Source organism: Altererythrobacter epoxidivorans (assembly GCF_001281485.1).
Lineage (GTDB): Bacteria > Pseudomonadota > Alphaproteobacteria > Sphingomonadales > Sphingomonadaceae > Erythrobacter > Erythrobacter epoxidivorans.
This window is the reverse complement of sequence record NZ_CP012669.1, coordinates 225,323-280,288: the sequence shown is the minus strand read 5'-3', so window position 1 is coordinate 280,288 and position 54,966 is coordinate 225,323. Positions and strand designations below refer to the sequence as shown.

Annotated in this window: 60 protein-coding genes (2 of these 60 only partly in view); 41 read left to right on the top strand and 19 right to left on the bottom strand. The window is 62.4% G+C overall.

Going from position 1 to position 54,966, the window contains the following annotated elements:
• The 5 genes in view from AMC99_RS01415 to bla are tightly spaced (each overlapping or abutting the next) and all read left to right on the top strand, a layout consistent with a single transcriptional unit that may run on beyond the window.
• A protein-coding gene (locus AMC99_RS01415) for a DUF58 domain-containing protein (RefSeq protein ID WP_061921852.1) crosses the window boundary here: on the top strand, positions 1–156 show its end. 1,182 nt of this gene lie to the left of the window's left edge; the window shows 156 of its 1,338 coding nt (coding positions 1,183–1,338); its start codon lies off the left edge, out of view; it ends in the stop codon at positions 154–156.
• The gene (locus AMC99_RS01410) at positions 153–1,217 is read left to right on the top strand and encodes a stage II sporulation protein M (RefSeq protein ID WP_061921849.1); all 1,065 of its coding nucleotides are present in this window, start codon (positions 153–155) and stop codon (positions 1,215–1,217) included. Before AMC99_RS01415 ends, AMC99_RS01410 begins: the two co-directional genes overlap by 4 nt.
• Positions 1,214–2,131, top strand: a complete 918-nt coding sequence (locus tag AMC99_RS01405) for an RDD family protein (RefSeq protein ID WP_061921847.1) — start codon at positions 1,214–1,216, stop codon at positions 2,129–2,131. The genes AMC99_RS01410 and AMC99_RS01405 overlap by 4 nt, the downstream gene beginning before the upstream one ends.
• The gene (locus tag AMC99_RS01400) at positions 2,128–2,598 is read left to right on the top strand and encodes a GNAT family N-acetyltransferase (protein WP_061921844.1); all 471 of its coding nucleotides are present in this window, start codon (positions 2,128–2,130) and stop codon (positions 2,596–2,598) included. Before AMC99_RS01405 ends, AMC99_RS01400 begins: the two co-directional genes overlap by 4 nt.
• Positions 2,595–3,485, top strand: a complete 891-nt coding sequence (bla, locus tag AMC99_RS01395) for a class A beta-lactamase (RefSeq protein WP_061921841.1) — start codon at positions 2,595–2,597, stop codon at positions 3,483–3,485. The genes AMC99_RS01400 and bla overlap by 4 nt, the downstream gene beginning before the upstream one ends.
• 57 nt (positions 3,486–3,542) lie before the next feature.
• Here the strand turns inward: bla and AMC99_RS01390 are convergent, their stop codons facing one another.
• Positions 3,543–3,998 carry a hypothetical protein gene (locus AMC99_RS01390; RefSeq protein ID WP_061921838.1) on the bottom strand — a complete coding sequence of 152 codons (456 nt, stop codon included), beginning with the start codon at positions 3,996–3,998 and terminating at the stop codon, positions 3,543–3,545.
• Between the two features lie 335 nt (positions 3,999–4,333).
• On the opposite strand from AMC99_RS01390, the gene AMC99_RS01385 reads away from it, so the two are divergent.
• The 3 genes from AMC99_RS01385 to AMC99_RS01375 are packed head-to-tail and all read left to right on the top strand — an operon-like array spanning position 4,334 to position 7,061.
• Positions 4,334–5,500 carry a mechanosensitive ion channel gene (locus tag AMC99_RS01385; protein WP_061921835.1) on the top strand — a complete coding sequence of 389 codons (1,167 nt, stop codon included), beginning with the start codon at positions 4,334–4,336 and terminating at the stop codon, positions 5,498–5,500.
• A gap of 23 nt (positions 5,501–5,523) precedes the next feature.
• Entirely contained in the window at positions 5,524–6,090 is a 567-nt protein-coding gene (locus AMC99_RS01380) for a GNAT family N-acetyltransferase (protein ID WP_061921832.1), read from the top strand.
• Positions 6,091–6,104: 14 nt separating this feature from the next.
• The gene (locus AMC99_RS01375) at positions 6,105–7,061 is read left to right on the top strand and encodes an SDR family NAD(P)-dependent oxidoreductase (RefSeq protein ID WP_061921829.1); all 957 of its coding nucleotides are present in this window, start codon (positions 6,105–6,107) and stop codon (positions 7,059–7,061) included.
• Positions 7,062–7,074: 13 nt separating this feature from the next.
• On the opposite strand, the gene AMC99_RS01370 is transcribed toward AMC99_RS01375, so the two are convergent.
• On the bottom strand, positions 7,075–8,112 hold the full coding sequence (locus AMC99_RS01370; protein WP_420805555.1) for a zinc transporter ZntB: 1,038 nt from the start codon (positions 8,110–8,112) through the stop codon (positions 7,075–7,077).
• A 59-nt stretch (positions 8,113–8,171) separates the two neighbouring features.
• Between AMC99_RS01370 and ispG the strand changes: the two genes are divergently transcribed.
• Genes ispG through AMC99_RS01350 form a run of 4 tightly spaced genes read left to right on the top strand, consistent with a single transcriptional unit; the run spans position 8,172 to position 11,403 of the window.
• On the top strand, positions 8,172–9,317 hold the full coding sequence (gene ispG / locus AMC99_RS01365; RefSeq protein ID WP_061921823.1) for a flavodoxin-dependent (E)-4-hydroxy-3-methylbut-2-enyl-diphosphate synthase: 1,146 nt from the start codon (positions 8,172–8,174) through the stop codon (positions 9,315–9,317).
• Between the two features lie 56 nt (positions 9,318–9,373).
• Positions 9,374–9,760, top strand: a complete 387-nt coding sequence (locus AMC99_RS01360; protein ID WP_157058225.1) for a hypothetical protein — start codon at positions 9,374–9,376, stop codon at positions 9,758–9,760.
• 32 nt (positions 9,761–9,792) lie between these two features.
• The gene (locus AMC99_RS01355) at positions 9,793–10,680 is read left to right on the top strand and encodes a histone deacetylase family protein (RefSeq protein ID WP_061927520.1); all 888 of its coding nucleotides are present in this window, start codon (positions 9,793–9,795) and stop codon (positions 10,678–10,680) included.
• A 45-nt stretch (positions 10,681–10,725) separates the two neighbouring features.
• Positions 10,726–11,403, top strand: coding sequence for a murein L,D-transpeptidase catalytic domain-containing protein (locus tag AMC99_RS01350; RefSeq protein ID WP_061921817.1), 678 nt, complete (start codon positions 10,726–10,728; stop codon positions 11,401–11,403).
• 26 nt (positions 11,404–11,429) lie between these two features.
• Here AMC99_RS01350 and AMC99_RS01345 read toward each other — a convergent pair whose 3' ends face one another.
• A complete protein-coding gene (locus tag AMC99_RS01345; RefSeq protein WP_061921814.1) occupies positions 11,430–12,812 on the bottom strand; it encodes a L,D-transpeptidase family protein in 1,383 nt (460 codons plus the stop codon).
• Between the two features lie 176 nt (positions 12,813–12,988).
• Between AMC99_RS01345 and AMC99_RS01340 the strand changes: the two genes are divergently transcribed.
• Positions 12,989–13,870, top strand: a complete 882-nt coding sequence (locus AMC99_RS01340) for a DMT family transporter (protein WP_061921811.1) — start codon at positions 12,989–12,991, stop codon at positions 13,868–13,870.
• Here the strand turns inward: AMC99_RS01340 and AMC99_RS13930 are convergent.
• Positions 13,867–14,028 carry a hypothetical protein gene (locus AMC99_RS13930; RefSeq protein WP_157058224.1) on the bottom strand — a complete coding sequence of 54 codons (162 nt, stop codon included), beginning with the start codon at positions 14,026–14,028 and terminating at the stop codon, positions 13,867–13,869. The genes AMC99_RS01340 and AMC99_RS13930 overlap by 4 nt on opposite strands.
• 187 nt (positions 14,029–14,215) lie before the next feature.
• On the opposite strand from AMC99_RS13930, the gene acnA reads away from it, so the two are divergent.
• The 6 genes from acnA (at position 14,216) to AMC99_RS14200 (ending at position 19,306) form a co-directional block, all read left to right on the top strand.
• Positions 14,216–16,891 carry an aconitate hydratase AcnA gene (acnA, locus tag AMC99_RS01335; RefSeq protein ID WP_061921807.1) on the top strand — a complete coding sequence of 892 codons (2,676 nt, stop codon included), beginning with the start codon at positions 14,216–14,218 and terminating at the stop codon, positions 16,889–16,891.
• Complete coding sequence (locus AMC99_RS01330) at positions 16,891–17,316, top strand: rhodanese-like domain-containing protein (RefSeq protein WP_083440037.1); 426 nt, start codon at positions 16,891–16,893, stop codon at positions 17,314–17,316. The genes acnA and AMC99_RS01330 overlap by 1 nt, the downstream gene beginning before the upstream one ends.
• Positions 17,317–17,385: 69 nt before the next feature.
• On the top strand, positions 17,386–18,096 hold the full coding sequence (locus AMC99_RS01325; RefSeq protein WP_061921801.1) for a prolyl hydroxylase family protein: 711 nt from the start codon (positions 17,386–17,388) through the stop codon (positions 18,094–18,096).
• Positions 18,097–18,187: 91 nt separating this feature from the next.
• On the top strand, positions 18,188–18,649 hold the full coding sequence (locus tag AMC99_RS01320) for a hypothetical protein (RefSeq protein WP_157058223.1): 462 nt from the start codon (positions 18,188–18,190) through the stop codon (positions 18,647–18,649).
• A gap of 117 nt (positions 18,650–18,766) precedes the next feature.
• Positions 18,767–19,024, top strand: coding sequence for a hypothetical protein (locus AMC99_RS14205; RefSeq protein WP_061921795.1), 258 nt, complete (start codon positions 18,767–18,769; stop codon positions 19,022–19,024).
• Positions 19,025–19,057: 33 nt separating this feature from the next.
• A complete protein-coding gene (locus AMC99_RS14200; protein ID WP_061921791.1) occupies positions 19,058–19,306 on the top strand; it encodes a hypothetical protein in 249 nt (82 codons plus the stop codon).
• Positions 19,307–19,967: 661 nt separating this feature from the next.
• Here AMC99_RS14200 and ruvB read toward each other — a convergent pair.
• From ruvB to ruvA, 3 genes are read right to left on the bottom strand one after another with little or no spacing between them, the layout of a single operon-like run.
• A complete protein-coding gene (gene ruvB, locus AMC99_RS01305; protein WP_061921788.1) occupies positions 19,968–21,011 on the bottom strand; it encodes a Holliday junction branch migration DNA helicase RuvB in 1,044 nt (347 codons plus the stop codon).
• Between the two features lie 8 nt (positions 21,012–21,019).
• Positions 21,020–21,505: a hypothetical protein gene (locus AMC99_RS01300; RefSeq protein WP_061921785.1), complete on the bottom strand. Its 486-nt coding sequence runs from the start codon at positions 21,503–21,505 to the stop codon at positions 21,020–21,022.
• Complete coding sequence (ruvA, locus tag AMC99_RS01295; RefSeq protein WP_061921782.1) at positions 21,502–22,107, bottom strand: Holliday junction branch migration protein RuvA; 606 nt, start codon at positions 22,105–22,107, stop codon at positions 21,502–21,504. The genes AMC99_RS01300 and ruvA overlap by 4 nt, the downstream gene beginning before the upstream one ends.
• Before the next feature lie 250 nt (positions 22,108–22,357).
• Between ruvA and aroC the strand changes: the two genes are divergently transcribed.
• The 5 genes from aroC to katG all read left to right on the top strand — a co-directional run bounded on the left by aroC (position 22,358) and on the right by katG (position 29,845).
• Positions 22,358–23,440, top strand: coding sequence for a chorismate synthase (gene aroC, locus AMC99_RS01290; RefSeq protein WP_061927518.1), 1,083 nt, complete (start codon positions 22,358–22,360; stop codon positions 23,438–23,440).
• A 63-nt stretch (positions 23,441–23,503) separates the two neighbouring features.
• Positions 23,504–24,874 carry a serine hydrolase domain-containing protein gene (locus AMC99_RS01285; protein WP_198143556.1) on the top strand — a complete coding sequence of 457 codons (1,371 nt, stop codon included), beginning with the start codon at positions 23,504–23,506 and terminating at the stop codon, positions 24,872–24,874.
• 217 nt (positions 24,875–25,091) lie between these two features.
• The gene (ahpC, locus tag AMC99_RS01280; RefSeq protein WP_061921776.1) at positions 25,092–25,658 is read left to right on the top strand and encodes an alkyl hydroperoxide reductase subunit C; all 567 of its coding nucleotides are present in this window, start codon (positions 25,092–25,094) and stop codon (positions 25,656–25,658) included.
• Positions 25,659–25,825: 167 nt separating this feature from the next.
• Positions 25,826–27,415, top strand: coding sequence for an alkyl hydroperoxide reductase subunit F (gene ahpF, locus AMC99_RS01275; protein WP_061921773.1), 1,590 nt, complete (start codon positions 25,826–25,828; stop codon positions 27,413–27,415).
• 213 nt (positions 27,416–27,628) lie between these two features.
• On the top strand, positions 27,629–29,845 hold the full coding sequence (gene katG, locus AMC99_RS01270) for a catalase/peroxidase HPI (RefSeq protein WP_061921770.1): 2,217 nt from the start codon (positions 27,629–27,631) through the stop codon (positions 29,843–29,845).
• An 87-nt stretch (positions 29,846–29,932) separates the two neighbouring features.
• Here katG and AMC99_RS01265 read toward each other — a convergent pair whose 3' ends face one another.
• Complete coding sequence (locus tag AMC99_RS01265; RefSeq protein ID WP_061921768.1) at positions 29,933–30,721, bottom strand: LytTR family DNA-binding domain-containing protein; 789 nt, start codon at positions 30,719–30,721, stop codon at positions 29,933–29,935.
• A 161-nt stretch (positions 30,722–30,882) separates the two neighbouring features.
• On the opposite strand from AMC99_RS01265, the gene AMC99_RS01260 reads away from it, so the two are divergent.
• Positions 30,883–31,428 carry a DUF2306 domain-containing protein gene (locus AMC99_RS01260; RefSeq protein ID WP_061921765.1) on the top strand — a complete coding sequence of 182 codons (546 nt, stop codon included), beginning with the start codon at positions 30,883–30,885 and terminating at the stop codon, positions 31,426–31,428.
• A gap of 40 nt (positions 31,429–31,468) precedes the next feature.
• A complete protein-coding gene (locus AMC99_RS01255) occupies positions 31,469–32,101 on the top strand; it encodes a Pr6Pr family membrane protein (protein ID WP_061921762.1) in 633 nt (210 codons plus the stop codon).
• On the opposite strand, the gene AMC99_RS01250 is transcribed toward AMC99_RS01255, so the two are convergent.
• From AMC99_RS01250 to AMC99_RS01240, 3 genes are read right to left on the bottom strand one after another with little or no spacing between them, the layout of a single operon-like run.
• The gene (locus tag AMC99_RS01250) at positions 32,085–32,654 is read right to left on the bottom strand and encodes a Smr/MutS family protein (protein ID WP_061921759.1); all 570 of its coding nucleotides are present in this window, start codon (positions 32,652–32,654) and stop codon (positions 32,085–32,087) included. The genes AMC99_RS01255 and AMC99_RS01250 overlap by 17 nt on opposite strands.
• Positions 32,651–33,859, bottom strand: a complete 1,209-nt coding sequence (gene mltA / locus AMC99_RS01245; protein ID WP_157058345.1) for a murein transglycosylase A — start codon at positions 33,857–33,859, stop codon at positions 32,651–32,653. Before mltA ends, AMC99_RS01250 begins: the two co-directional genes overlap by 4 nt.
• Before the next feature lie 41 nt (positions 33,860–33,900).
• Positions 33,901–34,560: a Tim44/TimA family putative adaptor protein gene (locus tag AMC99_RS01240; protein ID WP_061921753.1), complete on the bottom strand. Its 660-nt coding sequence runs from the start codon at positions 34,558–34,560 to the stop codon at positions 33,901–33,903.
• A gap of 251 nt (positions 34,561–34,811) precedes the next feature.
• Here AMC99_RS01240 and secB point away from each other — a divergent pair, with 251 nt between their 5' ends.
• From secB to AMC99_RS01220, 4 genes are all read left to right on the top strand, one after another.
• On the top strand, positions 34,812–35,348 hold the full coding sequence (gene secB, locus AMC99_RS01235; protein WP_061921750.1) for a protein-export chaperone SecB: 537 nt from the start codon (positions 34,812–34,814) through the stop codon (positions 35,346–35,348).
• Positions 35,349–35,373: 25 nt separating this feature from the next.
• Complete coding sequence (gene murJ, locus AMC99_RS01230) at positions 35,374–36,978, top strand: murein biosynthesis integral membrane protein MurJ (protein WP_061921747.1); 1,605 nt, start codon at positions 35,374–35,376, stop codon at positions 36,976–36,978.
• Positions 36,979–36,983: 5 nt separating this feature from the next.
• Complete coding sequence (trpS, locus tag AMC99_RS01225; protein WP_061921744.1) at positions 36,984–38,000, top strand: tryptophan--tRNA ligase; 1,017 nt, start codon at positions 36,984–36,986, stop codon at positions 37,998–38,000.
• 170 nt (positions 38,001–38,170) lie between these two features.
• A complete protein-coding gene (locus tag AMC99_RS01220) occupies positions 38,171–38,854 on the top strand; it encodes a DUF4136 domain-containing protein (protein ID WP_061921742.1) in 684 nt (227 codons plus the stop codon).
• A 74-nt stretch (positions 38,855–38,928) separates the two neighbouring features.
• Here AMC99_RS01220 and AMC99_RS01215 read toward each other — a convergent pair whose 3' ends face one another.
• On the bottom strand, positions 38,929–39,957 hold the full coding sequence (locus AMC99_RS01215) for a winged helix-turn-helix domain-containing protein (RefSeq protein ID WP_061921739.1): 1,029 nt from the start codon (positions 39,955–39,957) through the stop codon (positions 38,929–38,931).
• Between the two features lie 135 nt (positions 39,958–40,092).
• Here AMC99_RS01215 and AMC99_RS01210 point away from each other — a divergent pair, with 135 nt between their 5' ends.
• Entirely contained in the window at positions 40,093–40,659 is a 567-nt protein-coding gene (locus AMC99_RS01210; RefSeq protein ID WP_157058222.1) for a hypothetical protein, read from the top strand.
• A 4-nt stretch (positions 40,660–40,663) separates the two neighbouring features.
• On the opposite strand, the gene dut is transcribed toward AMC99_RS01210, so the two are convergent.
• Together dut and AMC99_RS01200 are read right to left on the bottom strand one after the other, a co-directional pair.
• Positions 40,664–41,122: a dUTP diphosphatase gene (gene dut, locus AMC99_RS01205; RefSeq protein WP_061921733.1), complete on the bottom strand. Its 459-nt coding sequence runs from the start codon at positions 41,120–41,122 to the stop codon at positions 40,664–40,666.
• Positions 41,115–42,791: a bifunctional phosphopantothenoylcysteine decarboxylase/phosphopantothenate synthase gene (locus AMC99_RS01200; RefSeq protein WP_061927516.1), complete on the bottom strand. Its 1,677-nt coding sequence runs from the start codon at positions 42,789–42,791 to the stop codon at positions 41,115–41,117. Before AMC99_RS01200 ends, dut begins: the two co-directional genes overlap by 8 nt.
• Before the next feature lie 236 nt (positions 42,792–43,027).
• Here AMC99_RS01200 and AMC99_RS01195 point away from each other — a divergent pair, with 236 nt between their 5' ends.
• A complete protein-coding gene (locus AMC99_RS01195) occupies positions 43,028–43,426 on the top strand; it encodes a DUF4345 family protein (protein WP_061921730.1) in 399 nt (132 codons plus the stop codon).
• Here the strand turns inward: AMC99_RS01195 and AMC99_RS01190 are convergent.
• Genes AMC99_RS01190 through AMC99_RS01180 form a run of 3 tightly spaced genes read right to left on the bottom strand, consistent with a single transcriptional unit; the run spans position 43,423 to position 46,839 of the window.
• The gene (locus AMC99_RS01190; protein ID WP_061921727.1) at positions 43,423–44,544 is read right to left on the bottom strand and encodes a hypothetical protein; all 1,122 of its coding nucleotides are present in this window, start codon (positions 44,542–44,544) and stop codon (positions 43,423–43,425) included. The two genes, AMC99_RS01195 and AMC99_RS01190, sit on opposite strands and share 4 nt — an antisense overlap.
• 2 nt (positions 44,545–44,546) lie before the next feature.
• Positions 44,547–46,103: a 2-polyprenylphenol 6-hydroxylase gene (gene ubiB / locus AMC99_RS01185; RefSeq protein ID WP_083440036.1), complete on the bottom strand. Its 1,557-nt coding sequence runs from the start codon at positions 46,101–46,103 to the stop codon at positions 44,547–44,549.
• 4 nt (positions 46,104–46,107) lie between these two features.
• Positions 46,108–46,839 carry a class I SAM-dependent methyltransferase gene (locus AMC99_RS01180; protein ID WP_061921721.1) on the bottom strand — a complete coding sequence of 244 codons (732 nt, stop codon included), beginning with the start codon at positions 46,837–46,839 and terminating at the stop codon, positions 46,108–46,110.
• A 56-nt stretch (positions 46,840–46,895) separates the two neighbouring features.
• On the opposite strand from AMC99_RS01180, the gene mutM reads away from it, so the two are divergent.
• The 5 genes from mutM to AMC99_RS01155 all read left to right on the top strand — a co-directional run bounded on the left by mutM (position 46,896) and on the right by AMC99_RS01155 (position 51,286).
• Positions 46,896–47,711, top strand: a complete 816-nt coding sequence (mutM, locus tag AMC99_RS01175; RefSeq protein ID WP_061921718.1) for a bifunctional DNA-formamidopyrimidine glycosylase/DNA-(apurinic or apyrimidinic site) lyase — start codon at positions 46,896–46,898, stop codon at positions 47,709–47,711.
• A gap of 138 nt (positions 47,712–47,849) precedes the next feature.
• Entirely contained in the window at positions 47,850–48,110 is a 261-nt protein-coding gene (gene rpsT, locus AMC99_RS01170) for a 30S ribosomal protein S20 (RefSeq protein WP_061921715.1), read from the top strand.
• Positions 48,111–48,557: 447 nt separating this feature from the next.
• The gene (dnaA, locus tag AMC99_RS01165; protein WP_061927514.1) at positions 48,558–50,024 is read left to right on the top strand and encodes a chromosomal replication initiator protein DnaA; all 1,467 of its coding nucleotides are present in this window, start codon (positions 48,558–48,560) and stop codon (positions 50,022–50,024) included.
• Positions 50,025–50,114: 90 nt separating this feature from the next.
• A complete protein-coding gene (locus tag AMC99_RS01160; RefSeq protein ID WP_061921712.1) occupies positions 50,115–50,519 on the top strand; it encodes a DUF983 domain-containing protein in 405 nt (134 codons plus the stop codon).
• Positions 50,516–51,286: a HesA/MoeB/ThiF family protein gene (locus AMC99_RS01155; RefSeq protein ID WP_061921709.1), complete on the top strand. Its 771-nt coding sequence runs from the start codon at positions 50,516–50,518 to the stop codon at positions 51,284–51,286. The genes AMC99_RS01160 and AMC99_RS01155 overlap by 4 nt, the downstream gene beginning before the upstream one ends.
• Here the strand turns inward: AMC99_RS01155 and AMC99_RS01150 are convergent.
• Positions 51,283–51,621, bottom strand: coding sequence for a GFA family protein (locus AMC99_RS01150; protein WP_061921706.1), 339 nt, complete (start codon positions 51,619–51,621; stop codon positions 51,283–51,285). The genes AMC99_RS01155 and AMC99_RS01150 overlap by 4 nt on opposite strands.
• The gene (locus tag AMC99_RS01145) at positions 51,618–52,331 is read right to left on the bottom strand and encodes an NAD-dependent deacylase (protein ID WP_061921703.1); all 714 of its coding nucleotides are present in this window, start codon (positions 52,329–52,331) and stop codon (positions 51,618–51,620) included. The genes AMC99_RS01150 and AMC99_RS01145 overlap by 4 nt, the downstream gene beginning before the upstream one ends.
• Before the next feature lie 99 nt (positions 52,332–52,430).
• Here AMC99_RS01145 and AMC99_RS01140 point away from each other — a divergent pair, with 99 nt between their 5' ends.
• The 4 genes in view from AMC99_RS01140 to nth are tightly spaced (at most 8 nt apart) and all read left to right on the top strand, a layout consistent with a single transcriptional unit that may run on beyond the window.
• Entirely contained in the window at positions 52,431–53,483 is a 1,053-nt protein-coding gene (locus AMC99_RS01140; RefSeq protein ID WP_083440035.1) for a proline iminopeptidase-family hydrolase, read from the top strand.
• A gap of 8 nt (positions 53,484–53,491) precedes the next feature.
• Positions 53,492–54,220, top strand: a complete 729-nt coding sequence (dapB, locus tag AMC99_RS01135; RefSeq protein ID WP_061921700.1) for a 4-hydroxy-tetrahydrodipicolinate reductase — start codon at positions 53,492–53,494, stop codon at positions 54,218–54,220.
• On the top strand, positions 54,217–54,585 hold the full coding sequence (locus AMC99_RS01130) for a hypothetical protein (protein WP_061921697.1): 369 nt from the start codon (positions 54,217–54,219) through the stop codon (positions 54,583–54,585). The genes dapB and AMC99_RS01130 overlap by 4 nt, the downstream gene beginning before the upstream one ends.
• Positions 54,582–54,966 carry the 5' portion of an endonuclease III gene (gene nth / locus AMC99_RS01125; protein ID WP_061921694.1) on the top strand. 266 nt of this gene lie beyond the right edge of the window, so the window shows 385 of its 651 coding nt (coding positions 1–385); the start codon lies at positions 54,582–54,584; the stop codon falls past the right edge of the window. The genes AMC99_RS01130 and nth overlap by 4 nt, the downstream gene beginning before the upstream one ends.

Genomic DNA, 54,966 nt, shown 5'->3' with positions numbered 1-54,966 from the left:
AGCGTCACTGCCGAAACGCTCGGGAAACAGCGTGCCATCGTGCTCCAGCGCCTGAGGCGGCTGGGCGTCGATGTGATCGAGGCACCGTGGGAGCAGATCGGATACCAACTCATCGATCGTTATTTCGCGATCAAGCGGAGCGAGGCGATCGGATGAAGGCCCCCGTTATCTCCAGCTGGTTCAGAACGGGTGACGTAACCGCGCCGCCTGATATCGAGAGTGCCGCGCTGCGGTCCGACCGTTTCCGGCTGGAGCGGGAAGGCGACTGGCGCAGGCTCGAGGACATCCTCAGCCGGATGGAGCGTGGATCGCTGCGCCGTATCACCGACGAAGAACTGCTCGAGCTACCGACCCTCTATCGCACCGCCGCATCGAGCCTTTCGGTTGCCCGCGAAACGTCGCTCGATCGTGCCACCCTCGACTACCTTGAATCGCTCGTCCAGCGCGCCTGGTTCCAGGTCTATGGTCCGCGGCAGGGCCTGTTTACCTGGCTGCGCGGCTTCTTCCTCGGCGGGTGGAGCCGGGCAGTGCGTGAAATCTGGCTCGACGTGTGCATCGCACTGTTTGCAATGGTTGCAGGCACAATCGTCGGCTGGCTGCTCGTCTCGCGCGAAACCGAATGGTATTACCGGCTGGTCCCGACGCAGTTCCTCGACACACGCGTACCCGGGGCAAGCCGCGAGGAATTGCTGCAGTCGCTATCCGTGCAGGAAAACGCGCAAGGGCTGTCGACATTCGCCGCCTCGCTGTTCAGCAACAATGCCGGGGTCGCCATCATGGCGTTTGCCCTGGGCTTCGCCTTCGGTATCCCGTCGATCCTGCTCCTCATTCACAACATGGCCGTGCTCGGCGCGATGATGTGGCTGTTTGCAGGCCAGGGGCTGGAGCTGAATTTCGCCGCATGGCTATCGGTCCACGGAACGACAGAGCTGTTCGCGATCCTTCTGGCAGGGGCGGCGGGCCTGCACATCGGCCGCTCTATGGCCTTTCCCGGAAATCGCTCCGTGCTCGATGCGGCCTCTGAGTCCGGTCGCCGGTCGGCGCTGGTCATGACGGGCGTCGTCATCATGATGGTGGTCGCAGCTTTCCTCGAAGCTTTTCCCCGCCAGCTGATCGGCGGGATGGGTGAACGCTTCGCAATCGGCGGGACGTTGCTGGTTTTCTGGGTAATTTACTTCTTCGTCTTCAACCCGCCTGACCGTGGCGGTGCAGAATGAGTGCGGCCTCCCCCGTCCTGAAGCATCGCGGCGACCGTCGGCGCCAGATGGTCACACCCGAAGGCGTGACCGTACCGATCACGGTGGCGTCGAGAGGTGCGAGGTTCGGTGCACTGACGCTGGATTTCCTGTTCCTTTTCCTCGGCCTCATCATCTTCAATGCCCTGATGGCGTGGATATTCGGCGGGATCATCGACACCATCGTAACCGGCGTCGACGACCAGGTTACAGGCGCTGCCGAGTTCATCTTCATCGTCTATGTGATCGTGCTGTTCCTCGTCCGCTACGCTTATTTTCTCTTTTTCGAGCTGGGACCGAGGGGGGCCACACCGGGCAAGCATATAACCGGCATTCGGGTTGCGGCGCGCGATGGCGGCAGGTTGACCGCAGAGGCCGTGATTGCGCGCAACCTGCTGCGCGACATCGAGCTGTTCATGCCGCTCATTTTCATCATGGTCGCACCGAGCGGCGAGATGGGAAATGCGGGATATGCCGGGCTCGCCTGGTTTCTTATGTTCATGGCCTTCCCGTTCTTCAACAAAGATGCCCTGCGGGCAGGTGACGTGATCGCCGGTACCTGGGTCGTCGAGGCACCGCGCGCGAAATTGGCCGACACGCTGTCGACGACGGTGGCCGCCAGCGGCGCGAGCGAAATCACCGGCACGCGCTACGAATTCGGCGAAGCCGAGCTATCGGTTTACGGAGAGCATGAACTGCAAACGCTCGAGCGTGTCCTTCGCGATGACCAGCCCGATGCGATTGCGGCGGTTCACGAGACCATCTGTCGCAAGATCGGATGGGATCCCGGCGCTGGCGACGAACGGGCTTTCCTCGAAGCATTCTATGCGCAGTTACGGGCAAGGCTCGAAGGTGATATGCGTTTCGGCAAGCGGAAAAGGGACAAGTTCTCATGATCGGCACATACCGGATCGAAAAGGGGGATCTAGGCGATGCGGAAGTCCGCGCACTGCTGCAATTGCACCTCGATGAAATGCACCAGTGGTCGCCGCCCGAAAGCGTGCACGCGATGCCTGCCGAGCGGCTCGCCCATCCCGACGTGACTTTTTTTGTCGCATGGGATGGCGATGTCCTCGCCGCCGTTGGCGCGATCAAGGAACTGGATCGGAATCGCGGAGAACTGAAGTCGATGCGGGCGAGCCCCGCATATCGCGGGAAAGGTGCAGGGAAAGCCCTTCTGCATCACCTGTTCGATGTCGCAAGGGAACGCGGATATCGATGGATCGGACTGGAAACGGGAACGCCCGAGGCGTTCCAGCCTGCCCGCCAGCTCTATCTCAGCCATGGCTTCGCACAGTGCGAGCCTTTCGGCGATTACGTCGCCGACGATTTCAGCGTCTGCATGGAGATGGAATTGGCATGATCGGACGCCGCGCCGTACTTGGTGGTATAGGCCTGTCGGGGCTCTCCGCATGTGTCCCCATCGACCAGAGCCCGCTTGGCCGGATCAATGCGAAACTGCGGATCATCGAGGCGGCTTCAGGTGGAACGCTCGGCGTCGCTATGTATAAGACGCTGACCGGGGCGACCGCCGGCCTCAACCGTTTCGAACGTTTCGGCCACTGCTCTTCCTTCAAGCTGTCGCTCGCTGCCATGCTCCTTTCGAAGGACGCTAGCGGGGCGATCGACGCCGAAGAATTGGTGCGATGGACGAAGGACGACCTTCTTTCCCATGCTCCCTTCACGACCGAGCGGCTCGGCCAAGGTGCCACGTTGCGAGAGCTCGCCAGGGCAGCCCAGGTCCTGAGCGACAACACGGCGACCAACCTGCTGCTGCAGCGGCTCGGTGGACCCGAGGGGATGACGGCGTTCTGGCGCGAAATTGGCGATGTCAGCAGCCGGCTGGACAGGATGGAGCCTGAATTGAACAATGTGCCTGCCGGCGAGGTGCGCGATACGACCACGCCGGACAGCATGGTCCGTACCGTCGCAAGATTGCTGTTCGGGAACGTACTTGACCGTGACAACCGGGCGACCTTGCTGAAGTGGACGGTCGATACAGCAACCGGTCTTCAGCGTGTCCGCGCCGGATTGCCATCGGATTGGAGTGCGGGCGACAAGACGGGCACGTCGCACTGGCCGGGAATGCAGCCGCTCTATGTAGATATCGGCTGGGTGGAACCTGCAGGGCATCCACCGACGTGTTTCGCAGTTTACCACCATACCAAGGATGGCCCGGAAACAACCACGCGGGCAAACCTCGTAATGCAGCAGGTCGGTGAGGTTATCGCCGATTTCGCCACGGCCTGATCGCGATCCGATCACGCGTGGAGGGGACGCGAACGCCCCCTCGCCTGCCGGTTCGCGTCAGTCCTTCCATTCCATCTTGCGCAGCAGCATATCGCTCACGACGGTGCGATAGCTGGCCCGGTCGGCCGATTCCGACTGCAGCTTTTCCTCGCTGCGCTTGTAGCGCTCCATCATCACCTTGTTGCGGCGCTTGCCTTCGGCATTATCGACGAAATTGGGAAAACGCCGGATCAGGTAGAGATCGGGTTCGTTCGCCCGCGGATGGGTATTGATCAGGATTTCATAGCTGTTGAGCCAGCCCTGCTCGACTGCGAAATCGGAATTGGCGCGCCATTCCCCGGCAAGCCATTGCGAATATTTGAGCCCCGCCCCATCGGACAGGTCGATTCCGGTCACTTCAACCCATTCACCCGGCTCCATCGGATAAGGATCATCGTCCTGTGCCAATGCGGCGTATGGCAGAGCAAAGGTAAGCGCCAGCGCCCCCACAGGCGCGAGTAGTTGCAGTTTCATATGCAGTCTCCCCTAGCTTGGCCCGCAAGATTGCGACCAAGTAAGGCGTCAGGGCCGAAAGCGGCCCGATTGTTCTGAGATTGCACCCCCAACGCGGGCGGAAACGTTCACCTTGAATGGGTGAGAGTCAAACTGCTCGGATAAAACTCTGTAATTGCAGCCATTTTCAATTGTTTCCGCATACCGCCCAAGCCGCGCGACTCGAAATCGTAATGGCCGTTCCCGACCGGCGCTCTTGACCCGCGTCAAAGTTATCCACCGCGTGTAAGGCCCCGTTTTTCCCCTACGGCGGCGCCGTGATACGCTTCCCTTCTCAATCTTGGGGGAGAGAAACCATGGATTGGAATTACCGCTTCGATCAGGACGTTGCGAGGGAGCTGGCCGAGAAAGTCGGACTGGCGCTCATCGCCCTCGTCGTAACATGGGCACTGGCGCGTGCCGCAAAATGGGCATTCGCCAAACTGGTCGACAATGTCGACTTTTTCAAACGTGGAACGGGCAGTGGGGAATCGCTGGGTGAATCGCTGGGCAAGATCGTCTCGCTGCTGATCTGGCTTTTCGGCCTTCTGGTCATCCTCAACATACTGGGCCTCGGCGGCGTCGCCGGACCGGTCGATAGCCTGCTCGAAAATGTCGTTGCGTTCCTGCCGAACCTTCTGTGGGCAGGGTTGATCTTCTTCATCGGCATGATGGTGGCGCGTATCGCACGCGATATCGTAGTGACCGCATTGCAGACGGTCGATTTCGACAAATGGGCCAATCGCGGCGGTGTCGACAATGTCACCGGGAATAGTGCGATCAGCAAGACCATCGGCACGATCGCCTATGTCCTCATTGCCATTCCCGTGGCGATTGCTGCGCTCGAACAGCTCGGCATCGAATCCATCTCGGCACCGGCAAGCGACATGCTGCGCATGATCTTCAACGCCATCCCCAACATCATCGCAGCCGCGATCCTGCTGGGCATCGGTTACCTGATCAGCAAGTTCGTGGTGCAGATCATCAAGGAGATCCTGCCCGGGCTGGGTGTCGACAGGGCACTGGCCGAAAGCGGGCTGATAGCCGAAGGCACTACGGCATCGGGCATCATCGCTCGCGTCGTCCAGGTGGCCATCGTGCTGTTCTTTGCCATCGCGGCGACCAGGTTGCTCGGTTTCCCTGAACTGACTGCAATACTCGACCACCTGCTCGAACTTGGCGGCAGGGTCATCTTCGGGGCCGTGGTCATCGCCTTCGGTTTCCTGATCGCGAACCTGCTGGCACGACTGATCAGCGGCGATGCGCAGACAAGCTCTGCAGGGGCCGTCGTCAAATGGCTCACCATAGTGCTGTTCGTGTTCATGGGCCTCGATTTCACCGGCATCGGCGGGATGATCCCGACGAACATTCTGACAATCATTATCGCCGGTATCGCGGTGGCGGCAGCGCTCGCCTTTGGCCTCGGCGGCCGGGAATGGGCGGCGCGCAAACTCGAAGAGATGGACCGCGCTTCACGAAACTAGCTTCTGAAGCTAGAGAGCATCGGATGACTTCTGGAACATCATCTGATGCCATCGAAGGCGGGGCGCAGGACTATATCCTGCGTCCCGCTTTTCTTTCCGATGCAGCCGAACTGGCAAAACTGGGGCGCGAGAGCTTCTGCGCCTCTTTCGAGCATCTCTACGCCGCCGAGGATCTCTCAGCCTTCCTCGAGAGCGCCTACACTCCGCAGGTCGTCGAGCAGGAAATCGCGGATGATCGGTACATCCACAAGCTCGCCGATGAAGAGGGGGCGCTGCTCGGCTATTGCAAGATGTCCGACCCGAGCGGCTACATCGAATATTCCGATGCGGTGAAACCGATCGCCCTCAACCAGCTCTATACGGCCCCCGGCATGACCGGCCGCGGTATCGGTGCGCGGCTGATGGGTTGGGCCATCGCCGAGGCGAAGCAGCGCGGCTGCGATGCGATCCAGCTGTCGGTCTGGTCCGAAAATTTCGGAGCACAGAGATTTTACGAACGCTACGGCTTCAAAAAAATAGCAGATATCGATTTCTGGGTCGGTTCGCACAGGGACGATGAATTCCTGTTCGAAAAACGACTGGGCGACTGATTGGGAGAGAACAAATGAGCGAGTTCGGATTTCACAGCACGACCGACGAAGTGCTCGCCGGCAAGGATCTTTCCGGAAAGACGGTCTTCGTAACGGGCGGCGCTTCGGGCCTCGGCCAGGAAACCGCTCGCGCCATGGCAGCGCGCGGTGCGCATGTCGTGATCGCAGCCCGCAGTCAGGAGAAACTGGATACCGCCGCCAAAGCCATCCGGTCGGCCAGCGGCAATGACGATGTCGAAACGATCGTCGTCGATCTCGCTTCTCTCGACAGCGTGCGCGCTGCAGGAAAAGAGGCGAAGGAGCGCTTCGAAAAGATCGATATTCTCATCAACAATGCAGGTCTCATGGCATCGCCGCTCGGCCGCACTGCGGACGGCTTCGAACAGCAGTTCGGCACCAATCACCTTGGCCATTTCCTGCTTACCAGCAAGCTCATGCCGCTGGTTGAGAAGGGATCGGACAAGCGAATTGTCAACCTTTCGAGCCGTGGCCATCACATCGCCCCGGTCGACTTCGACGATCCCAATTTCGAGACGCGCGATTACGACAAGTGGCAGAGCTACGGGCAATCGAAGACGGCGAATGTCCTTTTCGCTGTCGGGCTGGAAGATCGCTACGCCGACAAGGGCATCCATGCCTATGCCCTGCATCCGGGCGGTATCGAAACGAACCTCGGCAGGCATCTGACTGACCAGGATCGTGCCTTCCTGCGCGACAGGATGGAACAGGTCGCCAAGGCTGGCGGCGAAGGCTGGAAGAATACTGAACAGGGCGCAGCTACGACTTGCTGGGCCGCGACTGCCGAAGAGCTGGAAGGCACCGGCGGGGTGTATTGCGAGGACTGCCAGATTGCCCAGCAGGACGATACGAGCCCGATCGGCGGGGTGCGCTCCTACGCTCTCGACAAGGGCAATGCAGACCGGCTGTGGGAGTTGAGCGAGCGGCTGGTCGGCGAGAAATTCGGCGACTGATCCTCAGGCCGGATCAGAGCCACTTCCAACGCCAGAACAGTGCCAGCTGGAGGGCAATTACGGTGGCGCATAGCGCTACGACGATCCAGAATGCGTCGGGATTCTCAGTTCCGGGGATGCCCCCGACATTGATCCCGAGCAGGCCAGTCAGGAAGCCGAGCGGCAGGAAGATCGCGGCCACGATTGTGAGCATGTAATTAGTCTGCTCGTTACGCGCGATCGAACGTCCGCGGATGTCGTCCATCAGGACGACTGCGCTTTCCTTGCTGATGTCGAGATCTTCGAGATAGCGCCGCAGACGGTCGATCGATTCAGCGATTTCGCGGCGGTCGTGATCTTCGAACCAGGCCGGTGCATTGCGCGAAATCGCCTCGAGCGCCTCGTGCATCGGGCCCATGTGGCGCTTCAGTCCCAGGCAGTTGCGCCGGATCGTCGCGATCTTTTCGAGCATGCCTTCGGGATCATCTTCCGGATCGCGATCTTCCAGCTCATCGATATGTTCGTTCATATCGACGATGGAGCGGTTCATGCGCGTGATCATCGCTTCGGTAAGTTCGGTGATCAGTGCGCCGCAATCGCTCGGCCCGGCTTCTCGGCGGTCGATCATTCGCAAGACGTGACGCGGGGTCTGCAACGGCATCTTGCGGAGCGTGACCAGCCTTTCCCCGTCACACCATAACTGCATGGAGAGCATGTCTTCCGGTTCGGCACCGGGATTGAAGTTGATCCCTCGCAAGGTCGCTACCAGCGTATTGCCTTCGCGAAAGGCGCGCGGCCGGGTCCGTTCGCCGGTGAGCAATTCGCGCGTCGGTTCAGGGATCTCGAGTTGCTGCAACCACCCATCGACCCCCGGCCGGTTGCGGCACAAATGGACCCACAGGACTTCGCCCGATCGTTCGGGCTTCCAGACCTTGGCTTCTTCCCAGCTTATCGAGCGCCCCGCCCCGTTTCCATCGAGGATGCGCCCGAACAGCATGGGGTTTTCGTCCGAACAATCGTCCGCGCTTTCGAGTTGCAGGTCTTCGAGGTCATCTTCCATGTGCACTCTCATGCCCCAAAGCCGAGCACCTGTCATTGCCCCTTCATCAAGCTGCGCTTATATGCGCGTCCATGTCTTCAGTCAGACCTTGGCGCGATATCGAACGTCGCAAGAGCCGCCAGATCATGGTTGGCAATGTCCCCGTCGGCGGCGATGCACCGATCACGGTGCAGACCATGACCAATACGCCGACCGAGGACGCGGTCGCGACCATCGACCAGATCCGCCGGTGCGAAGAGGCGGGCGCCGACATCATCCGCGTGTCCTGTCCGACGGAAGAAGCCACGGCAGCTTTCGGCAAGATCACCAAGGCCGCACGCGTCCCGATCGTTGCCGACATTCATTTCCACTACAAGCGCGCGCTCGAAGCAGCCGATGCCGGTGCAGCCTGCCTGCGCATCAATCCAGGCAACATCGGTTCGGACCAGCGCGTGGCCGAAGTCGTCCGCGCGGCCAAGGCCAACGGCTGTGCCATCCGCATCGGTGTGAATGCTGGCAGCCTGGAAAAGGACCTGCTCGAAAAGTATGGCGAGCCTTGTCCGGAGGCGCTGATCGAGAGCGCACTCGACCATATCAAGCTGCTGCAGGACCACGACTTCCACGAATACAAGGTCGCGGTGAAGGCTTCGGACGTTTTTCTCGCGGTTGCGGCCTATCACGGCCTTGCCGATGCGGTCGATTGCCCACTCCATCTCGGCATTACCGAGGCTGGCGGACTTGTCGGCGGAACGGTGAAAAGCGCGATCGGCATCGGCAGCCTGCTCTGGGCCGGTATCGGCGATACCATTCGCGTATCGCTCAGCGCCGAACCCGAGCAGGAAGTGAAGGTCGGCTACGAAATCCTCAAATCGCTCGGTCTGCGTACACGCGGCGTGCGCGTGGTTTCCTGCCCCAGCTGTTCGCGCCAGGGTTTCGATGTGATCCGCACGGTGGAAGCGCTCGAGAAGCGGCTCGAACATATCAAGACGCCGATGAGCCTTTCGGTGCTCGGCTGCGTCGTCAACGGCCCCGGTGAAGCGCGCGAGACCGATATCGGGATCACCGGCGGCGGGAATGGCAAGCACATGGTCTATCTGTCGGGTGTGACCGACCATCATGTGCAATCGGACGACATGCTCGATCACATCGTGAAACTGGTCGAGGAAAAGGCCGCCGCGATCGATGCCGGCGACGCCGTTGCTTTCGACCCGCATGCAGCCAAGGAAGCGGCAGAGTGAATGGGGACCGGGTCCTCGAACTCCAATTAGCGCAATTCGTCCCATTCTGGAGGGAAATGCTCGCGATCTGGCTCGGGTCAATCGCTCTGCTCGCCATTATCCAGGTGGTCCTTCACTGGATGGGTCGCGACCGGCCAGGTGAGTTCGCGAAACTCCTTGGTCTTCCCGCTACGCTCTGCGTCATGGCGCTCCCCGGGTTGGTAGCGCTCTATCTCGCACTGGGACTTTCGGACAGTCACGGGTTGCTTGCAGCGATGGGTGCGATGCTCGGCCTGCCGGTTGCAGCAATCTACATCGCGGCGAAGCTCAAGCGATTTCTCGCGTGGTCCCTCACCCGATTTGGAAAAGGGTTTCGGAATCCAAGGGGCCAAGTAGGGAAGGTCGGTGGCGGTTTGCCTGACACGGGCAATCGTCCCTTACTTAATGGAAAGCCGCTGGACTGACATTGCTCCACGTCGTCCATCACGCCGATTACATGGCGCCGCAGCCAACACGCGGTACATTCAAATTCGACAAATACTTCCTTGTCATGGAGGAACTCAGGGCCAGCGGCTTCCCGATGACGGAGCATGCGCCCGACCCGATGCCCAGAGAGTGGCTCGAAGCGGTGCATTGCCCCACATATGTGGATCAGGTTTGCACATCGACCGTCCCCCCTGAAAAGGAACGCCGGATCGGTTTCCCGGTCACTCCCCAGATCGCCAGCCGCGTGCGACATACCAATGGCGGAACGTGGCTCGCCGCACATCTCGCAATCCGGCACGGCTACGCTGCCAATTCGGCCGCCGGGAGCCACCATGCCCTGCATGATACCGGGGCTGGCTATTGCGTATTCAACGACCTCGCGGTGTGTGCCAACCGGCTGGTTGCAGAAGGGGTCGCCCGCCGGGTTCTGATCGTCGATTGCGATGTCCATCAGGGGGACGGCACGGCCAGCCTGACAGCCGGGCGCGAGGACATCTTCACCCTCTCCCTCCATGCCGAGAAGAACTTCCCCGTACGCAAGGCTCGCTCGAGCCTCGATGTGGCATTGCCCGATGCGCTCGGCGACGACGGCTATCTCGAGGCACTGGCCCACCACCTTCCCGCTGCGATCGAACGCTTCGCACCCGACTTCGTCCTGTATCAAGCAGGCGTCGATCCGCATGAGAATGACAAGCTCGGTCGCTTGGCCCTGACCGACGAGGGGCTGCAGGCGCGTGACAGCTACGTCGTGGCACAGGCGCGCGAACGCGGGCTGCCCATCGCTTCGGCGCTTGGCGGCGGATATGGCGCGGATCAGCGCGAAGTCGCCGCCCGCCATGCGCGCTCCATGATCGCGATGGCGCGCCAGAATGCCCTATACGCGCCGCCATGCGTTTAGGCTTCAATCGCGAGTTAAGACACGGTATGGTATGAGCCGGTGGATATGAAGAGACGAGACATCCTTGCAGGATCCTTGGCGGCTGGCGCTGCAATTGCCATGCCTGCGCGCGTTTTCGCCTCTCCCACCGGCAATTCCAAGCGCGACCGTGCGCTTCTCAAGCTCGCCAAGAGAGAGCTTGAACGAGCCGGCAGCGTCGTCTGGAAGAACGATATCGTCGGCATCGCCGATTATGGCCTTCATTCATCGGAACGCCGCTTCCATTTCGTCAATCTCGAACGCGATGAAGTGACAAGCTATCACGTCGCGCATGGAACGGGGTCCGATCCCGAGCACGACGGGTGGTTGAACCGGTACAGCAATGTCGAAGGTTCCAACGCGACCAGCCGCGGCGCCTACATCACATGGGAATGGTATGTCGGGAAATACGGAACGTCCGTACGTCTTGGCGGGCTGGATTCCACCAATAACAATGCATTCGATCGCGCGATCGTCATGCACCGGGCCCAGTATGCAGAACCTTCTCATATCGACCGTTGGGGACGCCTGGGCAGGTCGAACGGCTGCTTCGCCATGGGCGAAGAACAGTTCAAGATCGCACTGCTGAACCTTTCCGGTGGACGCCTGCTCTATGCTGACAGCCTTGGCTGGAGCGAGGATGGCACCCTTGCTCAGGCGCCGACACTCGACCTGACCGATTCCGAGCTACTGAACTCGGTGTAGACCGGGCCTGATCCGGCCCGCCCCTGTCAGGTCCGCAGGTCGTCCTCGATCACGATCACTTCTTCATCGGTTTCCTGCGCGCGGTTCGAAACGCGCGGCTTGTCGAAGCTCGCCAGAACCGGCGCGTCGCGCCCGTAAATGTCCTTGAACGTCGCCATGTTGCCATCGATGTCCGATGCCATGGTGAAATAGGTAATGTAGACCGGCATTTCGCGCTCGATCGGAACGCGGGTGTATTCGCCCGACGTCGCTACCTCTACCGCCTCGTCCTTCGTCGCGCCCTTGCCGAGGATCGCCATGGTAATGGCGAGTTCGAGGGCGCGCTCAGTGCGGATGCAGCCGTGGCTCAAGGCGCGTTCGTTCTGCTGGAACAGATTGCGCGACGGCGTGTCGTGCAGGAAGATTGCGTGCGCATTGGGCATGTCGAGCTTCATCCGGCCGAGCGAATTGCCCGGTCCGGGCTGCTGGACGACCGTAACCCAGCCGTTTTCACCCTTCGTCGCCTTGTATCCTGCTGCCTTGGCCCAACCGGGGTTGTTCAGAACTTTCGCGCCAAGCCCCTCTCCCTTCACGATCGATTGCGGAACGGTCCAGGTAGGATTGAAGATCACGCCTTCGACGGTTTCAGCCAGCTGCGGCGTAGCGGTACGCCCCGGCTTGCCCACGATCGTGCGATAGGTGCTGATGATCTTGTCGTTGACGGTCAGGCGCAGCTGATACTCAGGCACGTTGGTGATCAGGTATTGCTTGCCCAGGTCGCGGGCGAGCCAGCGCCAGCGATCCATGTTGGCGCGGATCAGCTTGCGCTTCGCCGGGTCTTTCGCCTTGGCAAGCGAAGCCTTGAGCCGTTCGTAATCGGGATGCGTCGGATTGAGCTGGGCCAGCGTCCCGGCGATGTCGCCGCTTGCGAGCGCCTCTGTCAGGAGCGTGCCGGTACGGAAGCGATCGCGGTCCGGATCGACGACGAACCACTGCTTGCGCGCATCCATCGGGGTGCGGCCATCCCGCAGGTCCTCGACCAGCCAGACGAAATTCCGGCTCGCCAGCTGGTCGAGTTCTTCGGAAGGACCGGAGGCGATTGCCGTGCGGAGTGCTTGCCCGTCGTAATCCTTCGGATCGAGCCCTTCTGCGGCGATATTATCGATGATATTTGCAAGCTTGGTAGCTGCGGCAACCGTCCATGGCTGCACGAGTGGTTCGGGCGTTGCCGGAAGGCCGCCCTGCACCATCGGTTCAGACGTGATCTGGAAGGCTTCATCGAAAGTCGCAGCCGGCTTGGCATCCTGCTGGGCCTTGGCAGTGTTTTCACCCGGCAACAGGTTTTCGGGCTCTGCATCCTGCGCATGAACCACGGCGGTCAGCGTGACGAGAGCAATACCTGCAGCAAATTTTCCCACCAGACGTCGCATATTACCGAACAATTCCCTGCTTATCTAAGTTTCGTGTGACAGGTCGCCACGCGAATTGAATTGATGACCCGTTTATAAGGCCTTTCCCCGCCTCCTATCAACCAGATCAGCTTTCGCGGCGCTGAATTGCATGCGCTATGGTGACGCAGCCACACACCCGGTCTAAGCAACCCGGCATGCAGCGTCATATCGCCTTGATGCCCGTATTCGCGACGCTGGTCGGCATCGGATTCCTGTCGCTGATGGATGCGTTCATGAAGAACGCGTCGCTTGCCATGGGGGCATATTCGGCAGCGGTGCTGCGCGCAGGCATTGCATTTGCGCTGATCCTGCCGGTCTGGCTTGCAGCCGGGGGAAAATGGCCCAAGCGCGAAGTGTTGAAGGTTCACCTGACGCGCGGCGTGGTCGGATCGATGATGGCGCTGACCTTCTTCTACGCCCTTACCAAGCTGCCGCTGGCCGAAACGATAGCGATTTCCTTCATCGCGCCTGTGATCTCGCTCTATCTCGCTGCGATCATGCTGGGCGAGCAGGTCAGGCGCGAGGCGATATGGGGAGCCGTTCTCGGGCTAGCTGGAACGGTCGTGATCGTAGGGGGAAAGCTTGGCAGGGGCCGTTTCGACGATGATGCCGCACTCGGCCTCACCGCAATCTTCATCTCTGCCCTTCTTTATGCTTGGAACCTCGTGTTGCAGCGAAAGCAGGCGCTGGTCAGCAAGCCGACCGAGATCTCGACATTCTACATGGGCACCGCAACACTCGTTTATTTGATTGCCGCGCCATGGTTCTTCCAGTTGCCGGAAATCGAAGGGTTGAAGCAGGTCGGGACGGCTTCCATACTCTCGCTCGCAGGTGCACTGATGATGGCCTGGGCCTACGCAAGGGCCGAGGCGCAGGTGCTCGTTCCCATGGAATACAGCGGTTTTCTATGGGCCAGCCTGTTCGGATGGCTGTTGTTGTCCGAGACACCCACTTCAACCGCCGTGCTTGGCGCCGGTCTGATTGTGGTGGGATGCCTGATGGCGACCCGCAGGCATACGGAACAGTCTGTGGTCTAGCGGGACAACTCGGCGGCAATAACCGGGTTATCGGCTGCGGGTTCGTCGGCAAGCGCGGCTGCGGCACTGAAGCACGCAGCGACTGCAAGAGAGGCGGCCATCACGCAAACGCGCACGGTAGCGGTCGGGCGTGACACGCCCTGTTTCGAGCTATTCATCGGTCAATTCCCTTCCGGGCGGATAGATTCGACGCCCTGTTCGACTAAAGAATGCCTTTACCCCCCTTCCGGTTCCGCCCCGCCCCCTTGACCAATCGCGCGCGAAAGAGCAGGTGCCGCGGCAAATGCCGCTTCCTGTTTTCCTCCCCGGGAAGCCTTGCAACCCATGAAAGGATGAAACGCGCCCATGACCCAGGTCGGTAAGGACACGCTCGGAACCCGCTCCACCCTCAACGTCAACGGCAAGGAATACGCCTATTATTCCTTCGCCAAGGCCGCAGAACACATCGGCGATGTGTCGCGCCTGCCGATTTCGCTGAAGGTGCTGCTCGAAAACATGCTGCGTTTCGAAGACGGCGGCTTCACGGTTTCGACCGATGACGTTCAGGCCATTGCCGACTGGCAGAAGGATCCGAAGACCGGCAAGGAAATCCAGTACCGCCCGGCCCGCGTGCTTCTTCAGGACTTTACGGGCGTTCCCTGCGTCGTCGACCTTGCCGCGATGCGCGATGCGATCGCGAAGCTGGGCGGCGATACCGCGAAGATCAACCCGCAGGTTCCCGTGAACCTGGTCATCGACCACTCGGTCATGGTGGACGAATTCGGCCACCCCAAGGCATTCGAAAAGAACGTCGAGCTCGAATACGCCCGCAATGCGGAACGTTACGACTTCCTCAAGTGGGGCTCGAAGAGCTTCCAGAACTTCTCCGCCGTTCCTCCGGGCACCGGCATCTGCCACCAGGTGAACCTCGAGCACATCGGCAAGGGCGTATGGTCCTCGCAGGATCAGGATGGTGCCAGCGTCGCCTATCCCGACACCTGCGTTGGCACCGACAGCCACACCACCATGATCAATGGCCTGGGCGTTCTTGGCTGGGGCGTCGGCGGTATCGAGGCCGAAGCAGCCATGCTCGGCCAGCCGGTTTCCATGCTGATCCCCGAAGTCGTCGGCTTCGAGCTGACCGGCAAGCTTGCCGAAGGCGTGACCGCAACCGACCTGGTCCTCACCTGCGTCCAGATGCTGCGTGAAGTGGGCGTGGTTGGCCGCTTCGTCGAATTCTACGGCGCTGGCGTTTCGACGCTCAGCCTCGCCGACCGCGCGACCATCGCCAACATGGCACCGGAATACGGCGCGACCTGCGGTTTCTTCGGTGTCGACGACAAGACGCTCGACTACCTGCGCCTTACCGGCCGCAGCGAAGAGCAGATCGCTCTCGTCGAAGCCTATTCGAAAGAACAGGGCATGTGGTTCGACCCTGCCAATGTGCCGGTCTTCACCAACACCCTTTCGCTCGACATGTCGGCGGTCGTGCCGAGCCTCGCCGGGCCGAAGCGTCCGCAGGACAAGGTCGTACTCCCGCAGGTGGACGAGCTATTCAACACCGACCTCGCCAAGATCTACAAGAAGGACGCACCCGCGCGTGTCGATGTCGACGGTCGCGACCATGACATCGGCGACGGCGACGTCGTGATTGCAGCGATCACCAGCTGCACCAACACCTCCAACCCCGACGTTCTGATCGCCGCCGGCCTCGTCGCCAAGAAGGCGAACGAGCGCGGCATGAAGCCCAAGCCGTGGGTCAAGACCTCGCTTGCACCGGGTTCGCAGGTCGTCACCGACTACCTCGAGAAAGCTGGCCTGCAGGAACACCTCGACGCGATCGGCTTCGACCTCGTCGGTTACGGCTGCACCACCTGTATCGGCAACTCGGGCCCGCTTGCGGCACCGATTTCGAAGGCCATCAACGGTAACGACATCGTCGCTGCCTCGGTCCTCTCGGGCAACCGCAACTTCGAAGGCCGCGTGTCGCCCGACGTGCGCGCGAACTTCCTCGCCAGCCCGCCGCTGGTGGTTGCCTATGCGCTCAAGGGAACAGTCACCACCGACATGGTCAGCACGCCGATCGGCCAGGACCAGGACGGCAATGACGTGTTCCTGAAGGACATCTGGCCGAGCAACGAAGAAGTCGCTTCGGTCCGCAATTCCAGCATCGACCGCGCGATGTTCGAAAGCCGCTATGCCGACGTCTACAAGGGCGACGAGCACTGGCAGGCGATCAATGTCGAGGCATCGGACACCTATCAGTGGCGTCCGGGCAGCACCTATGTTGCCAACCCGCCCTATTTCGAGGGCATGGAAATGACCCCGGCACCGGTCACCGACATCGTCGAGGCGAAGCCGCTGGCCATCCTCGGCGACAGCGTCACCACGGACCACATCAGCCCCGCTGGTTCGATCAAGGAAGACAGCCCCGCCGGCACCTACCTGATGGAAAACCAGGTTTCGAAGGCCGACTTCAACTCCTACGGCTCGCGCCGCGGCAACCACGAAGTCATGATGCGCGGCACCTTCGCCAACATCCGCATCAAGAACGAAATGGTCCCTGGCGTCGAGGGTGGTTACACCACCTACAAAGGCGAGCAGATGGCGATTTACGACGCCGCGATGAAGCACAAGGCCGACGGTACGCCGCTGGTCGTCATCGGCGGCAAGGAATACGGCACCGGCTCCAGCCGCGACTGGGCTGCCAAGGGCACGATCCTGCTCGGCGTGCGTGCAGTCGTGGTCGAAAGCTTCGAGCGTATCCACCGCTCGAACCTTGTCGGCATGGGCGTGCTCCCGCTGCAGTTCAAGGGTGGCGACACGCGTGAAACGCTGGGCCTGAAGGGTGACGACAGCTTCACCATCCACGGCCTCGCCGACCTTACTCCGGGCCAGGACGTCGAAGTCGAAGTTACCCGTGCAGACGGTTCGACCTTTAGCTTCAACGCGCTGTGCCGCATCGATACCGCCAACGAAATGGAATATTACAAGAATGGCGGCATCCTTCAGTACGTCCTGCGGAAGCTCGCAGCCGACTGATGCGAAAAGCCAATTTGATTCCCATCGCGGCGGCGGGCCTTGCGCTCGCCGCCTGCGAAGCCGGCGCGCAGCAGGCGGACGATTCCACGTCTGTGGCGGGCAATGCCGTCGCGGTCGAAACCGTCACCGTCGCCGAACTTTCGGAAATGATGGAAAACGCCTCGATCCGCCTGATCGACGTTCGCACCGACGAAGAGGTCGAGGATGGCATCATTCCCGGCGCCGAGCATATCGAGCTTGACGAATTCGACCCGGCGAAGCTCGACATGAGCGATGGGCGCGAGATCGTGCTTTACTGCCGGTCCGACCGGCGCAGCGGTATCGCGGCGGAACAGCTTTCCAAATTCACCGGCAAACCCGCCCGTCATCTCGATGGCGGCATCCTTGCCTGGGAAGAAGCCGAAAAACCGGTCGTGAATCCATAAAGGCTAGGCGCGCAGCGGCGCGCCTAGCACACTAGCGAATGGTTAACCCGGCGGTGGTAAATCGCTTGCATGAACGCGCAGTGCGATATTTCCGCCGAGCAACCTTTCGATCCCGGCGCGGATCCGGCGAAGCTTGCCTATATCGGGGCTGTCGTGCGCGCAAAACTCGATCGCAATCCCGCTGTCGAGCGGATCGATACCCCCCATGCAGAAGTGTACCGGGTCGCCCGATTCCTGACCCGGCGCGATTGCAAGGAAATCATGCGCGTCATCAACCAGTGTGCTGTGCCCTCAACGCTATACCGCGGGACCGGGATCGAGGGTTATCGCACCAGCTACACCCACCACTTCGACCGCGACGACAGCCTGACCCGCAGCATCGAGCTCTACATCTCCGATCTCATGGGGATGGACGATGACCATTCGGAACTGATGCAGGGCCAGCGTTATCAGGTGGGGCAGCAGTACAAGCATCACTTCGACTATTTCCAGGTCGGAAGCAGCTACTGGCCCGAAGAGGCCCGCAAAGGTGGCCAGCGCACCTGGACAGCCATGATATGCCTGCACGAAGCGCGTGAAGGCGGAGAAACCGATTTCCCGCATCTCGAGAAGCGGTTCAAGCCTCTAACCGGCGAAATGCTGCTCTGGAACAACATGCGCCCGGACGGCACGCCCAATCCCAAGACCCTACACGCGGGGATGCCGGTGACCAAGGGCATCAAGCACGTGATCACCAAGTGGTATCGCCAGGAAGCCTGGCGGCTGATCAATCCGGCCTGAGCAAAGAAAAGGGCGGCATCCCGAAAGATACCGCCCTGACCAGGTTTGAAGTCCCGTAAGGTCCGCTTACGCGCCCTTGCGGATCTTGAACTTGCGCCGACCGAGGATCGCAGCGGCCGCCGCACCGAACAAGAGGGTCATCGGCGGCGCGGGGACGTCCGTCCCGCTGCTGGTGCCGCCCGAGCTGGACGAACTGCTGCTAGAGCTGCTCGACGAACTCGATGAACTGGACGAACTCGACGATCCGGACGACGAGCCCGAAGACGAAGAGGAACTGCTGCTCGAGCTGCTCGACGACGAAGACGAACTGCTTGTGCTGCTCGTGATCACGCCGGTGCTGCCGCCGCTGGTCGAAATGCCGCCGGTGCTGCTGCCCGAAGACGAGCTGGAGGAGCTGCTGCTCGACGAGCTCGAACCGCTCGACGAACCGCTGCCGCCGGACCCGCCCGAGGACGAGGAACCCGAGGAAGAGGACGAGCTGCTGGACGAGGAGCTACCGCTGGACGACCCACCGGAAGAACCGCCGCTGCCGCCCGAAGAGCTGCCATGGTGACCGCCAGAGCTGCCACCGGGACGCCCGCTCGAACCGCCCGAGCTGGACGACGAGGAGGACGAGCTTGAGGAGGACGACGAACTGCTCGAGCTCGACGAGGACGAAGAGCTGGAAACATTGCCGCTCGAGGACGAGACATTGCCCGAACTGCTCGAAACATTACCGCTTGAGGACGAAACATTGCCCGAGCTGCTCGAAACATTGCCCGAGGAAGATGAGACGTTGCCGCTGGAGCTGGAAACGGAACCTGTCGACGACGACACGTTGCCCGAACTGCTCGAGACCGATCCTGTCGACGACGAGACATTGCCCGAGCTGCTGACCGAACCGGTCGAAGTGCTGGTGCTGACGCTGCCGGTCGAGGAGCTGATCTGACCGCTGGACGATGTCGTCGACGTCGAGTTGTCGATGATGATCGTGATGCCGCCAGTGCTGCTGGTCTCGCCGCCCGAGGTGCTGCTCGAAGGCGGGGACGGCGGCGGAGCTGGATCGCCCGAGGACGAAGGCGGCGGCGGCGACGGCGGGAAATCACCGCTTGTGGTCGAACCGCTGCTGCCCGAAGTGGTCGTGGTCGAGGTCACGGTAACGCTTCCGCTCGACGAACCGCCACCTCCGAAGAAACCTCCGAAGAAACCGCCGCCAAAGCCGCCGCCGTAACCGCCGCCAAAGCCGCCCCAGCCGGGCGCGCCACCGCCGCCGCCGCTAACCGGCGGGAGTGGGGGAAGCGCTGCAGGGATCATGCGTGCGCGATAGATCGGCGGGCATTCGGCCGCATCGGAATAGGTCTCAACGACTTCGCCGCGCTTGGAGCCGCCAAGCTGGCGTTCTGCACCCGGCAGGCCGGGCATCACCGGTTCGCATTCGACAACGCGTTCGACGACGCGGCGCTTGCGCTTGATCGGCTTGGGAATCTCGCGTTCGCCAGTCTTGACGTAGCGCACCGGCTGTCCCTTCACCGGAATCGGCTTGCCCTTCATTTCGCTGGCAAAGGCCGGATCGGCGGTGGAAGGCTCCTCGGCGACGTGCACTGCACCGCCACCCAGCAGGGCCAGGCCTGCGGCGGTTGCGGACAGCTTTGCTGCTAGCATTTTGACCGACATGAGCTAATTCTCTCAACTTCTTCTCTCGGGAAACCGGGAAGCGGCGGCTCCGCATCCAGGGCATTCCCTCACGTGCAGAAGACGGTCGAGACGGTTAAACCGCAATTGCGTTAACCACGATTAGCTTACCTGACTGACGTTTTTTTGGCTCGAAACTGCGGTTCCGGGGCGAGTTGTCCCACAATGGAACCGAATCCCCGGCAGTCCTTGCCGACCTGTTAACGGTTTCCGTCAAACAGGCCCGATTGCGCGGCGCCGCTGTTTGGGGCCGGAGGGCTCATCTCCATATGCTCCCACCCGGCATCGTTGAGCATCCGCCCGCGAGCCGTGCGGGCCAGCAGGCCGAGCTGGATGAGGTAGGGCTCGATCACCTCTTCAACCGTGTCGCGCGGTTCGGCGAGCCCGGCAGCGAGCGTTTCCACCCCCACCGGCCCGCCCTTGTAGGTGGTGGCGATCATGGCGAGATAACGCCGGTCCATCGCATCGAGGCCGAGCGAATCGATCTCCAGCCGGGTGAGCGCATCGTCGGCAAGAGCGCGGGTGACAGTCGCCTGCCCTGCGACATGAGCGAAATCGCGCACCCGGCGCAGCAGGCGCCCTGCCACACGCGGCGTACCGCGGCTTCGACGCGCAATCTCGCGCGCGCCCGCGGAGTCTATCTCCATGCCGAGCAGTCTCGCGCCCCGTGTCACGACCTGGTCGAGTTCGTCATGGGTGTAGAAATTGAGCCGTACCGGAATCCCGAATCGGTCGCGCAGCGGGGTGGTCAGCAGGCCCTGGCGCGTGGTCGCACCGATCAGGGTGAAAGGCGGCAGATCGATGCGAACCGAGCGCGCCGCCGGCCCTTCGCCGATGATGATATCGAGCGCCCGGTCCTCCATCGCGGGATAGAGAACTTCCTCCACCACCGGATTGAGGCGGTGGATCTCGTCGATGAACAGGACATCGTGCGGTTCAAGATTAGTGAGCAGCGCCGCAAGATCGCCAGCCTTTGCGATCACCGGACCGCTGGTGGCGCGGAAACCGACGCCCAATTCGCGCGAAATGATCTGCGCCAGCGTGGTCTTGCCGAGGCCGGGCGGTCCGAAGAACAGCGTATGGTCCATCGCCTCGCCGCGGGACTTCGCGCTTTCGATGAAGACGCGCAGGTTATCGCGAGCAGCTTCCTGCCCGATAAACTCGGCAAGCGACTTTGGCCGCAGCGCGGCGTCGGGATCGTCAGGCTGCCGATCGGGCGAATGGAGGGGAATGGGATCGGTCATGGAAGCACTTAGCGCATTCGCCGCAACTGAACTAACTCATCGCCCAACTTTAAGGTGTCGATTAGCAAGTTAAGAGATTGTGTCATTGGCTTCACGGCCAAGCTGCCACGATATTCAGTTTTCCTTGGTCCATCTGGCCGGCAGCTATCCTTCAACGTTTTGCAGTTCGCATAGAAACGAACAATTTTGTTCGCCGTGGCGGGTTCCAGCCTGCCAATTTCCGAGCCGATTCCATGGTAGAGTGTCATATAATCAGAGTCGAAGTCGATCGCGAAAGAGAAGAGCGATTCAGGGTTTGCCCTGCTACTAGCGATGATTCCACGCAGTTCTTCTTCATATCCTAGAGACCTAAGCAGATCACAGTTAGCTTTGATCTCTGATAAAAGCGCGACAAGCACAGTATCGGCGACCTTTGCACGGTCAATTTTGTCAGTCCAAATCTTGATGCCACCGCCGAGCAGCGCACCAACGAGTGCTGCGAGAAGTTCACTCACCCCGCTGCCCTCTTTAGCGCCACGCGGATGAGGTCGCTCTCGCTTGCGCCCTCGCCCAGTTCGCCCTGCGCCCGAGCGACAGCCTGAGCCGCCACGGCAGGCTTGAAGCCGAGGTTTTCGAGAGCGCTCACCGCGTCGGCGCTTGCTCCGCCGGCAGGTGTCGCGGCTGCCGCGCCGCCAGCGATGCCGCCACCGGGAAGCGCGCCTGCCCTGTCCTTCAGCTCATTGACGATGCGGCTCGCCATCTTCGGCCCCACACCCTTCGCCCGGGCGACGGTCGCCGCATCCTGCGCCGCGCAGGCATCGCGCAATTCTCCGGTCGACAGGGCCGAAAGCACCGCCAGCGCCACCTTGCTGCCCACGCCCTGCACCTGTGTCAGCAGGCGGAACCATTCACGCTCCCCCGCCTCGGCAAAGCCGAGCAGGCGCATGTCGTTTTCGGACACCTGCAGGTCGGTGTGGACGGTGCATGCCTCGCCCTTCTCTCCCAGCGCGGCCAGCGTCTTGGCCGAACAGTGGACGAGATAGCCGACGCCGCCGACGTCGATGACGGCCCAGTCCTCGCCGGTTTCGTCGAGCAGCCCTTTGAGTTTGGCGATCATGGTTTGTTCTTGGCCGATTGCGCGCGGTTTGGCCAGAGGCGATTGCGCGATTTTACCCCGTGAAATCCTACTGGATGGAACACATGGAACACAGTCCTGGCAGTGAAAAACTGCGGCGCGAAGCACCCGCGAAGAGGCGGGCCGGCAAGGACGAATGATTTGCGGCATGGCGCATCTGTGCCATCCGGCCTTGAAGTAGGAAAACCTTCGCTTGCTCGACTTGGGCGAGCATTTTGCTAAGACAGCGCGCATGAGCTGGAACACGTTCGGGCGCGTGCTGCGCTTTACCACTTGGGGCGAAAGCCACGGACCTGCGCTGGGCGCGGTGGTCGACGGCTGCCCGTCGCAGATCGCGCTGTCGGAAAGCGACATCCAGCCGTTCCTCGATGCGCGAAAGCCCGGCCAGAGCCGCTTTACCACCCAGCGGCAAGAGGCGGACCAGGTCCGCATCCTGTCGGGCGTGTTCGAAGGCCAGACGACCGGAACGCCGATCAGCCTGATGATCGAGAACACCGACCAGCGGTCGAAAGATTATTCCGAGATCGCCAAGGCATACCGCCCGGGTCATGCCGATTACGCCTATGATGCGAAATACGGCCTGCGCGATTATCGCGGCGGTGGCCGTTCAAGCGCGCGCGAGACGGCAGCGCGTGTCGCTGCAGGGGCGGTAGCCCGCCTGATCGTCCCCGAAGTGACGATCACCGCCTATGTCTGCGAACTGGGCGGCGATGCGATCGACCGCGATGCGATGGATTTCAGCCAGATTACGCAGAACCCCTTCTTCTGCCCCGATCCCGCCGCGGCGATGCGGTGGGAAGCAAAGGTGGACGCAGCACGCAAGGCCGGATCCTCGCTCGGCGCGGTGGTCGAATGCGTGGCGACTGGCGTGCCTGCCGGATGGGGCGCGCCGATCTATGCCAAGTTGAGCGCCGACCTTGCCGCAGCGATGATGGGCATCAATGCGGTAAAGGGCGTGGAGATCGGCGACGGGTTCGAGGCAGCGCGCCTGACCGGCGAACAGAATGCCGATCCGATGCGCCCGGCAGGAGCCGGCAGCAATGATGGCGTACCTCGGTTCGAGGCCAACCATGCAGGCGGCATTGCCGGCGGTATTTCGACCGGCCAGCCCGTCGTCTGCCGCGTTGCGTTCAAGCCGACCAGCTCGATCCTGACGCCGGTGGATTCGATCACTGCCGATGGCGAAGCGACGCAGGTGCGAACCAAGGGCCGCCATGATCCCTGTGTCGGCATTCGCGGTACACCGGTGGTGGAAGCGATGATGGCGCTGGTGCTGGCCGATCACAAGCTGCTGCACCGCGCGCAGCGCGGGTAACGCATGGTGGCTTTCGGCTGGATACTCGGCGCGTTGGCGGTCTTGACCTCCAGTCTCTCGCCCGTGGCCGGCACAGCCGAACTGGACGCCTTTATCCAGGCCGAACTGCCGGATAGCGCCGCACCGGGACTGGCCTATGCGCGGGTCGAGGATGGCGAGATCGTTGCGCGTGGTTTCGGCGAGCAACTGAAGGGAAGCGGCGATGAAGTCACCGCAGACACGCTTTTCCCGATCGGATCGGTGACCAAGAGCTTCACCGCCCTTGCGATCATGCAGCTGGTCGAGGCGGATGAGATAAACCTCGATGATCCCGTGTCGAAATACCTGCCCGCGTTTGCCGACGGCGCGGGCAGCAAGATAACACTGCGCCAGCTCCTCAATCATACCAGCGGCTTTTCGACTGTTCAGGGCAACAGCCAGCATGGCAATGCGGATGCATCGCAGTTTGGCCTCGTCGAATACGCCGGGGAACTTGCCAAGGCCGGACCGGCACGCACGCCGGGAACGGCATGGGAATATTCCAACGCGAATTACCAGATCCTCGGCGCGGTCATGGAACGCGTTAGCCGAAGCTCCTACAGCGATTACGTCGATGCGCGCATTTTCGAACCGCTTGGCATGGCCAACAGCCTTGTTGCTGTCGGAGACTTCCCGGCCTCGGCTGCAACAGGCCATCGCCCATGGTTCGGCAGCGTTCGTCCTGCCGCCAGCGGCCCGCAGCATCGCATCAACGCGCCGGCGGGCGGGATAATCTCCAGCGCGAATGACATGGGCAGGTATGTCGCGATGTGGCTCAACGGGAAGGACGACGTCATTAGCGCCGCGACCAAGGCTGCCATGCTCGCGCCGTCCGGCCCCGCTTCGCAATCCTACGGGCTGGGTTGGGCGCTCGACGCCGCCCAGGGAACGGCATATCACACCGGTCTGGTACCGGGGTTCGAAACGCTTGCCTCGTTCGCCCCTGCCAAGGGGACCGGCGTAGTCGTGTTGGTCAATGCAAATGGCGGATTGGGCTTTGCCGATACCTGGTACCTGATCGGCGGTGTTTCGGCGCAGGCGATGGGCCAGGATCACAAGGATGACGGGTCGAGGATCGGACCGCAGGTGGCCTATCTTTCGATTGCGCTCCTTCCACCTCTTTTCATCTTGTTCGGGTTCATTTCATGGAAAGGCCGCTCGGGCCTGCGCCGAAAAAGGGAGAGTTCCGGGGGAAGGATCAGTCTGTGGCTGCCAGTGCTGGCGATGGGTGGTCTCGCATTCTTCCTTCTCGTCTATCTTCCGCAGATGTTCGGCGGTTCGATTGCGACGCTCCGGATCTATCAACCCGACTTCGCTCTGTGCCTGATCGCGACGGCGATACTGGCGCCGGCCTGGGCCATTTTGCGACTTGTTCTCGCGCACTCGAGAGAAGCAGCACCCATCGGCAACTGTTGAACCTCCGGATTTTCCGGCATTTTCGGAGGATACGAGGCCGTCGGATGCAAAAATTGCATCAAAAAGCGGGCGCAGGTTGCACTTTTCGAAAGTATCGCCTGATTGATCGATTATTTCAATCGTTGCAATCGGTCTAAATCGCTTTTGTGCATCGCAACAAGTCCTATCTGGGGTGTGAGTTTTCAACCCGCATCAAACCAGAAAAGGGACAATTTCCATGGGTATCATCGGTTCGACCATCAAGCCGTTCAAGGCGACCGCATTCCAGGCCGGCAAGGATTTCTTCGACGTCACCGACGAAGACGTGAAGGGCAAGTGGGCCGTATTCTTCTTCTATCCGGCCGACTTCACCTTCGTGTGCCCGACCGAACTCGAAGACCTGGGCGAGCAGTACAACATGCTCCAGAAGATGGACGTCGAAGTCTATGCCGTGTCGACCGACACGCACTTCAGCCACAAGGCATGGCACGACACGTCGGAAAAGATCGGCAAGCTGCAGTTCCCCTTCCTGGGCGACCAGAACCACGTGCTCGCCACCAATTTCGACGTGCTGCGCGAAGGCGTTGGCCTTGCCGATCGTGCCACCTTCGTGGTCGACCCCGATGGCGTGATCCAGATCATGGAACAGACCTGCGAAGGCGTCGGCCGCAATGCCAACGAACTCGCCCGCAAGATCAAGGCTGCACAATACGTTCGCGCCAACCCCGGCCAGGTCTGCCCGGCCGCCTGGGAAGAAGGCAGCGAAACGCTGGCTCCTTCGCTCGACCTCGTCGGCAAGATCTAAGCCGGTTTGAAAGTTTCGGCGGACCTCTCCCCCCTCCCTAGTCCGCCGAAAACATCGCCCGAGTCCCGTACTCGGGTCGCACGAAGGCCCGGGGCATCCTCCCCCCTCCCGATCGCCCCGGGCCTTCACAATTTCTCTCCCGACCACCCAGATCCGAGGACATTGCCATGCTCGACGATACGATGAAGCAACAGCTCAAGACCTATCTTGCCAACCTGCGCGAGCCGGTCGAACTGGTCGCATCGCTCGGCGAAGGCGAGAAGTCGGACCAGACGCGCCAGCTGCTCGAGGAAATTGCCGCGCTCCACGACGATGTGAGCGCCAGCTTCGACGGCACCGATGCGCGCAAGCCGAGCTTCATCATCCGCCGCGCAAGCGATGCGGAAAAGTGGGTTCGCTTCGCCGGCCTGCCGATGGGGCACGAGTTCACCTCGCTGGTGCTCGCGCTGCTTTGGGCCGGTGGTCACCCGCCGAAATTCGACGCCGACCTCTTGGAACAGGTGCGCGGCCTCGAAGGCGATTTCGAATTCGAGATGTATTTCTCGCTTTCCTGCCACAACTGCCCCGACGTGGTGCAGGCGCTGACGCTGATGGCGCTGGAAAACCCGCGCATCACTGCGACCCTGATCGAGGGCGGCACGTTCAAGGACGAGGTCGATGCGCGCGAGGTCATGGCCGTGCCCGCGACCTTCCTCAACGGCGAGCCCTTCTACAACGGCAAGATGGAGCTGGCCGAAATCCTCGCCAGGCTCGACACCAATGCCGATGCCAGGGCTGCGGAAAAGCTGGCTGACAAGCCGCCTTTCGAAGTGCTCGTCATCGGCGGCGGTCCGGCCGGTGCGGCTGCGGCGATCTATACCGCGCGCAAGGGCTTCAGCACCGGCATCGCGGCCGAACGCTTCGGCGGGCAGCTCAACGATACGCTCGGTATCGAGAACCTTCCCGGCACGCCCTACACCGAAGGGCCCAAGCTCGCTGCCGACCTGCAACGCCACGTCGGCGAATATGAGATCGATACGATCAACCTCGCCCGCGCGGTCGAACTGGTCCCTGCCACGAAGGAAGGCGGCCTCCACCAGGTCAGGCTCGCCAATGGAGCGACGCTGAAGGCACGCTCGCTCATCCTGTCGACCGGTGCGCGCTGGCGCAACCTCGGCGTCCCGGGTGAAGCGGAATATCGCAACAAGGGCGTGGCCTATTGCCCGCACTGCGACGGTCCGCTGTTCAAGGGCAAGCGCATTGCGGTGATCGGCGGAGGCAATTCAGGCGTGGAAGCGGCGATCGACCTTGCCAAGATCGTGGGCCACGTCACCCTGGTCGAATTCGACGAGAAGCTGCGCGCGGACGAGGTCCTGCAGGCCAAGCTGCGCAGCATGCCCAATGTCGAAATCGTCACCAGCGGCCAGACGACCGAGATCACCGGCAACAATGGCAAGGTCGACGGCATGATCGTCAAGAACCGCAAGTCGGGTGAAGAGCGGCGGATCGAGCTCGAAGGCGTGTTCGTCCAGATCGGTCTTGTCCCCAACACCGAATGGCTGGCCGAAAGCGGTCTGGAACTGTCGAAGCACGGCGAGATCGTGACCGATGAGGAAGGCCGCACCAACTTGCCCGGCATCTTCGGCGCAGGCGACGTGACCACCGTCCCCTACAAGCAGATCGTTGTCGCAATGGGCGAAGGTTCGAAGGCCGGCCTGTCTGCCTTCGACTATCTGATCCGTACCGAACCGGTGGAAGAGATCGCAGCCGCCGCCTGACGGCCCGCAGCGCTTAATGGCTTCAAGACCGCCGTCTCCCACCCCGGGAGGCGGCGGTTTTGACATGGGACAATGACTCCCCTTCCAATCGGATCAATAAATCAATCAATAGGAATTAATCGATTGGACAGTTTACCGGTCGAGGCCCATCCTCGACGGGTAAGGCTCGGAAATTACCCGAGTCCCCCCTTTTGGAGAGAGGAGAATATCCCGATGGACGCAAAGACAGGTGAAATGAGCGGCGGCTGCCCCTTCCACGGAGACGGCGGTACGCGTGCCCTGTTCGGCCGCACCAACAAGGACTGGTGGCCCGATGCGCTCGACCTCTCCATCCTCACGCAGGAAGGCAAATCGGTCGATCCGCTGGGTGAAGACTTCGACTATTGCGAAGCGTTCAACGCGATCGACTATGACGCGCTGAAGGCAGACCTGACCGCGCTGATGACCGACAGCCAGGAATGGTGGCCGGCAGACTATGGCCATTACGGCCCCTTCTTCATCCGCATGGCCTGGCACGCCGCCGGTACCTATCGCACCAGCGACGGTCGCGGCGGTGCAGGCAGCGGCCAACAGCGCTTCGCCCCCCTCAACAGCTGGCCGGACAACGGCAACCTCGACAAGGCACGCCGCCTGCTGTGGCCGATCAAGCAGAAATACGGCAACCACATCAGCTGGGCCGACCTGTTCGTGCTGACCGGCAATGTCGCGATCGAAAGCATGGGCGGCCCGACCTTCGGCTTCGGCGGCGGCCGCAAGGACGTGTACGAGCCGGAAACGGTTTACTGGGGCACCGAAGACCTGTGGGTCGACCAGGGCGCCGAAACGCGCATCATCCCGGATGAAGGCAAGGCGCTGGAAACCCCGCTCGCAGCGATCCAGATGGGCCTCATCTACGTCAATCCGGAAGGTCCGGGCGGCAACCCGCACGACGATGAAGGCATGGCTCGCGACATGCGCGAAACCTTTGCCCGCATGGCTATGAACGACGAGGAAACCGTCGCCCTGACTGCAGGCGGCCACACCTTCGGCAAGGCCCACGGTGCCGTGCCCGCGGATCAGCTCAGCGGATCGCCCGAAAGCGAAGCGCTGGAACTGATGGGCTTTGGCTGGGCAACAGATGCCGACCAGATCGGCGAAGGCCACATCACCACTTCGGGTATCGAAGGTGCGTGGACCAACACGCCGGACAAATGGACGGAAAACTACTTCCGCCTGCTGCTCGACTACGATTACGAGCTGGTCCAGTCGCCGGCCGGTGCCAACCAGTGGCAGCCGATCAACCCGAAGGAAGAGGACATGGCGCCCGACGCCCGCGATCCTTCCAAGAAGGTGCCAACGATGATGACCACCGCGGACATGCAGCTGAAGCGCGATCCGGAATATCGCAAGATTTCCGAACGCTTCCGCAACGACCACGAAGCGTTCAAGGATGCCTTTGCCCGCGCATGGTTCAAGCTGACCCACCGCGACATGGGGCCCAAGGCTCGCTATCTCGGCCCCGAAGTTCCGTCCGAAGACCTGATCTGGCAGGATCCGGTACCGGCCGGAACCAAGCCGTCGGATAGCGCGGTTGCGGACTTCAAGGCGAAGGTGATGGGCAGCGGCCTGTCGGTTTCGGAACTGGTCAAGGCGGCCTGGGCCTCGGCCTCGACCTATCGCAATTCGGACCATCGCGGCGGTGCCAACGGCGCACACATCCGCTTCGACGAGATCAGGAACTGGGCGGTCAACGACCCCGAGGAACTGGGCAAGGTCCTGGCCAAGCTCGACGAACTTCGCGGCGACATCTCGATGGCCGATGCGATCGTGCTGGCAGGCGCGGCTGCGGTCGAAAAGGCTGCGAAGGACGGCGGCTTTGACCTCAGCGTCACTGTCTCCACCGGTCGCGGCGACGCCCGCCGCGAAGACTTCGACGCTGAAAGCTGGGAGCCGCTGGAACCGTTCGCCGACGGGTTCCGCAACTACCTCAAGACCAAAGCCACGGTGAAGACCGAGGACATGCTGATCGACCGGGCCAACCTGCTCGGCCTGTCGGTGCCGGAGATGACCGTGCTTCTCGGCGGCCTGCGCGCACTGGGTGCGGTCAGCAAGCATGCCGACCACGGCAATTCGATCGGTGTCCTGACCGACCGGCCGGGCGTGCTCAGCAACGACTTCTTCGTCAACCTGCTCGACATGGGCACCAAATGGCGCACCGTCGACAAGAGCGGCGACGAGGAATTTGTCGGTACCGACCGCAAGTCGGGCGAGGAAAAGTGGCGTGCGACCCGCACCGATCTCGTGTTCGGTTCGAACAGCCAGCTGCGTGCCCTGTCAGAAGTCTATGCCGCCAATGGCAATGAAGCGAAGTTCGCAAGCGACTTCGTCAAGGCATGGACCAAGGTGATGGATGCCGACCGCTTCGACCTGAAGATGGCGAAATATCACTGATCTGCCTGAGGCCATTGAGGCCCCGACAATGATCGAATGAAAAGAGCCGGTCACCTTCCATGGGTGGCCGGCTTTTTCGTTTCGCGCTCAGATCCAGCCGGCGTCTTTCAGCACGGCGACTTTGGCGCGGCTGACCGGTGCCGTGATGCCGTTGCCGAGCACGAGCCGCACATTGCGCCCTTCGCGTTCGACGTCCTCCACCGCGCCGCGCGCGACCCACCAGCTGCGGTGGACCTGCATGCCTTCGATCCCGCCGAGTTCCGCCACGGCATCGCGCATCCGCATCAGGATCAGCTCCGATCCGAGCGGGGTATGCGCCCGCACGTAATGGTCCTCCATTTCCAGGGCGATGAGGTCGGAACCCAGCGCTGGCGGCAGACGCTCGAGGAATTGCGCCTTTCGTCGCATGGCCGCGGTCGGAGCGCCGGCTTCTGATGCCCCCGCTTCTTCGGTTGCTGGTGGGGACATCAGGGTCGTGATGAAAGTGATCATCCCGCCAATCACGACCACGTAGAGATAGTGCTCGATCGCCTTGTCGGCGCCAGGCCAATCGATGTTGCCGGGAAAGCGCGGCAGCACCCAGACGACCACCGCCATCGGGATGGACGACAGCAGAACCCCGGCCAGCCGCAGGGCCGATACGGGCAGGTCGAGCGCCGGAGCCAGGCGCTGCGCCAGCGTGTCGATCGGGGAGTAGAGCGCGTATCCGATGAAGCAGAACAGCACCCATGCGATGAGGCGCAGGCCGATCGGCTCACGGAATGTCCCGAGCGGACCGATCAGGGCCAGCACGACCCCGATCACCGCCATGATCGCGAAATCGACCAGCAGCTTGCGCAGCAGCGCTTTGCGCCCGGATGGGTATGCAGCGTTCATTGCGCGCGAAACTAGCGCCCATTCGCGCTTCGTAAAGTGGCAGAAGGCCCTGTTTCCGCGCCTTTCACGCAGTAACCAGCCGGTTCGCGAAAGCCGGATTGCGGGGACCATGGCGGGCGGCAAGGATCGGCGCAGACAACCGATCCACCTGAGGTTTTGCAATGACAATTCTCGCCACCATGCTTTCGCCATCCAATCCGCCAGCCAAGGGCTTCGACCTTTCGCCCGCCATGCGCGGCATCGTCCTCGCTGCATCGACCATTCTCACGGCAATGGCGCTTTATGCGATCCTGCGCGCCATGCTGGGGATCGCGCCTGCCCATCCCAATATCCGCAGCGCCGCCATCGTCCTTCATGTCGTCTCGGTTATCCCGGCCATTCCGCTGGGCGGCTACCTGCTGCTGAGCCGGAAAGGGACTGCCCTCCACAAGCAGTTGGGCAAGTTATGGATCGCGATGATGGTCGTCACCGCGCTTTCCGCGATCTTCATCCGGACGAGCGGCTCCTTCAGTTTCATCCATGTCTTCGTGCCCCTCACCCTGATCGGCGCGTGGCAGACCGTGCGCTACGCCCGGCTGGGTCGCATCGCCGAGCATCGCAAGCAGATCGTCGGCATGTACCTGGGCGCATTGATGATCCCCGGGCTTGTCGCATTCCTCCTGCCGGGACGCTTGATGAACGTGTGGACGTTCGGCTGGCCGGCATAAGCGGCTATCCGCGCATCACCGCGCGCGTTATGGCGCGTGCATGAGCACCGCTTTCTCCTTCCCCGCCCGCATGGTCGCAGGCCTGATCGCTATCCTCGCTGCAGCGACCTTCGCGGTTCAGGTTTCGATCAATGACGGCTCGCCATTGACGGCATTCGTCATGCTGTTCCGCTTCTTTACGATCTGGAGCAATTTTTCCGCGGGAGCGATCATGGCCTGGGTCGCGACCGGAAGGGGCGTCGACCGGCGTGTGCTGTTGGCGCTCGCCACGGCGCTGAGCGTTGTGGCGCTGGTCTATCACGCGCTTCTGGCGGCAGATCACCATCCGGTGGGCCTCGACTGGTGGACCAACCTGTCATTCCACACGCTGATACCGGCATCGGTTATCGGCTGGTGGATGGTGGTAACTCGCAAGGACGGCTTCCAGCCGCGGCGGGTGCCGTTCGTGATGATAGCGCCGGTGCTCTACACCGTTTTTGCCCTGGGATATGGCGAATTGTCCGGCTTCTACGCCTATTTCTTCATCGACAAATCGGTGCTCGGATGGCCGCAGCTGATCGCCAATATCGTCGGCCTCGCAGCATTCTTCATGGCGATGGGCGTCTTGCTGATGGGGCTGCGCAGCCTGGTCTGGCGGCGGCGCGATGGTGCCGCGCCTAGCGCCGCCGCTTGAGCATCAAGTAAAGCGCGCCTTCGCCGCCGTGGCGGATATGGGCGCGGCGGATTGCGGCGATCGCATCCGCGTGCCTGCTCGCCGCAAGCCAGTCGAGAATCTTGGCACGGATCGCCCCGCGGCGCTCCGCCCGATCGGCAGGATCGACGGGCCGCGAGCGTCCGGTGATCAGCAACACGACGCGCGCATCCATTGCCCGCGCCTGGTCAAGGCCGGACATCAGGCGGTCATATGCCTGGTCGAGCGTATGCCCATGCAGGTCGAGCGTGAAATCGGGTTGCACCGCCCCGCCCTTGATCCGCCTGTCCCAGTGCCCGTCGAGACCGCCCGCCTGGATCGGCGGCGCCGGTGGTGGCAGCGGGACCTTGCGCGGTGCCTGTGGCTTGAGCGGGCCTTTTGCAGGCTTCGCGGCGGGGGTTTTGGGTACCGCGGGTGGCGGCGACGGGATTACGTGCTTGCGAACCGGCTTGGTTCCGGGAAGCGGCGTGACAGTCGCGGCGAGCTTCGCCCACGCAACCGATTCTTCATCGCTGAGGCCCCGAGGGACGCTCATCGCGTGGACTGGAGGCGGGCCACCGTACCCTTTGGCAACAGAACAAGCGCATTGCCCCGTGCGCTCATGCCGCCAGCGATCCGCCGCGCATCCTCGCCTGCGCCCCAGAAGGTGTCGAAACGGTTCGCGCCTTTGATGGCGCCTCCGGTATCCTGCGCGATCCAGAGGCCGTTTGCCTCCTGCCGGTCCATCTGCAGCCAAACGGGTGCACCCAGCGGCACGAAACGCGGATCTGCAGCGACCGAGCTTTCCCGCCTGACCGGCACGCCCAGCGCGCCGAGCGGACCATCGCCCTTCAGTTCTCGGAAGAAGATCCAGCTCTTGTTGAGCCGCATGAGCTCGCGCCCTTCGACCGGATTTTCACGGATATAGGCCATGATTCCCTGCATCGATCCGGAGTACTGGCCGGGTCCGTCGCCCAGCAGGCCGCGTTCGCGCATGACCCCGCCGATGCCGACGTATTCGCGGCCATTCTGACCGGCATAGCCGATGCGGATGACTTCGCCCTGCGGCGTGATCAGCCGACCCGAGCCCTGGATCTGGAGGAAGAACAGCTCGACCGGATCGGCGGCGTAGGCAATTTCGAGCCCGCGCCCTGCCAATGCGCCATCCTCTATCTCGGCCCGCTCGTAATAGGGGACGAACCCGCCCGAGGCGTCGTAACGGCCGAGCGGCGCGCGTCCGGTCCTTTCGGCCATGGGAATGTCATCGTGCCATGCCCTGATCAATTCGGGCGGCATGCCATAGACCGGCGTTTCGCAGCCCGGCTGGCGGATGCGGCAGCCCTTGATCTCCGGCTCGAAATAGCCGGTCGCGAATGCCTCGCCAGAACCGATGCGGGCGGTTTCGAAATGCTGCAGGAAGAAGCGGGGCGCATCGCCCACTGGCCATGATCTCGCGGCATCGCAGGCAGGTTTCCAGTCGCCGCCATTGGTCAGGCCGCTCTGGTCGCTGCGAGCCAGCAGTTTAGGGCATGAATCGAGGAAGCTGGCGAGCGCGGTCCCGGCATCGCCCGGCGACAGCGCGAGCGCGCCGACGCTCGGACCATGGGTTATGCCGGCAAAGCTGGCACTGCTGACGGTCGTTACGGCGGGCTGTGTCGGCGTCGCGGTCTGTGGCGGTGTGCTTTCGGGCACCAGCCGTACGCAACCGGAAAGCGCGATCAGAGCGGCTAGCGCCAGCCCCTTGCCAGGCCAGTGCCGCATCATCCGCTCCCCTTCCCTTACCAGTGATCAGCCAGGCTGGATCAGCCTTCGTCGGTTTCGTCCAGCACCCAGTCTGGACCGGCAGAATCGACATTGCGCGAGAATGTCCAGATGTCGCGGCTTTCGATCGCATCGTCGAGCGAACCGGCGACGACATTGCCGTCCTTGTCGCGCGTCACCGCGGCAACGTCGGCGACGAACAGCACGGCCACGCGGGCCATGCGGCCATCGAGGCTGGCGGAATGGATCCGCGTTTCCTCGATCCGGATGAGCTTGTTGTCGAGCGTGTATCCGGCAGCTTCGCGTTCGTCGATCGCGGCGCTGAAACTGGCATAGACGTCGTCGTCGCACAGTTCCTTCAGCGTCGCCTTGTCGCCGCTCCAGAATGCTTCGAGGACCATGCCATAGGCACCTTTGGCGCCATCGATGAAATTGATGATGTCGAACCGGGGATCGACCGATGCGATTTCGCGAACACCGCGTTCCACCGCGGGCAGCGCACCTTCGAGGCGCGGCATGCGAGCGCGTGCCTGGGCCTGCGCTTCTGCGGGCGCGGCAGCGGGCGGCACGGCCTTGTCACCGGCGTCGAAACGGCTGGGAATCACCTCTTCCTCGTGCTCGGCCCGCTGGCCCAGCACAGAATAGAGCCTCAGCCCCAGAAAGGCCGCGATCATGGCGAGGATGATGATTTCAAGTATCACTAATTCTTACCCGGTCGTGCGGCGCGACATCGTGCCGCACCTGTGATGCCCCTCCGTGCCTTAAATAGGGGCTAAATTCAAATGGACAAACCCCCGACGCGGCAAATCGGAGCGCAGGGTAGTTAAATCGGGCAACAAGGCCGCTTCACATTCGCAGCCGTGTTGCGAGGTCGCTGTTGCAGTGCTAGGCGCGCGACCAATCCGTCCACACTGCGGACACTAGCGTAATTCACGAGAGAAAGACAATTATCATGGCCGAAGAAGGCGACGTTCTCACCGATCTCAACCTCGACCCTGCAGCCGCAAACGGCGCCGACACCACGCCGAGCGCAGGCATCATCACGCAGTATGTGAAGGACATGTCGGTCGAGAACCCGAACGCTCCGACCTGCTTCCAGTGGACCGAGCAGCCGCAGATCGACGTGCAGTTCAACATCGGCGCCGTGCAGGTGAACAACGAAGTTCACGAAGTCGAACTGAAGATCAATCTCGACGCAGCGACCAGCCAGGGCAAGTCCTACCTCGTCGAACTGGTCTATTGCGGCCTTGTCGGTGTTCGTAACCTCGGTGAAGACCAGACGCACGCCTTCCTTTACGCAGAAGCTCCGCGCCTGCTGTTCCCCTTCGCCCGCCGTGTGCTGGCAGATGCGGTTCGCGATGCCGGTTTCCCGCCGATGATGCTCGACCCGATCGACTTCAACGGCCTTTACCTGCAGCAGCTGCAGGCGAAGCGCGAAGGCGAAGCTGCCGAAGGCGCGGGCGACACGCCCCCGGCCGGCGAAGCCTGATCAGCATGATCCGGGGGCAGCGCCGATGAGCCTGCTCAAGCATGTCGGGACGATCGGCTCGCTGACGATGGTGAGCCGCGTCGCCGGCATGGCGCGCGAGATGATCTTCAGCCGCGTGCTCGGCGCCAATGCGGTGACCGACGCGTGGTTCCAGGCGTTCATCATTCCCAATGTCTTCCGCCGCCTGTTTGCGGAAGGCGCCTTTTCGGCCGCCTTCGTGCCGATGTTCTCCAAGCGCCTGCATGGCGATGGCGGGCTGGACGATGCGCGCAGCTTCTCCGACGATGTGCTGAGCGTATTCCTGCCGGTCCTCATCGCCCTGTGCGCGGTGATGATGCTGGCAATGCCGTGGGTCATATATCTCTTGTCCGACAAGCCGGTCGATCCGGTGGAGTTCGACATTTCCGTGGCGTTTGCGCGGATCATGTTCCCCTACATCCTGCTGATCAGCCTGGTGACCCTGTTCACCGGGATGCTCAATTCGGTCAGCCGGTTCGCGCCGGGCGCCAGCTTCCCCATCATCCTCAATCTTGTGCTGATATCGGCGCTGCTCGGCAGCGAATATGCCGCCGATGCATTCGGGTGGAGCGTTGAGGACGTCGGTTATGCGATTGCATGGGCAGTACCGATCGCGGGCTTGCTGCAGCTTGCGTGGCTCTACATCTGGACCCGCGTCGAAGGATTCCGGCCGCGCATCCTGTGGCCGCGCATCACGCCAGAGGTAAAACGGCTGTCGATCATCGCGCTACCTGCTGCCATCGGCGGCGGAGCCTACCAGATCAACACGCTGGTCCAGCTCTATTTCCTCAACCAGCTGGCGACCGGTTCGGTCAGTCACATGAACTATGCCGACCGGTTGAACCAGCTGCCGCTGGGCATCATCGGCATCGCCCTGTCGACCGCGATCCTGCCCACACTTTCGAGGTTCGTCGGCGGCAAGAACAAGGAGGGCGCGGATCGCATCCAGTCCGACGCCATCGAGCTGTCGATGCTGCTGACGATCCCTGCGGCAGTTGCCCTCGCCATCTGTGCGACACCTTTCATCACCATGCTTTTCCAGGGTGGCCGCTTCACATTGGAAGATGCCAATGCGGCGGGCGCAGTGCTCGGCGTGCTGGTCCTCGGCCTGCCCGCCTATGTGCTGGTGAAGGTGCTGGTGCCCAATTTCTATGCCCGGTCCGATACACGCACGCCGGTCTATGCCGCGTTCATTTCGCTGGTCGTCTTCGTGATCAGCTGCATCTGGAACGTCGGCCTTACCCTGCCGGGCTTTGCGATCGAGCCGCTGGGTTACGGCGTGCCGGGCATCGCCGCCGCCAGTGTCATCGGCGCATGGATCAACGTCGGCTATCTCTATGCCGTGCTGGCAAAGCGCGGATATTACACCATGCCGCTCAGCCTCTTCGCCCGCCTGCTGCGGCAATTCGTGGCTGCGGCAGCAATGGGCGCAGCCTTGTGGTTCGCCCGTGATTTGCTAACCGGCTGGTACTCTGCCGGCTTCTTCGAGCGCATCGGCGCATTGCTCGTGCTGGTCGGTTGTTCGGCAGTGGTCTATTTCGGCGTGGCTTATGCCGTGGGCGCCATCGACAGGCAGCGCATCGCTGCCCTCACCAGAAAGAAAGAAGCGTAGGTTTCATGCGTGTAGTTTCCGGCATCCAGCCAACGGGCAACCTCCACCTGGGCAATTACCTCGGGGCGATCCGCAACTGGGTGCGCATGCAGGACGAAATGGAAGAGGGCAGCGAGTGCCTGTTCTTCCTTGCCGACCTTCACGCGATTTCCATGCCGCACGATCCGGCCGAACTGCGCCGGGCGACGCTTGAAATGGCCGCTGCGCTGGTCGCGTGCGGCATCGATCCGTCGCGCTCGGTCCTCTTCAACCAGGCCCAGGTTCCCGCGCATCCCGAGTTGCAGTGGCTGCTCAACGGCACGGCGCGGATGGGCTGGCTCAACCGCATGACGCAGTTCAAGGACAAGAGCGGCAAGAACCGCGAAGGTGCCAGCGTCGCGCTGTTCACCTATCCCGTGCTGCAGGCCGCCGACGTGCTGTTGTACCAGGCGACGCACGTTCCCGTGGGCGAAGACCAGAAACAGCATCTCGAACTGGCGCGCGACATCGCGCAGAAGTTCAACAACGACTTCGCGACCGAGGACGCGCCCGTCTTCACCCTGCCCGAGCCCTACATCCCGCCTGCCGCGGCGCGCATCATGAGCCTGCGCGACGGGTCGAAGAAGATGAGCAAGTCCGATCCTTCGGACATGAGCCGGATCGAACTGGTCGACGACCCCGACACGGTGATGAAGAAGATCAAGAAGGCGAAGACCGACCCCGAGCCCCTGCCGGGCGAGGAAGCCGGGCTTGCCGACCGGCCCGAGGCGCTGAACCTGGTCACCATCTATGCCGCGCTGACGGACGGTTCGGTCGAATCCGTACTAAGGGATTTTGGCGGACAGGGCTTCGGCGCGTTCAAGCCTGCACTGGGCGAAGTGCTGGTGGAAACCCTGCGCCCGATTTCGTCGCGATTTGCCGAGCTGCTCGACGATCGGGAATCTCTCGACGCGATCCTTGCCCGCGGCGCGGCCAAGGCGCGCGAAATGGGCGGTCCGACGCTGGATGCCACCTACAAGGCGCTCGGTCTGGTTCGCGGCTAACCGTCATCATTCAGGGTCCAAGCGCCTGAAACGGCATATGATATGTTAAAACGCACGTTCAAAGCCGGTTCAGCCCGTCTGCTTTACAACACACCCCATCGATGACAGCCTGCGTCCGGCATGAGGGGCGGTGCGTTTGCGCGTCAGTTGTTTTCGAAGGGTAAGACAAAATGAAATTCGCAACGAAAAACAGGGCCCGTGCCCTGAAACTGGTGAGCGCACCTCTGCTTCTCGCCGGACTGGCTGCCTGCGCTACGCCGTTCAAGGCGGACGTATCGCGGTTCCAGTCGCAATTGCCTGCGCCGCAGGGTCAGACCTTTGCCGTCGTGGCAGACGACCCCGCTCTCGCTGGCGGACTCGAATTCTCTCAGTATGCCGACGTTGTCGAAGCCGAGATGGAACAGCTCGGCTATTCGCAGGCGGCCTCGCCTGAAGATGCCACCTTGCTGGTGCGTTTCGATTACGGCATCGACAAGGGCCGCGAACGCGTGCGCACGACGTCCATGCGCGACCCGTTCTGGGATCCGTGGTACCGCTATCGCGATCCCTTCTACCGGTCGCGCTATTACCGCCGCCCGGCCGGATACTGGGGCTACGGCTTCTATGATCCGTGGTTTGGCGATCGCGGCGTCGAAAGCTACACCGTCTATACCAGCGGTATCGACATGAAGATCGACCGCACTGCGACGGGCGAGCGGCTGTTCGAAGGCAAGGCCCAGGCCGTGTCGACGTCCAACCGCCTGCAGTACCTGATCCCGAACCTGGTCGATGCGATGTTCACCGACTTCCCGGGCAATTCGGGTGAGACGGTTCGCATCACGATCAAGCCTGAAGAACAGAAGGCTCGTCGTTAAGCGAGACAGACCCGGTCCACACTTGGATGGGGAACAGGGGCGGCTCCGGAAACGGGGTCGCCCTTTTTCTTGCGCTACTTGCGGGTTCCCAAGACGTTCGCCGCAACGAGCGATGCTGTAAAGACAGCTCCTTCCAGCATCGCGCAAGCCATCCTTGCGAACATGTAGAAGCCGGGTTCTCCGAACATCGCACCGACGCGCGCCATTTCGATCTGCGATTCGGGGAAGCTCGTTTCCAGCGCGGTCAGTGTATCGCCGTACATCCAGCCGCCCGACAGCTTGACGAGCAGTCCGGTAAACGCGCCAATGGCAGCCGCCGCCGCGATGCTTCGCAGCCCGCCGCCGAGCATCGCCTTGCCGAGGAGCAAGGCAAGACCGGTGGCAAGCCCCAGCATCGCCCCCTCGTAAAGACCCATGACCCTGATAGGCGCGGTACCGGTAAGGGCAAGCAATCCCGACAGGCCGAGCGAAGATCCGAGCGCGCCGATCAGCATGCCCCCGACCATTCCCCCGATCGGCAAGGTCCAGGCAGAAGCAGGTCGCCAGCGGAACGCAGCAGCCATGCCGATCCCGATCGCGCCCGCGCCAAGGACGGCGAGCGCGGTCGTCAGAACGAGCAGCGTCACCAGCCCTGCCGCCCCGCCGGTCACCGCCAAAGCGCCATAGGCGAGGCCGCCCAGCACGCCCGCAGCGACACCGCCAAGGGTGGTCGATCCGGCAAGCCGCGATGCCTCTGCTGCCAGCGGATCGAGCGCATCGCCTTCCTTGACCAGCGGCTCCGCCCCTTCGACCTTCGCCAGGAAACGGTAGCCGTGCTTGGGCACGGTTGCAATGAACTGCGGCGCAGTCGCATCGTCGCCCAACGCGCGCCGCAGTGTCCGTATGCACTGCGTCAGCGCCTCGTCGGTGACGGGGATGCCGCGCCAGACCTCGTCCATGAAGCGGTCTTTCGGCACGAGGTCGCCGGGATGCCGTGCCAGCAGTACCAGCGCATCAAAATAGCGGCTGCCGAGTTCGATATCCTCGCCATCCGCTGCAAGGCGGCGGTTGCAAAGGTCGATCAGGAAGCGGTCGAAGCGCAGGATTTCGCTGTCGGGCGTCATGCCCACCTTCCTAACCGTTCACGCAGCGTGAGGAAGGGGTGAGCGCGCATTTCAGCCATTCCTCACAAATTGCTCATGCCGCAGCGGCACTTCAATCCTAGCAACAGGGCTCGATTTTGAACCAAGGAACCTAGCATGACAAATACCGCACCCCCATCGAGCGCACCCTTTTTCAACGGCTGGCGTATTGCCGGATGGGGCATGGCGCTCGCCCTCCTCGCCCTGCCCGCCATTGCGATGCAATTCACCGGCGAGGTGAACTGGACCGCCACCGACTTCATCTTTGCAGCAATCCTGATCGGTGCACTCGGCATCGGGATCGAACTTGCGGTGCGGATGGGCCGGACCTTGCCCAAGCGGCTCGGCATTGCGATCGCTTCGCTCGCAGGCTTCATGACATTCTGGTCTAACGCTGCCGTCGGCATCATTGGCGACGAAGGATCGCCCGTGAATTCTGGGTTCTTCCTGCTCGTCATTTTCGCGGTAGTCGTCAGCGCGCTGGTCAGGCTTCGCCCTGCCCCGATGAAATGGCTGATGGCGTTCATGGCCGCCGCCCAGTTCGCACTCGGCATTGCCGCGACGCAGATGATGCCGGGCCATGCCGTCGAATGGGGCATACTGGCTTTTTTCGCGGGGATGTGGAGCGTGGCCGCCGGATGCTTCCACCTCGCCGCATCATGGGGCCAGGCGGTCGATCGCTGAGGCGCTAGAGCTTCTTGTGACCGCCGGTCGATCCGAAGCCGCCCGAGCCTCTTTCCGTTTCGTCGAGGCTGTCGACCTCTTCCCATGCAGCCTGCGTTACCGGTGCCAGCACCAGCTGGGCAACGCGGTCGCCGCGCTGGATCGGGAACGGCTCGGTCCCGTGGTTGATTAGCAGGACTTTCAGTTCGCCGCGGTAATCGCTGTCGATCGTGCCGGGCGTGTTGGGAACGGTGATGCCATGCTTGAACGCCAGACCCGAACGCGGCCGTACCTGGATTTCGTAGCCTTCGGGTATCGCCATCGCGAGACCCGTCGCCACGGGATACCGGGCACCGGGTTCCAGCGTGACGTCCTCTGCCGAAACGACATCCATCCCGGCTGCACCGCTGGTTGCATAGTGGGGGAGGTCGAGACCTTCTCCGTGCGGCAGGCGGGTGACCTTCACCCCCACGCGATCAGGCATCTTCGCTCGTTCCGTTCAATTCTGCTGCGATCCGTTCGACCAGGGCCATCGCGACGTCGATCTTCGGCATTTCGTCGAGTTCCTCGATCTCGCCGCTCATCACGATGGTGACCTTGTTGCGGTCCCCGCCCATGACGTCGCCCGAAACATCGTTCGCCACGACCCAGTCGCATGCCTTGCGCTTGCGCTTCTGCTTCGCGTTTTCGAGGACGTTCTCGGTTTCGGCTGCGAATCCGACGACCAGTTGCGGGCGATCCTTGCCAGCCGCGACATTGGTCAGGATATCGGGATTTTCTTCGAGGATCAGTGCCGGAGGGGCAGAGCCGCGCTTCTTCATCTTTTCGGCGCGGTATTCCTTCGGGCGCCAGTCGGCGACAGCAGCGACCATGACCGCGGCGTCGGCCGGCATTGCCTTCCTCACCGCCTTGTTCATGTCTTCCGCGCTTTCGACGTCGATCCGATCGACACCTTCGGGCGTCTTGAGCGCGACCGGGCCTGCGACCAGCGTGACCTTCGCGCCCAGCGCTGCAGCGGCTGCGGCGATGGTAAAGCCCTGTTTGCCCGACGAACGGTTGGCGATGTAGCGAACCGGGTCGATCGCTTCCCAGGTTGGGCCGGCCGTGACGAGGACATGCTTGCCCTCGAGCGGCTTGTGCCCTTTCGCGACCTTGAATTCCGAACCTTCCAGCGCGTCCTCTGCCGAAGATTCGACATCGGCCACTTCGATCGGTTCGGCAGGCGCGTCGCCGGGCACAGGCTCGGGCGCGTCCTTGTTGTCGCTGACTTCGTGGTTGATCGCTTCTGCATCGGTCGGTGGAGCGGACTTGGCTGCGCCCTTCTGTGCCATCAGCGGACCGCCAAGATCCGGCACTGCATCGGGATCGACATCGTCCTCTGCAACCGGCTCTTCCACCTCTTCGGCGGCGTCTGCCTCATCCACCTCGACCTCGGGAAGCTCCTCTTCCTCGAGATATTCGGCTTCGATTTCTTCTGCGCTACGCTTGGGCGTCGAGCGCGGGATGATCGAGGACAACAGGCCGCCAAGGCCGCCGCCGCGCGGAGCGACTTCGGGTTCGACCGCCTCGATCTCTTCGACTTGTGCGGATTTGGCAGGTGCCGCCTCGGGCAGTTCGACTTCGATACCGAAATGCCCTGCAATCGCGGCCCAGATCGCTTCGGGTTCGGGCAGGCGACCGTAACCGAATTCGCCGCATGCCATCGCGCCCTGGTCGGGATCGAGAACCTCGACACCGGCCTGCTTGAGCCATTCGATGTTGCGCTGGGTGGCCTGATGCTCCCACATCCGCACGTTCATCGCGGGCACGGCCATCACCGGCTTGTCGGTCGCCAGGATCAGCGTGGTCGCCAGATCGTCGGCAATGCCGGCCGCCATTTTCGCCAAAAGGTCGGCGGTAGCAGGGCAAACGACCACGAGGTCTGCCTCGCGGCTGAGCTGGATATGCCCCATCTCGGCTTCGTTCTTGAGGTCCCACAGCGTGGTATGAACGGGATTTTCCGACAGGGCGGCAAGCGCCATCGGCGTCACGAACTGCTGGCCGCCTTCGGTCACGACACAGGTTACGTCGCCGCCGCCCTTGCGGATCAGGCGCACGAGTTCGCAGGCCTTGTAGGCGGCAATACCGCCTCCCACGACCAGCAGGATCTTCATGTCGGTGCCGCTCACGAGGTCATCCCCGTTTGCGCGGACAACGAAATACGCATGATCTGAGCCGTGCTCCCCTCGTACCGTGACTGCATCGCCAAAAATTGCACAAAATTGTCGCGCACTGCCTAGCGACAGGTCGCGCCCGCGCCAACCCTGCGCCTTAGTGGTTAAGTTTTACCTAGCGCGATCCTAACATCCGGCTAACATCGAGGCGACAAATGTTTGGGGGAGAATAACCGATGGTAACCGTGCTGCGTGCGCTGATCTTCGTCGCCGGCCTGTTTTTCGTGCTGATGGGCCTTGGCTTCCTGATTGATCCGGCCAGCGCGGGGATGGATTTCGGCATGATCCCCATTGGCAATCTTGGCCGCGCATCGATGCGCGCCGACATGACCGCGTTCTTCGTCGTCGCGGGCGGCTGCCTCATCTGGGGCGGCTGGGCGCGCAATGGCGACCCGCTGCTCGTCACCTCTGCCCTGATGGCAATCGCGATCATCGGCCGCGTCACGACCCTGATCGTCGATGGTCCGCACGATGCCTGGTTCATGCCGATCATCGTGGAATCGGTGACGCTGATACTGGCACTGATCGGTAGCCGCGTGCTTCCGCATCACGCGCTGACGCCCGCCGACGACTAGGTTCTGGCGACGCTCCCTTGCGCACCGGAAACAAGGTCGCGCAGGGCAAAGGGCACCCAGTAGAGGCCGACGAACCACGCAGGCACGACCACGAGGCCCCAGTAGAAGTTGTTCTCGCGCCCGGCGAGCATGAAGAACACGCCGTATCCGACGAAGAGCAGCGTCGCTTCGCAGCCAAGCCGGTCGCGCAGGGATGCCCAGCCGAGAAGCGGCAGGAGGACGAGCGGTGCGGCAATCCATGAAGGAAAGTTGTAAAGCGCGCTGTTGAGAGAAATGGCATCGAGCCAGCCGTTAAGGCCCCTCAGGGCCAGCCACGAGGATGAAAGCGGATCGGCCTCTGTCGTGTAGCTCGCGACCGTCGATACATGGATCCAGAGCAGGATGAGGAACCCTGCGACCAGCGCGCTCCAGGCTCCGAATTCGCGCCAGTCCCGCCGCCACAGCGACAGCGCGCCCATGAGCAGGACGAAAGGCAGCGCGTGCTCGCGGATCGAAAGTGCCAGCGCCGCTGCCACCCATGCACCGCGCCATTTGCCCGGGCTGTGCAGAGCAAGGGCCAGCGCCAGCAGCATGCCCGCCCAGACCTCGTGCAGGACGAAATACATCGGCTTGAACCCGGTCGCGAAGCCGAGCCCCAGCAGGCCGAGAGCCATGATCCGCCGGGGTGTCCGCTCGATCAGCGGGGCAAGCCTGCGCCACCATGCCCACAGCAGGACGACGAGCAGAACGGCCGCCGCGACGAGGACTCCGGTCGGGCCCAGCATGGCGCTGATGTGGGCGAGCGTCGGGAGGCGAACGGCGAGACCGGGGCGGACTGGGAAATTGCGTGCGCGCTGCTCTTCCACGGCAACGGCGTAATAATTTTCTCCGCTAGCAACCCTTTCCGTGATCGCATCGTAAAGTGCGAGATCGGTGTCGCGCCCTGCATCGACGTCAGCGTTCACTGGGGGCGCGACTTCCGTCACGACGGGTGTGTCGACAACCAGGTCGACCGGCGGCGGCGCAGGCGGCTGTGGCTGGTAGAGTATCGCCGCGAGAAGCAGCGCCAGCAAGGTTACGGCGAGTACGGAGAAAGACTGGCCGCGGGTCAGCCGCGCAAACCGCGTCGCCCCTTCCATGCCTAGCCGATCCAGCCCAGCGTCATTGCGGCGGCCGCAAGACCCGCGCCAGCCAGTGCCGACACGGCATAGCCGATCCAGCCGCGGCGCGGTTCGCGGCGGCGTTCCCACATCAGTTCGATGTCGGGAAGCGGCGGCGGTTCGGGCGCGCCGCCCTTGGGCGGGAAGCGGTCCTCGATCCGGCGGACGAGATCGGGGATCCTCAGCAAGGTTTCAGTGTCCGTCCTGATACGGTCGGCAATCGCGGCTTCGGGGCCGAGTTCGTCGCGAATCCAGCTGCGCACATAGGGTGCGCTGACGTCCCACATGTTGATCTTGGGATTGAGCTGGGTCGCGATCCCTTCGACCATCACCATCGTCTTTTGCAGCAGCAAAAGATGCGGCTGCGTCTGCATGTCGAAATCGCGGGTGATGGCGAACAGGCTGTCGAGCATTTGCCCGACCGACAGTTCGCTCACCGGCTTGCCGCGCATCGGTTCGCCCACCGCGCGCAAGGCCGTCGCGAATTCGTCGACCGAGTGATAGCTCGGCACATATTGCGCTTCGAAATGGATTTCGGCGACGCGGCGGTAATTGCCGGTGGTCAGGCCGTAGAGAATTTCCGCGAGCCACTGCCGTGCGCGGCGGTCGATCCGCCCCATGATGCCGAAATCGATGGCAACGATCGTGCCATCGTCTTCGACGAACAGGTTTCCCTGATGCATGTCGGCGTGAAAGAAGCCTGCGCTGATCGCCTGGTTCAGGAAGGCTAACACCAGCCTCGAGGCGAGCTCAGGCAGGTCATGACCGCGCCGGATCAGCTCTTCGGTATTGCTGATCTTCACCCCGTCGACCCATTCGACGGTCATCACGCGGCCATTCGTCCGATCCCAGTCGACCGAGGGAATACGGTAGCCGGCAATGCCGCGCATCGATTCTGCCAGTTCGGAAGCGGAGGCCGCCTCGCGCCTCAGGTCGAGTTCGCGATTGGTCCAGCGCTTGAAATTGGCGATGGTCAGCCGCGGCCGCAGGCGGGAAGCCTCCCCGCCCATTGCCTCGACATGTGCGGCGGCCCATTCGTAGGTCTGGATATCGCGAGCGAATTTCTCGCGAATACCCGGACGCAGCACCTTCACTGCGACCTGGCGACCCTCGGTCGTGACCGCGCGGTGCACCTGCGCAATCGACGCAGCTCCGACGGGGTCAGGATCGATCGAGGCAAACATGGTGTCGACCGGCTGGTCGAAACTTGCCGAAATGGCGGCCTCGATCTCGCTGAAGGGAACGGGCGGCAGGCTGTCCTGCAAGCTCAGCAAATTGCGTGCAGCATCCTCGCCGACAAGGTCGGGACGCGTCGCGAGCGTTTGCCCCAGCTTGATCGCAGCGGGGCCGATTTCCTGGAAAGCCCCGGCATAGTCCGGAACACGCGGCGGGAAGGTGCCTAAACGCGCCAGTCGCGCCATGCGCTTGACCGGCGGCGGAGTATTGGGATCGCGTTCGATCCCGCGCAGCGCGCCGTGCCGCCCCATGGTGCGGCCCCACTTGAGCAGCCGCCAGATATGCGTCGCGGGACGGGTCAAGCCTTCAGACCTTCCAGCCCGAGTGGATGGCGACTGCCCCGCCAAGGATCGGCTCGACCCGTGTGTTTGCAAAACCGGCTTCGCGGATCATGCTTTCGAACACGGGCATGGTCGGGAACCGGCGGATCGACTCGGCGAGATAGCGATAGCTTTCCTCGTCCTGCGCGATGATCTTGCCCATCTGCGGCATGATCTTGTGCGAATAGAGGTCGTAGATTTCCCTGAAGCCCGGCCATTCGGTGGTCGAGAACTCCATGCAGAAGAATCGCCCGCCGACCTTGAGCACGCGGTGCGCTTCTTTCAGGGCAGCAGGAATATCGGTCACGTTCCTGATCCCGAATACGATCGTATAGGCATCGAAGGTCGCGCGCGGATAGGTCAGCTTCTCGGCATTCTGGTTTGACCAGGTGAGGCCGGTGATGCCGCGCTCCATCGCACGTTCGATCCCTACGTCGAGCATGTCCTGGTTGATGTCGGCAACGGTTACATCGGCGCCGCGTGCCGCCATGCGAAAGGCGATGTCGCCCGTGCCCCCGGCCATGTCGAGGATGGCCTCGCCCGGCTGCGGCTTGACCCGGCGAACGAAGCGATCCTTCCACAATCGGTGCATCCCGCCCGACATGGCATCGTTCATGATGTCATATTTGGCAGCCACGCTGGAAAAGACCTGGCCGACACGGCGGGTCTTCTCTTGCGGATCGACATCTTCGTAGCCGAAGGAAACTTTATCAGTCATCGCCGCGCGCCTTAGGATGAATTGTCGGCGTGGCAAAGGGTGTTAAAGGATTGGCCATGCCTGAATTACCTGAAGTCGAAACAACGGTCCGCGGCCTGGCGCGGTTCCTGGAGGGGCGCCGCATCACGCGGGTCGTCATGAACCGGCCCGACCTGCGCCGCCCGATGCCGCCCGAACTGGTCCAGTTGCTGACCGGTGCCGAGGTCACTTCGCTCGGCCGCCGAGCGAAATATGGACTGATCCACACCGACCGCGACCAGACGATGATATTCCATCTGGGCATGAGCGGACGGTGGAGGATCGACCCCGAGCAAGACTACAAGCACGACCACCTCGTCATCGAGACAGAGGCCAACCGGTTTGCCCTGTGCGACCCGCGCCGCTTCGGTTCGGTCGACCTGGTCGATACAGCTGCTCTCGACGAATGGCCTGCCTTCGCAGCGCTCGGGCCCGAACCATTGGGCGAAGCGCTTTCAGCGAAATATCTCAAAACCGCACTCAAGGGCCGCAAGCAGGCGATCAAGCTGTGCCTGCTCGACCAGCGGATCGTGGCCGGCCTCGGCAACATATATGTATGCGAGGCGCTGTGGCGTGCCGGGATCAGCCCGCGCAAGGCAGGTGGGCGCGTCACCGGGCCGCAGCTCGAACGCCTGGTGCCCGCCATCAAGGAAGTCCTGACCCAGTCGATCAGCGACGGCGGTTCGACCTTGCGCGATTATGCCGCGCCTGACGGCGAGCTGGGCTATTTCGCCACCCGATTCGATGTATATGGGCGCCAAGGCGCGCATTGCCGCCATGACGACGGGGGCATGATCAAGCGGATCGTGCAAGGCGGCCGCAGCACCTGGTTCTGCCCCGTCTGCCAGAAGTGAGCGAATCCTTGACCTTCTGCGTCTTGCCGCCTATGTGCGCCGCTTTCCGGCGTGAATCGCCGCTTTTGCAGACAGTTTAAACAGGTAATCGGTCGCCTGTACGGTGACCCGAAGCATTAAGGTCGAGATAGGACGAACATGGCCAATACGCCGCAAGCCAAGAAGCGCATCCGCCGCAACACCCGCCGCGCCGAAGTCAACGGTGCACGCATGAGCCGCATCCGCAGCTTCGTGAAGCGTGTCGAAGCCGCCATCGAAGGTGGTGACAAGGACGCAGCCGCAACCGCGCTCAAGGCTGCACAGCCCGAACTCGCTCGCGGCGTTGCTCGCGGCGTGCTCCACAAGAACACTGTGGCTCGCAAGATGTCGCGCCTCAGCAAGCGAGTCGCTGCTCTCTGATTCGCCTGTCCCGGCTTTTCCGGGACCGATCGAGCAGTCGATTTCGACATAAGGGCCGGCCCCGATGGGGCTGGCCTTTTTGTTTTTGCAATCGCGTGACAGCACGATTGGCGGGGTCGCTTTCCGTAACGCTAGGAAACTCCACGATTCGCATCACCCAAACGGGGTAAACCGTTATTTTTCAGATACTTTAACGCAAGTCTGCGGGGTAGCGGCGAGTCAACAGATTTATTTCGGATTTTTTACACCCGTGCCCCTTGTGGGAATCACAAAGTCGTAGATAAATCGGATCTCACCCGGGGCGGGACAGCCTGGGTTCTAACAAATTGGCTCGATGGGGGGACACCCGGAATCACCGATTCCGGGGGATGGCGAAGCATTGCCCGTCGCAACGTAAAAGGGGCCTCTTTCGGCAGCATGCCGGGAGCGGGATAGGAATGTTTGATGATGGTGCAGAACGGCGAAAACGGTCGCGCGGCTAAGCGGAAGATTGACGAGGATTTGATGGAAGATGCCGAGGCCGTAAACCTGGCAGCGGATTGGGCGGATATCAGCCAGGGTCTGCGCAAGGACCTGGGCCACCAGCTTCACAGCCAGTGGATCAAGCCCATCCAGCTCGGCGGTTTCGACAAGGAAACCGGAACGCTCGATCTTTATCTTCCGACCGAATTTTCGGCGAACTGGGTCAACGACCGATTCCACGACCGTCTCCAGCTCGCATGGAAGATCATGCGCAGCGAAGTGCGCAAGGTTCGCGTGCAGGTTCACCCCGGTCGCCGCCAGTTGCACGAACTGCGCCTCGATGGTGGCCGCCGTGCCGCCAACGACGGCGGCGACGCCAGCGCGCTTGCGATGGCGGCAGGCACGATCGGCGATGCCGGCTTCACCAGCTCGGTCGGGCTCGACCCCTCGCTGACCTTTGCAGCATTCGTCACCGGCGAAACCAATGTTCTGGCCTGCAATGCGGCGCAGCGCATGGCGGCAACCGAACAGCCCCAGTTTTCCCCGCTCTATCTCAAGGCCGCCACCGGCCAGGGCAAGACGCACCTGCTGCACGCGATCGGCCACGCCTATCTTTCCAGCCATCCGCGTGCCCGGATCTTCTACTGCAGCGCAGAACGCTTCATGGTCGAATTCGTCCAGGCGCTGAAATCGAACCAGACGATCGAGTTCAAGGCACGCCTGCGCAGTTTCGACCTGCTGCTGGTGGACGACATCCAGTTCATCATCGGCAAGGCCAGCGCACAGGAAGAGCTGCTCTACACGATCGACGCCCTGCTGGCCGAAGGCAAAAGGCTGGTCTTTGCAGCCGACCGCGCGCCGCAGGCTCTCGACGGGGTCGAACCACGCCTGCTTTCGCGCCTGTCGATGGGCCTCGTTGCCGATATCCAGGCCGCGGACATCGAACTGCGCCGCAAGATCCTCGAATCGAAACTCACCCGGTTCGCGCCTCTCGCTGTGCCGGACGACGTGGTCGATTTCCTCGCCCGCACCATCACGCGCAATGTTCGCGAGTTGGTCGGCGGCCTGAACAAGCTGATCGCCTATGCCCAGCTGACGGGTCAGGAAGTATCGCTGCAACTGGCAGAAGAACAGCTGACCGACATCCTGTCGGCCAACCGTCGCCGCATCACGATCGACGAGATCCAGCGCACCGTTTGCCAGTTCTATCGCATCGATCGCGCCGAAATGTCGTCGAAGCGCCGCGCCCGGGCCGTTGTCCGCCCGCGCCAGGTCGCGATGTATCTCGCCAAGGTGCTGACGCCGCGCAGCTATCCTGAAATCGGGCGCAAGTTCGGTGGCCGCGATCACTCGACGGTGATCCATGCCGTGCGCCTGATCGAAGACCTGCGCCAGCGCGATGCCGACATGGACGGCGACGTTCGCAGCCTGCTGCGCCAGCTGGAAAGCTGAGGACAGCGACCGGCTTCGTCCGGTCGCCTATCCGGCACGCCGACATTCAGGGAATCGACAAGCCTTCCACAGCCTGCCAACAGGCTGTCCATGTCTTTGCCCACATCCAGCCTGCCGCCCACGATCTGGGCTGCAATCCTGCGCGGAATTCGCGGGCGCTGTCCGCGCTGCGGCGGCGGGAGCCTGTTTCGCAAATGGCTGAAGCCGCGTGATGCTTGCCCAGCTTGCGGCCTGGACCTGACGCCGCAGCAGACCGACGATTTTCCCGCCTATATCTCAATCTTCGTGACAGGGCACCTGATGGCACCGCTCATCATCCTGCTGGCGACCGATTTCGAACTCGGCACGCTCGGCATGGGACTGATCGTCATTCCGCTGGCGCTGGTCATGATGCTGGGGATGCTGCAACCGGCCAAGGGGCTGGTGGTGGCCGCGCAGTGGTGGAACGGGATGCACGGGTTTCGCCGCGAACGGGTCGAGGCTGACCAGCCATGAACCTCGATGAAAAGCGGCTCGAACGGTTTGCGCGCCACATCGTCCTGCCCGAAATCGGCGGCGCAGGGCAGGTCGCGCTTTCGCAAAAGAGCGTGGCAGTGATCGGCCTTGGCGGTATCGGATCGCCCGCGCTGCAATATCTCGCCGCGTCGGGCATCGGGCGGCTGGTGCTGGTCGATGACGACGATGTCGATGTGTCGAACCTCCAGCGGCAGACGATCTTCACCACCCGCGATGTCGGGCATGGCAAGGCCGTGGCCGCGCGGCGCTGGCTCGCCAATTTCGACGAGGCGCTCGACGTCACGATCAGCGACCGCAGGATCGACCGCGACAATGCCGCTGAACTGCTGGAGGGCATCGACCTTGTCCTCGATGGGACCGACAATTTCGCCACCCGCCTCGCGGTTTCGGACAGCTGTGTAGCGGCGGGCATTCCGCTGCTTTCTGCTGCGGTCGGTCGCTTTCAGGGCCAGGTCGGTGCCTTTGCAGGGCACAGGGACGCCCAGCCATGCTATCGCTGTTTCGTCGGCGACGCTTTCGATGCGGAAGACTGCGATACCTGCGCCGATGACGGGATGCTGGGCGCGATGGCGGGCTGGATCGGGACTTTCGCCGCAATGCAGGCGGTGCGCATCCTGCTCGACGGTGTCAGCGCGCTGGGCGATCCGCAATGGGGCAAGCTGCACATCCTCGACGGGATGAAACCGGGGATGCGGACGCTGACGATAGCCAAGGATCCCGAGTGCAACGGCTGCGGCGCCGGTTAGAAACTGGCTCCGTCAACCTGCTTCCGAGGCAGGTTTTCCCATAGGCTGGGCTCGAACATCCTGAGGTTCACACCCATCCGCTCGTAAGCAGGATCGATCGCGGTCCAGTGCGTCGTACAACCGCATCTGTCGCAGTGCCACGTCGTGAGCATCCGGTCGCCCTGAACGTAGCCGGTCGCCTCTCCCGCGACCGACACAGCGTCGGGCGAGCAATAATGCCAAAGCCCGGCCGTTCGGCGACAGATCGAGCAATTGCACTCGGTCGCTTCGCGCGGTTCGTCGCGCAATTCGATGCGGATTGCGCCGCAATGGCATGAACCTTCGTGCCCGTTCATCCCAGTATTTCCTCAACCCACTCCGGCACCAGTTCACCCGCCCTTCCCTGTCGACTTTCATGGAACCAGTGCGAGCCTTCGCTCCGCTCAAGGTTCAGCTCGAGCGCTCGCGCGCCGAGATCGCGCGCATCGCGCACGAAGCCGGCTGCGGGATAGACCGCGCCGCTGGTACCAATGCTGACAAACAGGTCGGCCTTCCTGATCGCACGATAGATCCGTTCCATCTGGTAGGGCATTTCGCCGAACCACACGACATCGGGCCGCAGGCTGGGTGCCTGGCACACCGGGCAAGGCGGGCGGGCTCCCGCTTCATCGGCGCTCATCGGTGCATCCCACGGGCTGCGCATCTCGCAAGAAGAGCACAGCGCGCTCTTCAATTCGCCATGCATATGCAGAACACGCCTCGCCCCTGCCCTTTCGTGCAGGTCGTCGACATTCTGGGTGACGATCAGCAACTCGCCGGAAAATTCGGCATCGAGCCGCGCCAGTGCCTCGTGCGCTGCGTTGGGCCTCACATTCGCCAATGCCGCACGCCGCATGTCGTAGAAGCCTAGGACCAGCTCGGGATCGCGTGCAAACCCTTCGGGCGTGGCGACATCTTCCACCCTGTGCTGCTCCCATAACCCGCCAGCGTCGCGGAAAGTGTCGATGCCGCTTTCGGCCGAGATCCCGGCCCCTGTAAGGATGACGATGCTGCGTGGTTTCTCCATGGAACAGCCCCATAGCCCATGCTTCGCCCGGCAGCTATCCGCTTGGAGCGCCAGCGCGCCCGTGATAGCTTCATCCGGGGTCGCGGGGGGAGACATTCAATGAAGCAAATCCTGGCACTGGCCGCGCTTGGCCTTGCAATCACCGGCTGCGTGAAGATCGAAGATGACGGCACTTCGACACCGACCGAGCCCGCGCGCGATCTTGCCGCCTATCTCGATGGAAGCTTGCTCGATGATGGCTGGTCCGGGGGCGAGCGCCTTGTCTCCATCGACACGTCAGACGGGCCGCACAATGTCTGGATCAAGCGGACCGGCAACAATCCCGAAATGAAGCTCTTGCTGCTTCACGGCGGACCGGGCGGCACCAGCGACTATTTCGGCGCCTTCGACAGTTTCCTGCCGGGGACGGCAGTCGAATATTATCGCTACGACCAGCTCGGCGCAGGACGCAGCGACAAGCCCGATAACGATGCACTGTGGACCATCCCGCGCTTCGTCGACGAGGTCGACCAGGTGCGCGAAGCGATCGGCGGCGACGGCAGCAATTTCTGCCTGTTGGGGCATAGCTGGGGCGGGATCCTCGCCATTGAATATGCCCTTGCCCATCCCGGCGAGGTCAAATGCCTCGTCATTTCGAACATGATGGCTTCGATTCCCGCCTACAACCGCTATGCCGACGAGGTGTTGAAGCCGCAGATGGCCCCTGAAAAGCTGGCACGGGTCGAGCAACTTGAGGCAGAGGGCAAGATCGACGATCCCGATTACATGGGGATCCTGATGCCAGAATTTTACGAGAAGCATATCCTGCGCCGTCCTGCCGCCGAATGGCCGGAACCGGTCAATTACGGCTTCGCCCAAATGAACCAGCACGTTTACGTATTGATGCAGGGGCCGAGCGAACTGGGCGCAAGCGGCCTGCTGGAAGATTGGGACAGGTTCGAAGACCTTGCCAAGATCGGTGTCCCGACGCTGGTGATTTCGGGCAAGCACGACACGATGGACCCGGCGCACATGGCCGCGATGGCAAAGAAGTTGCCCCAAGGCGAATTGGTCGCCACTGAGGGCAGCCACATGGCCATGTATGACGACCAGAAAGCCTATTTCGCAGGACTCAATGCTTTCCTGCTCAGGCAGGCCAAGCGCGGAGACTGAGGAAAAAGATGCCAAGGTTCGGAGTGATCGGCAGTGCGGGACGCATGGGCCACGCATTGCAGCAGGCGATAGCGGACGCGGGGCATGACTATGCCGGCGGTGTCGACCAGGGCGACAAGCCGGGTCCGCTCGCCACGCAATGCGATGTGCTGGTCGATTTCTCCGCTCCCGGCGCGCTCATCGCCAACCTCGATGCCGCACGCGTGGCCGGTATCCCGGTGGTGATCGGTACCACGGGCCTTGGCGAGGAACACCACGCCGCGATCGACGATGTGGCACGCGCGATACCGGTACTGCAGACCGGCAATACCTCGCTCGGCGTGACGCTGCTCGCGCACCTCGTGAAAGAGGCGGCATCGAAGCTCGGCCCCGACTGGGACATCGAAATCGTCGAAATGCATCACCGGATGAAGGTCGATGCACCCTCGGGAACGGCGCTGCTGCTGGGCGAAGCTGCTGCAGACGGGCGAGGCGTCGATCTTGCAGCGGCCAGGGAAAGCGGGCGCGACGGCCATACCGGCGCTCGTGCCAAGGGCGCAATCGGCTTTGCCGCGCTGCGCGGAGGCACCGTCGCGGGCGACCACAGTGTGATTTTCGCAGGCGACGAAGAGCGCGTAACCCTGACCCACAACGCCGAAAACCGGATGATCTTTGCACGCGGCGCAGTGAAGGCCGGAGAATGGCTGATCGGCAGGCAGCCCGGCCGCTATACCATGCAGGACGTCCTCGACCTGTGAATATACTCGGAATTGTCGGCGGTATTTTCCTGGGCCTGATCCTGTTCGTCATCGGTTTTTTCATGATCGGCCCGGGCGGTCCGAACACCTATGCCGCGCCTGCGCAATTCAGCGGGTTTGCGACCTTCGTTCTTCCGGTGGCTTATTTCCTCAACGCCCGTCACGCGTTTCCTCCGGCGGCAGGCTGGACGATCTGTGCCGTGATGGCCGGGATCGCCGCGCTCCTCTGGATACCGCTTTTCAAAAGCGAGTGGCTGTGGAACGGCCACGCAGGGGCAATGGCCGTCTGGACGGCGATCTGGGCGATTGCCGCACTGCCTTTCCTGCGGGCCGGCGTTAAGGGATTGCGCAGGCCATCGGCATGACCAAGGACCAGATTTTCGAGTTCTTCCGCCGGCTGGCAGAAGACAATCCCGATCCGGAAACCGAGCTGGAATACGGCAATTGCTACCAGCTGGTGGTGGCGGTGGCTCTATCGGCGCAGGCGACCGACGTGGGCGTCAACAAGGCCACCAGGACACTGTTTCGCGAGGTCGAAACGCCCCAGCAAATGCTGGCACTCGGCGAGGATGGGCTGAAAGAGCACATCAAGACAATCGGCCTGTTCAATTCCAAGGCCAAGAACGTGATCCTGCTTTCGCAGCTGCTGGTCGATGAATACGGCGGCGAGGTGCCCGACACGCGCGAAGACCTCGTCCGTCTGCCCGGCGTCGGGCGCAAGACGGCGAACGTCGTGCTCAATTGCT

Bases quoted from the DNA above. Each gene is read 5' to 3' on its own strand.
- AMC99_RS01210 (WP_157058222.1), top strand. From the start codon at position 40,093: ATGACAAATACCGCACCCCCATCGAGCGCACCCTTTTTCAACGGCTGG.
- AMC99_RS01180 (WP_061921721.1), bottom strand. From the start codon at position 46,839: ATGACTGATAAAGTTTCCTTCGGCTACGAAGATGTCGATCCGCAAGAG.
- AMC99_RS01380 (WP_061921832.1), top strand. From the start codon at position 5,524: ATGACTTCTGGAACATCATCTGATGCCATCGAAGGCGGGGCGCAGGAC.
- acnA (WP_061921807.1), top strand. From the start codon at position 14,216: ATGACCCAGGTCGGTAAGGACACGCTCGGAACCCGCTCCACCCTCAAC.
- AMC99_RS01410 (WP_061921849.1), top strand. From the start codon at position 153: ATGAAGGCCCCCGTTATCTCCAGCTGGTTCAGAACGGGTGACGTAACC.
- AMC99_RS01260 (WP_061921765.1), top strand. From the start codon at position 30,883: ATGACAATTCTCGCCACCATGCTTTCGCCATCCAATCCGCCAGCCAAG.
- AMC99_RS01405 (WP_061921847.1), top strand. From the start codon at position 1,214: ATGAGTGCGGCCTCCCCCGTCCTGAAGCATCGCGGCGACCGTCGGCGC.
- AMC99_RS01140 (WP_083440035.1), top strand. From the start codon at position 52,431: ATGAAGCAAATCCTGGCACTGGCCGCGCTTGGCCTTGCAATCACCGGC.
- mltA (WP_157058345.1), bottom strand. From the start codon at position 33,859: ATGCGGCACTGGCCTGGCAAGGGGCTGGCGCTAGCCGCTCTGATCGCG.
- AMC99_RS01145 (WP_061921703.1), bottom strand. From the start codon at position 52,331: ATGGAGAAACCACGCAGCATCGTCATCCTTACAGGGGCCGGGATCTCG.
- rpsT (WP_061921715.1), top strand. From the start codon at position 47,850: ATGGCCAATACGCCGCAAGCCAAGAAGCGCATCCGCCGCAACACCCGC.
- secB (WP_061921750.1), top strand. From the start codon at position 34,812: ATGGCCGAAGAAGGCGACGTTCTCACCGATCTCAACCTCGACCCTGCA.
- AMC99_RS01355 (WP_061927520.1), top strand. From the start codon at position 9,793: ATGGCGCCGCAGCCAACACGCGGTACATTCAAATTCGACAAATACTTC.
- AMC99_RS01220 (WP_061921742.1), top strand. From the start codon at position 38,171: ATGAAATTCGCAACGAAAAACAGGGCCCGTGCCCTGAAACTGGTGAGC.
- AMC99_RS01360 (WP_157058225.1), top strand. From the start codon at position 9,374: ATGCTCGCGATCTGGCTCGGGTCAATCGCTCTGCTCGCCATTATCCAG.
- AMC99_RS01370 (WP_420805555.1), bottom strand. From the start codon at position 8,112: ATGAGAGTGCACATGGAAGATGACCTCGAAGACCTGCAACTCGAAAGC.
- AMC99_RS01195 (WP_061921730.1), top strand. From the start codon at position 43,028: ATGGTAACCGTGCTGCGTGCGCTGATCTTCGTCGCCGGCCTGTTTTTC.
- murJ (WP_061921747.1), top strand. From the start codon at position 35,374: ATGAGCCTGCTCAAGCATGTCGGGACGATCGGCTCGCTGACGATGGTG.
- AMC99_RS01250 (WP_061921759.1), bottom strand. From the start codon at position 32,654: ATGAGCGTCCCTCGGGGCCTCAGCGATGAAGAATCGGTTGCGTGGGCG.
- ruvB (WP_061921788.1), bottom strand. From the start codon at position 21,011: ATGACCGATCCCATTCCCCTCCATTCGCCCGATCGGCAGCCTGACGAT.
- ahpF (WP_061921773.1), top strand. From the start codon at position 25,826: ATGCTCGACGATACGATGAAGCAACAGCTCAAGACCTATCTTGCCAAC.
- AMC99_RS01350 (WP_061921817.1), top strand. From the start codon at position 10,726: ATGAAGAGACGAGACATCCTTGCAGGATCCTTGGCGGCTGGCGCTGCA.
- AMC99_RS01200 (WP_061927516.1), bottom strand. From the start codon at position 42,791: ATGAAGATCCTGCTGGTCGTGGGAGGCGGTATTGCCGCCTACAAGGCC.
- AMC99_RS01340 (WP_061921811.1), top strand. From the start codon at position 12,989: ATGCAGCGTCATATCGCCTTGATGCCCGTATTCGCGACGCTGGTCGGC.
- ruvA (WP_061921782.1), bottom strand. From the start codon at position 22,107: ATGATCGCCAAACTCAAAGGGCTGCTCGACGAAACCGGCGAGGACTGG.
- AMC99_RS01215 (WP_061921739.1), bottom strand. From the start codon at position 39,957: ATGACGCCCGACAGCGAAATCCTGCGCTTCGACCGCTTCCTGATCGAC.
- AMC99_RS01390 (WP_061921838.1), bottom strand. From the start codon at position 3,998: ATGAAACTGCAACTACTCGCGCCTGTGGGGGCGCTGGCGCTTACCTTT.
- AMC99_RS01265 (WP_061921768.1), bottom strand. From the start codon at position 30,721: ATGAACGCTGCATACCCATCCGGGCGCAAAGCGCTGCTGCGCAAGCTG.
- AMC99_RS01255 (WP_061921762.1), top strand. From the start codon at position 31,469: ATGAGCACCGCTTTCTCCTTCCCCGCCCGCATGGTCGCAGGCCTGATC.
- bla (WP_061921841.1), top strand. From the start codon at position 2,595: ATGATCGGACGCCGCGCCGTACTTGGTGGTATAGGCCTGTCGGGGCTC.
- ahpC (WP_061921776.1), top strand. From the start codon at position 25,092: ATGGGTATCATCGGTTCGACCATCAAGCCGTTCAAGGCGACCGCATTC.
- AMC99_RS01345 (WP_061921814.1), bottom strand. From the start codon at position 12,812: ATGCGACGTCTGGTGGGAAAATTTGCTGCAGGTATTGCTCTCGTCACG.
- AMC99_RS01150 (WP_061921706.1), bottom strand. From the start codon at position 51,621: ATGAACGGGCACGAAGGTTCATGCCATTGCGGCGCAATCCGCATCGAA.
- dut (WP_061921733.1), bottom strand. From the start codon at position 41,122: ATGCCTGATCGCGTGGGGGTGAAGGTCACCCGCCTGCCGCACGGAGAA.
- AMC99_RS01190 (WP_061921727.1), bottom strand. From the start codon at position 44,544: ATGGAAGGGGCGACGCGGTTTGCGCGGCTGACCCGCGGCCAGTCTTTC.
- katG (WP_061921770.1), top strand. From the start codon at position 27,629: ATGGACGCAAAGACAGGTGAAATGAGCGGCGGCTGCCCCTTCCACGGA.
- dnaA (WP_061927514.1), top strand. From the start codon at position 48,558: ATGGTGCAGAACGGCGAAAACGGTCGCGCGGCTAAGCGGAAGATTGAC.
- AMC99_RS01330 (WP_083440037.1), top strand. From the start codon at position 16,891: ATGCGAAAAGCCAATTTGATTCCCATCGCGGCGGCGGGCCTTGCGCTC.
- AMC99_RS01325 (WP_061921801.1), top strand. From the start codon at position 17,386: ATGAACGCGCAGTGCGATATTTCCGCCGAGCAACCTTTCGATCCCGGC.
- AMC99_RS01375 (WP_061921829.1), top strand. From the start codon at position 6,105: ATGAGCGAGTTCGGATTTCACAGCACGACCGACGAAGTGCTCGCCGGC.
- ispG (WP_061921823.1), top strand. From the start codon at position 8,172: ATGTCTTCAGTCAGACCTTGGCGCGATATCGAACGTCGCAAGAGCCGC.
- AMC99_RS14200 (WP_061921791.1), top strand. From the start codon at position 19,058: ATGATGATCGTGATGCCGCCAGTGCTGCTGGTCTCGCCGCCCGAGGTG.
- AMC99_RS01385 (WP_061921835.1), top strand. From the start codon at position 4,334: ATGGATTGGAATTACCGCTTCGATCAGGACGTTGCGAGGGAGCTGGCC.
- AMC99_RS01155 (WP_061921709.1), top strand. From the start codon at position 50,516: ATGAACCTCGATGAAAAGCGGCTCGAACGGTTTGCGCGCCACATCGTC.
- aroC (WP_061927518.1), top strand. From the start codon at position 22,358: ATGAGCTGGAACACGTTCGGGCGCGTGCTGCGCTTTACCACTTGGGGC.
- AMC99_RS13930 (WP_157058224.1), bottom strand. From the start codon at position 14,028: ATGAATAGCTCGAAACAGGGCGTGTCACGCCCGACCGCTACCGTGCGC.
- AMC99_RS01400 (WP_061921844.1), top strand. From the start codon at position 2,128: ATGATCGGCACATACCGGATCGAAAAGGGGGATCTAGGCGATGCGGAA.
- mutM (WP_061921718.1), top strand. From the start codon at position 46,896: ATGCCTGAATTACCTGAAGTCGAAACAACGGTCCGCGGCCTGGCGCGG.
- dapB (WP_061921700.1), top strand. From the start codon at position 53,492: ATGCCAAGGTTCGGAGTGATCGGCAGTGCGGGACGCATGGGCCACGCA.
- AMC99_RS01160 (WP_061921712.1), top strand. From the start codon at position 50,115: ATGTCTTTGCCCACATCCAGCCTGCCGCCCACGATCTGGGCTGCAATC.
- trpS (WP_061921744.1), top strand. From the start codon at position 36,984: ATGCGTGTAGTTTCCGGCATCCAGCCAACGGGCAACCTCCACCTGGGC.